General features: G+C 69.6%; 55 protein-coding genes and 1 pseudogene (1 of these 56 running past the window's edge). 33 read left to right on the top strand and 23 right to left on the bottom strand.

Going from position 1 to position 56801, the window contains the following annotated elements:
* A protein-coding gene (locus ABD259_RS23215; RefSeq protein WP_344165275.1) for a TetR/AcrR family transcriptional regulator crosses the window boundary here: on the bottom strand, nt 1–481 show its 5' portion. The gene continues 206 nt to the left of window position 1, outside the view; only the first 481 of its 687 coding nucleotides appear in the window; it begins with the start codon at nt 479–481; its stop codon lies off the left edge, out of view.
* A 154-nt stretch (nt 482–635) separates the two neighbouring features.
* Nucleotides 636–4583: a type I polyketide synthase gene (locus ABD259_RS23210; RefSeq protein ID WP_344165274.1), complete on the bottom strand. Its 3948-nt coding sequence runs from the start codon at nt 4581–4583 to the stop codon at nt 636–638.
* A gap of 299 nt (nt 4584–4882) precedes the next feature.
* Here ABD259_RS23210 and ABD259_RS23205 point away from each other — a divergent pair, with 299 nt between their 5' ends.
* Nucleotides 4883–5707, top strand: coding sequence for an AfsR/SARP family transcriptional regulator (locus ABD259_RS23205; RefSeq protein ID WP_344165273.1), 825 nt, complete (start codon nt 4883–4885; stop codon nt 5705–5707).
* Here ABD259_RS23205 and ABD259_RS23200 read toward each other — a convergent pair.
* The 7 genes from ABD259_RS23200 to ABD259_RS23170 form a co-directional block, all read right to left on the bottom strand.
* Nucleotides 5697–6488: a thioesterase II family protein gene (locus tag ABD259_RS23200; RefSeq protein ID WP_344165272.1), complete on the bottom strand. Its 792-nt coding sequence runs from the start codon at nt 6486–6488 to the stop codon at nt 5697–5699. The genes ABD259_RS23205 and ABD259_RS23200 overlap by 11 nt on opposite strands.
* 85 nt (nt 6489–6573) lie before the next feature.
* Complete coding sequence (locus ABD259_RS23195; protein ID WP_344165271.1) at nt 6574–6771, bottom strand: acyl-CoA carboxylase subunit epsilon; 198 nt, start codon at nt 6769–6771, stop codon at nt 6574–6576.
* Complete coding sequence (locus ABD259_RS23190; RefSeq protein ID WP_344165270.1) at nt 6768–8369, bottom strand: acyl-CoA carboxylase subunit beta; 1602 nt, start codon at nt 8367–8369, stop codon at nt 6768–6770. The genes ABD259_RS23195 and ABD259_RS23190 overlap by 4 nt, the downstream gene beginning before the upstream one ends.
* 49 nt (nt 8370–8418) lie before the next feature.
* Nucleotides 8419–9123, bottom strand: a complete 705-nt coding sequence (fabG, locus tag ABD259_RS23185; protein ID WP_344107366.1) for a 3-oxoacyl-ACP reductase FabG — start codon at nt 9121–9123, stop codon at nt 8419–8421.
* Nucleotides 9124–9204: 81 nt separating this feature from the next.
* Nucleotides 9205–10434: a beta-ketoacyl-[acyl-carrier-protein] synthase family protein gene (locus tag ABD259_RS23180; RefSeq protein WP_344165269.1), complete on the bottom strand. Its 1230-nt coding sequence runs from the start codon at nt 10432–10434 to the stop codon at nt 9205–9207.
* Nucleotides 10434–10673, bottom strand: a complete 240-nt coding sequence (locus tag ABD259_RS23175; RefSeq protein ID WP_344107370.1) for an acyl carrier protein — start codon at nt 10671–10673, stop codon at nt 10434–10436. Before ABD259_RS23175 ends, ABD259_RS23180 begins: the two co-directional genes overlap by 1 nt.
* Nucleotides 10674–10756: 83 nt before the next feature.
* Nucleotides 10757–11767: a beta-ketoacyl-ACP synthase III gene (locus tag ABD259_RS23170; RefSeq protein ID WP_344165268.1), complete on the bottom strand. Its 1011-nt coding sequence runs from the start codon at nt 11765–11767 to the stop codon at nt 10757–10759.
* Between the two features lie 381 nt (nt 11768–12148).
* On the opposite strand from ABD259_RS23170, the gene ABD259_RS23165 reads away from it, so the two are divergent.
* From ABD259_RS23165 to ABD259_RS23150, 4 genes are all read left to right on the top strand, one after another.
* Nucleotides 12149–13141: an aldo/keto reductase gene (locus ABD259_RS23165; protein ID WP_344165267.1), complete on the top strand. Its 993-nt coding sequence runs from the start codon at nt 12149–12151 to the stop codon at nt 13139–13141.
* Between the two features lie 66 nt (nt 13142–13207).
* On the top strand, nt 13208–13906 hold the full coding sequence (locus ABD259_RS23160) for an HAD family phosphatase (RefSeq protein WP_344165266.1): 699 nt from the start codon (nt 13208–13210) through the stop codon (nt 13904–13906).
* 94 nt (nt 13907–14000) lie between these two features.
* Entirely contained in the window at nt 14001–14732 is a 732-nt protein-coding gene (locus ABD259_RS23155; protein ID WP_344165265.1) for an HAD family hydrolase, read from the top strand.
* Nucleotides 14733–14888: 156 nt separating this feature from the next.
* Nucleotides 14889–16409 (top strand): MFS transporter, encoded by a 1521-nt coding sequence (locus tag ABD259_RS23150; protein ID WP_344165264.1) that lies wholly within the window; start codon nt 14889–14891, stop codon nt 16407–16409.
* A gap of 71 nt (nt 16410–16480) precedes the next feature.
* Here the strand turns inward: ABD259_RS23150 and ABD259_RS23145 are convergent, their stop codons facing one another.
* Entirely contained in the window at nt 16481–17482 is a 1002-nt protein-coding gene (locus ABD259_RS23145; protein WP_344165263.1) for a ScbA/BarX family gamma-butyrolactone biosynthesis protein, read from the bottom strand.
* A 206-nt stretch (nt 17483–17688) separates the two neighbouring features.
* Here ABD259_RS23145 and ABD259_RS23140 point away from each other — a divergent pair, with 206 nt between their 5' ends.
* Both ABD259_RS23140 and ABD259_RS23135 read left to right on the top strand, forming a co-directional pair.
* Nucleotides 17689–18111, top strand: a complete 423-nt coding sequence (locus ABD259_RS23140) for a DUF1761 domain-containing protein (protein WP_344107384.1) — start codon at nt 17689–17691, stop codon at nt 18109–18111.
* 126 nt (nt 18112–18237) lie between these two features.
* The gene (locus tag ABD259_RS23135) at nt 18238–18642 is read left to right on the top strand and encodes a VOC family protein (protein ID WP_344107386.1); all 405 of its coding nucleotides are present in this window, start codon (nt 18238–18240) and stop codon (nt 18640–18642) included.
* On the opposite strand, the gene ABD259_RS23130 is transcribed toward ABD259_RS23135, so the two are convergent.
* Both ABD259_RS23130 and ABD259_RS23125 read right to left on the bottom strand, forming a co-directional pair.
* Nucleotides 18570–19328: a helix-turn-helix domain-containing protein gene (locus ABD259_RS23130; RefSeq protein ID WP_344165262.1), complete on the bottom strand. Its 759-nt coding sequence runs from the start codon at nt 19326–19328 to the stop codon at nt 18570–18572. The genes ABD259_RS23135 and ABD259_RS23130 overlap by 73 nt on opposite strands.
* An 82-nt stretch (nt 19329–19410) precedes the next feature.
* Nucleotides 19411–20346, bottom strand: coding sequence for a metallophosphoesterase (locus tag ABD259_RS23125; protein ID WP_344165261.1), 936 nt, complete (start codon nt 20344–20346; stop codon nt 19411–19413).
* Between the two features lie 128 nt (nt 20347–20474).
* Between ABD259_RS23125 and ABD259_RS23120 the strand changes: the two genes are divergently transcribed.
* Nucleotides 20475–20930, top strand: a complete 456-nt coding sequence (locus tag ABD259_RS23120) for a GatB/YqeY domain-containing protein (protein ID WP_344107392.1) — start codon at nt 20475–20477, stop codon at nt 20928–20930.
* 202 nt (nt 20931–21132) lie between these two features.
* On the opposite strand, the gene ABD259_RS23115 is transcribed toward ABD259_RS23120, so the two are convergent.
* Entirely contained in the window at nt 21133–23529 is a 2397-nt protein-coding gene (locus tag ABD259_RS23115; protein ID WP_344107394.1) for a penicillin-binding protein, read from the bottom strand.
* 463 nt (nt 23530–23992) lie between these two features.
* On the opposite strand from ABD259_RS23115, the pseudogene ABD259_RS23110 reads away from it, so the two are divergent.
* Nucleotides 23993–24274, top strand: a pseudogene (locus tag ABD259_RS23110) (WhiB family transcriptional regulator); the annotation flags it as partial.
* 143 nt (nt 24275–24417) lie between these two features.
* Here ABD259_RS23110 and bagB read toward each other — a convergent pair.
* Both bagB and bagA read right to left on the bottom strand, forming a co-directional pair.
* The gene (bagB, locus tag ABD259_RS23105) at nt 24418–25584 is read right to left on the bottom strand and encodes an ATPase BagB (protein WP_344107467.1); all 1167 of its coding nucleotides are present in this window, start codon (nt 25582–25584) and stop codon (nt 24418–24420) included.
* Nucleotides 25585–25658: 74 nt separating this feature from the next.
* Nucleotides 25659–26687 carry an ATPase BagA gene (bagA, locus tag ABD259_RS23100; protein ID WP_344107399.1) on the bottom strand — a complete coding sequence of 343 codons (1029 nt, stop codon included), beginning with the start codon at nt 26685–26687 and terminating at the stop codon, nt 25659–25661.
* Between the two features lie 71 nt (nt 26688–26758).
* On the opposite strand from bagA, the gene ABD259_RS23095 reads away from it, so the two are divergent.
* The 4 genes from ABD259_RS23095 (at nt 26759) to ABD259_RS23080 (ending at nt 29349) form a co-directional block, all read left to right on the top strand.
* Nucleotides 26759–26932, top strand: a complete 174-nt coding sequence (locus ABD259_RS23095; RefSeq protein WP_017621623.1) for a DUF4177 domain-containing protein — start codon at nt 26759–26761, stop codon at nt 26930–26932.
* The gene (locus tag ABD259_RS23090) at nt 26932–27393 is read left to right on the top strand and encodes a RidA family protein (protein ID WP_344165260.1); all 462 of its coding nucleotides are present in this window, start codon (nt 26932–26934) and stop codon (nt 27391–27393) included. The genes ABD259_RS23095 and ABD259_RS23090 overlap by 1 nt, the downstream gene beginning before the upstream one ends.
* A gap of 233 nt (nt 27394–27626) precedes the next feature.
* Nucleotides 27627–28475 (top strand): NUDIX hydrolase, encoded by an 849-nt coding sequence (locus ABD259_RS23085; protein ID WP_344107404.1) that lies wholly within the window; start codon nt 27627–27629, stop codon nt 28473–28475.
* Between the two features lie 64 nt (nt 28476–28539).
* The gene (locus tag ABD259_RS23080) at nt 28540–29349 is read left to right on the top strand and encodes an MBL fold metallo-hydrolase (protein ID WP_344107406.1); all 810 of its coding nucleotides are present in this window, start codon (nt 28540–28542) and stop codon (nt 29347–29349) included.
* 108 nt (nt 29350–29457) lie between these two features.
* Here the strand turns inward: ABD259_RS23080 and ABD259_RS23075 are convergent, their stop codons facing one another.
* Entirely contained in the window at nt 29458–30144 is a 687-nt protein-coding gene (locus tag ABD259_RS23075) for a Crp/Fnr family transcriptional regulator (protein WP_344107408.1), read from the bottom strand.
* A 279-nt stretch (nt 30145–30423) separates the two neighbouring features.
* On the opposite strand from ABD259_RS23075, the gene nth reads away from it, so the two are divergent.
* From nth to ABD259_RS23055, 4 genes are all read left to right on the top strand, one after another.
* Entirely contained in the window at nt 30424–31185 is a 762-nt protein-coding gene (gene nth, locus ABD259_RS23070) for an endonuclease III (RefSeq protein WP_344107410.1), read from the top strand.
* Nucleotides 31182–31865 carry an NUDIX hydrolase gene (locus ABD259_RS23065; RefSeq protein WP_344107413.1) on the top strand — a complete coding sequence of 228 codons (684 nt, stop codon included), beginning with the start codon at nt 31182–31184 and terminating at the stop codon, nt 31863–31865. Before nth ends, ABD259_RS23065 begins: the two co-directional genes overlap by 4 nt.
* Before the next feature lie 16 nt (nt 31866–31881).
* Nucleotides 31882–33060, top strand: coding sequence for a MarP family serine protease (locus ABD259_RS23060; RefSeq protein WP_344107469.1), 1179 nt, complete (start codon nt 31882–31884; stop codon nt 33058–33060).
* Between the two features lie 228 nt (nt 33061–33288).
* A complete protein-coding gene (locus tag ABD259_RS23055) occupies nt 33289–33771 on the top strand; it encodes an ASCH domain-containing protein (RefSeq protein WP_344107415.1) in 483 nt (160 codons plus the stop codon).
* 128 nt (nt 33772–33899) lie between these two features.
* On the opposite strand, the gene ABD259_RS23050 is transcribed toward ABD259_RS23055, so the two are convergent.
* Nucleotides 33900–34448, bottom strand: coding sequence for an ATP-binding protein (locus ABD259_RS23050; RefSeq protein ID WP_344107417.1), 549 nt, complete (start codon nt 34446–34448; stop codon nt 33900–33902).
* Between the two features lie 18 nt (nt 34449–34466).
* Entirely contained in the window at nt 34467–34814 is a 348-nt protein-coding gene (locus ABD259_RS23045; RefSeq protein WP_017621612.1) for an STAS domain-containing protein, read from the bottom strand.
* A 218-nt stretch (nt 34815–35032) separates the two neighbouring features.
* Between ABD259_RS23045 and ABD259_RS23040 the strand changes: the two genes are divergently transcribed.
* The 9 genes from ABD259_RS23040 (at nt 35033) to ABD259_RS23000 (ending at nt 41781) form a co-directional block, all read left to right on the top strand.
* Entirely contained in the window at nt 35033–37333 is a 2301-nt protein-coding gene (locus ABD259_RS23040; RefSeq protein ID WP_425573562.1) for a DEAD/DEAH box helicase, read from the top strand.
* A 284-nt stretch (nt 37334–37617) separates the two neighbouring features.
* A complete protein-coding gene (locus ABD259_RS23035) occupies nt 37618–38322 on the top strand; it encodes a TetR/AcrR family transcriptional regulator (RefSeq protein ID WP_344165258.1) in 705 nt (234 codons plus the stop codon).
* A gap of 312 nt (nt 38323–38634) precedes the next feature.
* On the top strand, nt 38635–38754 hold the full coding sequence (locus ABD259_RS23030) for a TauD/TfdA family dioxygenase (RefSeq protein ID WP_344107424.1): 120 nt from the start codon (nt 38635–38637) through the stop codon (nt 38752–38754).
* 3 nt (nt 38755–38757) lie between these two features.
* Nucleotides 38758–39099 (top strand): darcynin family protein, encoded by a 342-nt coding sequence (locus ABD259_RS23025; protein ID WP_344165257.1) that lies wholly within the window; start codon nt 38758–38760, stop codon nt 39097–39099.
* Nucleotides 39074–39283 (top strand): hypothetical protein, encoded by a 210-nt coding sequence (locus ABD259_RS23020; RefSeq protein ID WP_344165256.1) that lies wholly within the window; start codon nt 39074–39076, stop codon nt 39281–39283. The genes ABD259_RS23025 and ABD259_RS23020 overlap by 26 nt, the downstream gene beginning before the upstream one ends.
* A gap of 465 nt (nt 39284–39748) precedes the next feature.
* Nucleotides 39749–40045, top strand: a complete 297-nt coding sequence (locus tag ABD259_RS25970) for a DUF4244 domain-containing protein (protein ID WP_412759457.1) — start codon at nt 39749–39751, stop codon at nt 40043–40045.
* Between the two features lie 10 nt (nt 40046–40055).
* Nucleotides 40056–40406 carry a TadE family type IV pilus minor pilin gene (locus ABD259_RS23010; RefSeq protein WP_344107433.1) on the top strand — a complete coding sequence of 117 codons (351 nt, stop codon included), beginning with the start codon at nt 40056–40058 and terminating at the stop codon, nt 40404–40406.
* Between the two features lie 13 nt (nt 40407–40419).
* On the top strand, nt 40420–40785 hold the full coding sequence (locus ABD259_RS23005; protein ID WP_344107436.1) for an Rv3654c family TadE-like protein: 366 nt from the start codon (nt 40420–40422) through the stop codon (nt 40783–40785).
* A gap of 819 nt (nt 40786–41604) precedes the next feature.
* Nucleotides 41605–41781, top strand: coding sequence for a hypothetical protein (locus tag ABD259_RS23000; protein WP_344107438.1), 177 nt, complete (start codon nt 41605–41607; stop codon nt 41779–41781).
* A gap of 16 nt (nt 41782–41797) precedes the next feature.
* Here ABD259_RS23000 and ABD259_RS22995 read toward each other — a convergent pair whose 3' ends face one another.
* The 5 genes from ABD259_RS22995 to ABD259_RS22975 form a co-directional block, all read right to left on the bottom strand.
* Nucleotides 41798–42559, bottom strand: a complete 762-nt coding sequence (locus ABD259_RS22995) for a type II secretion system F family protein (RefSeq protein ID WP_344165255.1) — start codon at nt 42557–42559, stop codon at nt 41798–41800.
* Nucleotides 42556–43398 carry a type II secretion system F family protein gene (locus tag ABD259_RS22990; RefSeq protein ID WP_344165254.1) on the bottom strand — a complete coding sequence of 281 codons (843 nt, stop codon included), beginning with the start codon at nt 43396–43398 and terminating at the stop codon, nt 42556–42558. Before ABD259_RS22990 ends, ABD259_RS22995 begins: the two co-directional genes overlap by 4 nt.
* A 56-nt stretch (nt 43399–43454) precedes the next feature.
* Nucleotides 43455–44702, bottom strand: a complete 1248-nt coding sequence (locus ABD259_RS22985; RefSeq protein WP_344107445.1) for a TadA family conjugal transfer-associated ATPase — start codon at nt 44700–44702, stop codon at nt 43455–43457.
* Nucleotides 44699–45802, bottom strand: coding sequence for a septum site-determining protein Ssd (gene ssd, locus ABD259_RS22980; RefSeq protein ID WP_344107447.1), 1104 nt, complete (start codon nt 45800–45802; stop codon nt 44699–44701). Before ssd ends, ABD259_RS22985 begins: the two co-directional genes overlap by 4 nt.
* Nucleotides 45803–46776: 974 nt before the next feature.
* Nucleotides 46777–47586: a Fic family protein gene (locus ABD259_RS22975; RefSeq protein WP_344107449.1), complete on the bottom strand. Its 810-nt coding sequence runs from the start codon at nt 47584–47586 to the stop codon at nt 46777–46779.
* A gap of 135 nt (nt 47587–47721) precedes the next feature.
* Here ABD259_RS22975 and acs point away from each other — a divergent pair, with 135 nt between their 5' ends.
* The 7 genes from acs to ABD259_RS22940 all read left to right on the top strand — a co-directional run bounded on the left by acs (nt 47722) and on the right by ABD259_RS22940 (nt 56209).
* Nucleotides 47722–49698, top strand: a complete 1977-nt coding sequence (acs, locus tag ABD259_RS22970; protein WP_344107451.1) for an acetate--CoA ligase — start codon at nt 47722–47724, stop codon at nt 49696–49698.
* Nucleotides 49699–50027: 329 nt separating this feature from the next.
* Complete coding sequence (locus ABD259_RS22965; protein WP_344107453.1) at nt 50028–50465, top strand: phage holin family protein; 438 nt, start codon at nt 50028–50030, stop codon at nt 50463–50465.
* A 54-nt stretch (nt 50466–50519) separates the two neighbouring features.
* Nucleotides 50520–51431 (top strand): alpha/beta fold hydrolase, encoded by a 912-nt coding sequence (locus tag ABD259_RS22960; protein ID WP_344107455.1) that lies wholly within the window; start codon nt 50520–50522, stop codon nt 51429–51431.
* A 99-nt stretch (nt 51432–51530) separates the two neighbouring features.
* Nucleotides 51531–52175, top strand: coding sequence for a DUF309 domain-containing protein (locus ABD259_RS22955; RefSeq protein ID WP_344107457.1), 645 nt, complete (start codon nt 51531–51533; stop codon nt 52173–52175).
* Between the two features lie 591 nt (nt 52176–52766).
* On the top strand, nt 52767–55217 hold the full coding sequence (locus ABD259_RS22950; protein WP_344107459.1) for a sodium-translocating pyrophosphatase: 2451 nt from the start codon (nt 52767–52769) through the stop codon (nt 55215–55217).
* 393 nt (nt 55218–55610) lie between these two features.
* On the top strand, nt 55611–55733 hold the full coding sequence (locus tag ABD259_RS22945) for a hypothetical protein (RefSeq protein ID WP_344107461.1): 123 nt from the start codon (nt 55611–55613) through the stop codon (nt 55731–55733).
* Nucleotides 55730–56209, top strand: a complete 480-nt coding sequence (locus tag ABD259_RS22940; protein WP_344107463.1) for a SixA phosphatase family protein — start codon at nt 55730–55732, stop codon at nt 56207–56209. Before ABD259_RS22945 ends, ABD259_RS22940 begins: the two co-directional genes overlap by 4 nt.
* Nucleotides 56210–56801 lie beyond the last annotated feature (592 nt).

Below are 56801 nucleotides of genomic sequence, written 5' to 3'. Positions count from 1 at the left end.
CGACCCGCGTGGGGTCGACGTCGGTGGCGATTTCGCCGCGCTCGCGTCCGGCCTCGATGATGTCGGCGAAGATCTTGCCCGCCTGCTGGTCTTCGACGAGCGGACGGCCGGCCTTGACCCAGGCCTGGAGCATGGCCGAGGTGACGTCGCGTTCCGTTTCGTTGAACTCCGCGAGAGCGGCCATGCACCGCTCCAGGTGGACGGTCACATCGTCGTTCCCAGAACGCATCGATTTCTCCATACGGGCCGCCAGCTGCTGCTTGCGGGCGTCGGCCCAGGCGGTGATCAGGTCTTCCTTGCGCTGGAAGTAGTTGAAAAATGTGCCGCGCGCTACGTCCGCACGCTCGGCGATCTGGTCGATGGTGGTCCGGTCATAGCCCTTTTCCGCGAAGAGGGACAGGGCTGAAGCGTAGAGGCGGTCCTTGACCCTCTGCTTGTTCCGCTCTCGGCGCCCGAGGGGGCGGGCTTGTTCAGTGGCCATGGACTCCTCTTCTCGTATTTCGGCTGGTGGCTCCCCCTGGTTACGCAATACTTATACTACAGTGCATCTTTGTCTTTGGGTGCTGGTTGTGGTGGGTCGGCTCGGGTCGACTCCGTTCCGACCGCCACGTGCCAGTCGTCGTCCGGGGCACGAGTCACCTGCCCTGATCCGCGAGAGAGTGGATGATGTCCCCCACCGGCTCGCCGCCCAGCAGGCGCTGGGGGCTCACCGCTATTCCGAGGGATCGGTGCAGGCACACCTTGAGCTCCGTGGCCAGGAGCGAGTCCAGGCCAAGAGCACGCAGTGGCTGGCCAGGGTCGATGCGGGACACCGAAACGCCGAGAACCGTGGCGACCTGCTTCAGGACATCATCCGGCGTGCGCGCCGTGGGCGGGCAATCCACGGCGGAGCTCGGAGAGTCCATCGCCTGCCGGGGCGCTGGGACGGCGGGGGCCGGGGCGTCCCGCCGTGGCATGTCGGGCATCGGCCACATGGTGCTGGTCGGCGCGGCGGCAGCCGGAACGAGCGCGACCGGTGCCGTACCGGCCGCACCTGCCATTCGGCGCATCTTGACATCGCGGAACTCCGCCAGCGGCTTCCCGTTCGCGGCCATCAGAGCGACATCGCAGTGCGCGTACTCTGGTGCGGCCGTCACGCCTCCCTCCGGGGTGAAGCGGGCCATGACCCAGTGGCATTGGTTCACGTCGGCCTCATCGGTGATTCGAACATGTCCGAACGAGACGGGCACGTACGCGGAGGCCGCGGCAGCGCGATCCGGAGAGTGCGGCCATGCCGCGAGCAGTACCAGCAGACCCGCCTCCAGCGCCGCCGCCCTCGCGCCGCTGAAGGGGGACATGCGCGCGACGGCCTGCCTATCCCCCCGCCACAGCTGGGCGACGGTGCGCAGAGCGTGGTCAATGGTGTATCCGCTTGCCTCGGTTCGACGGTAGAACTCCGCCGCGGGTACGTATTCCGTGCACCGCGTCAGGTAGGAGTCCAGCAGCCGGAGGCCGTGCCGTGCCTTGTCCTCCCCCGCCGTTGTGGTGCCGTGTGACGCACCTCCTCCTGTGTCCGTCAGGCGGACCCTGCCCGACAGGCACGGCGGCCCCGCATGCGCCCCGTTCGCAGCCGGCCGCGCGGTGGCCTCGAAAAGGAACACCCCCTGCCGAGCCGTGGGCGTGAGTGTGACCCGAACGGCGGCATCGCGGCTGCGCATCAGGTCCAGAGGGTGATCGCCGATTTCCACATCTTCCAGGACGCACGTTCCGGTCCCCACGAGTTCACGCGCCGTACGGAGAACGGCCACGACGTAGACCACCGGCGGCACGATCGTTCCGCCGCGCGCGTGCACCCCGGCGCCAAAGTCGTCCAGTCCCAGTTCGCGCAGGCTGATCTCGCTGAGCAGCTGCGGCGTCGCAGCAGGGGTCCGGACGGGCTCCCGTTTGAACTGCTGCGTGTCCCAGGCGTACAGCGGCAGGCGCACCCGCGGCACGGGACCCGAGAACCAGCGGCCCCAGTCGACTCGGCCGCCGTGGGCGAACACCCGGCCCAGCGCCCGCGCAATGTTCTCGTACTCGTCCTGCTGGCGTTTCAGGGTCGCCACCGCGGAGGGCGGAGCCCCCTGTTCGTCCAGGATCGCCGCCACAGACTGGACCAGCACAGGGTGCGGGCTGACCTCGACGAAGACCGTCTCCTCCTTGGCGATCGTCTGGACCGCCTCGACGAAACGCACGCGTTCGCGGAGGTTGTCCATCCAGTAGGCGGCGTCCAGCTCGGTCCCCTGGAGCGGCGCGCACCACGCGGAGGAGAACATCTGGATCTCCGATGGTACGGGAGCGAGGTCGCCCAGATCCGCGAGCAGCGATCCGCGTAGCTCTTCCACTCCGGGGGAGTGCGAGGCCACGTTCACCTTGACGAAGCGGCACCACACCCCCGCGTCCTCGAACCTCTCGGCCAGGCGTCGCAGCGCTTCGGGATCGCCGGCGAGGACGGTGAGACGCGGTGCGTTCTCGGCGGCGACGCCCACGATGTCACCATAGGGCGCTGCCGACCTGGCCGCCTCATCGGCACCGAGTTCAACGGCGAGCATCGCCCCGTGCCCCGCGAGCCGCCGCATCAGCCTGCTCCTCCGGCAGATGACCGCGGCCGCGTCGCGAAGCGACAGTCCTCCCGCCACGCAGGCGGCCGCGGCCTCTCCCATGCTGTGCCCCAGGCACAAGTCCGGATCGATTCCCTTGTCCCGTAACAGGGCGGCCAGCGACACCTCCATGGCCCACAGCAGAGGCTGTACCACCGCTACGTCGGAGGGACACTCCTCGCCGCCGGTTGTCAGCAACTCGACGACCGACCAGCCCAGCTCTTCGTCGATGGCGGCGTCACATTCGGACATGACCCGGCGAAACGCCGCGTCCGTGGCGAGTAGACGCTGCCCCATGCCGATCCACTGCGAGCCCTGTCCAGGGAAAACGAAGGCGACCTTGCGGTCCTCGCCGCACGGGGCGCGTCCGACGCCGCCGTCCGGGACCTCTTCGCCGGCGGCCAAGGCGCGCAGTGTGGCGGCGAGCTCGTCGTGCGTTCGCCCCACCGACCAGAGGCGGTACGGATGGGCCTCACGGCGCCGGGCGGCGGCATGGCAGATGTCGTCCAGCGCGACGTCGCGTCCCGTGCCCGCGGGCTCAAGGAACGCGGCGTAGCGTTCGGCCAGTCGACGCAGGGACACGGAAGTCCGCGCGCTGAGAACAAGCAGAGAGGGCGTAGTGCGGTCGTCAGGCTTCCGTGGCGGCGCCTCGGAGGCAGCGTCGGGCACGTACTCGCCGACGATCACATGGGCGTTGGTTCCCGAGAGGCCGAAGGAGCTGACGCCCAGGACGGCGGCCGGCCCCGCTGGCTCCACCGGGGTGTTGTGCGTGACGCCGTCGATGGGGACCGTGCTGTCGGTGAGCAGGGGGTGGGGACTGCTCAGGTGCAGGGACGCCGGAATAATGCGGTGCTGGGCAATCAGAACCGCCTTGATCAGCCCGGCGATCCCCGCGGTGGCCTCGGTATGGCCGATGTTGCTCTTGATGGAGCCGACTCGCAGCGGTCGGGAGGAGTGGCCGTCCGACCGCACGGCCTCGGCGAGAGCCCGCAGTTCCACGTCGTCGCCGACCTGGGTACCGGTGCCGTGCGCTTCGACGTAGTCCAGCTGCGCCGGAGTGACGCCGGCGCCCTGGCACGCCGCGCGGACCATCTCGACCTGTCCGGACACCGCCGGTTTCAGCAGCAGCCCACTGCCCTTGCCGTCGTTGGTCACCGCGCTGCCGCGGAGCACGGCCAGGACGGGGTCACCATCACGCACCGCGTCGGAAAGGCGCTTGAGAACGACGGCGCCGACCCCCTCGCTGCGGACGAAGCCGTTGGCGGAGTTGTCCGCGAACTTGCAGCGGCCGTCCGGTGAGAGCATCTCCCCCTGGGAGTAGGCGATTGCGTCGGATGGCGAGAGCACGGCGTTGACGCCCCCCGCGATGGCGAGGTCGCTCTCGCCGGTCAGCAGACTCTGCCGGGCCATGTGCACCGCCACAAGTGACGAGGAGCAGGCGGTGTCCACCATCAGGCTCGGCCCGCGAAGGTCGAGCGCGAACGAGACGCGTCCCGCGGTCACCGCTCTCAGACGGCTTCCCACCATGCCGTGCACATCCTGGGTCACGGCGGGGTCGGCGACGTCCGCGTAGTCGGAAGTCGCCTGCCCCACGAAGACGCCCGTGCGGCTGCCTGCCAGAGACGACGGGACGATCCCGGCGTCTTCCAGGGCTTCCCACGCGACGTGCAGGAGGAGCCGCTGCTGCGGGTCCATGGTCTGTGCTTCACGTGGGGAGATCCCGAAGAAGCCGGCGTCGAAGCCGTACAGGTCGTCGATGAATCCCCCGTGTTGGGAGACGGTCCTGCCTGGTTCGCCCGGGGAGGTGGTGTGGTGTGACCGGACGTCGAAGCGGTCTTCCGGGACGAGTGTGACGGCGTCGATGTTCTCTTCCAGCAGGTCCCAGAGCTCGCTGACTCCGTTCGCGCGAGGAAACCTGCATCCCATACCGACTACGGCGATCTCGGACATGTCGCTGTGCTTCACGAACCCCTCATGTGCCTAGCTCAGGATTCAAAAGTAAACCGAAGAACAACTTTGGTGTCCAGTAGCTCTGTGTGTGGCCGAAGTCAGCAGGGTGTCACGATGCTTTGTTTTGCCAGGTGAATGGCTCCATGGAGAGGGGTTTCGGTGGAGCGGGGGTTGGTGGATCCACGGTTCATTTTTGATTGATGGATGTTCTGGAGCTTATTAATGTACTGTTGTCCATAATTTGATCAGCGCGAGTGTGTATGGACGCGATGCTGGCTCGTTGGTGTCCGTCCGCTGGCGAGAGAGGAGGACGGATGATCGTTCGAGTGCTGGGCCCTCTGCGTGTGACGGTGGGCGATGTGCCAGTGGTTCCGACGCCGCTGAAGGCCAAGAAGCTCTTGGCCCTGCTCGTCCTGAACCGTGACCGGGTGGTGCAGCGTGCGACCATCGAGCGCGAGCTGTGGGGGCTGGACGTGCCCATGAGCTCGTCCACCGGGATCCAGAACTGCGTGATGCAGATTCGCAAGTGCCTAGGCCAGGCCCAGGAGCGGGACTCCGCGTGTCCCCTCCCGAAGAAGGTGCTGATCACCGAGCCCACGGGGTATCGGCTGGCCGTCCCTGGAGATCATTTCGATGTGTCACGCCACCGCGGACTCGTCGCCGCGGCGGGGCGGGCGGAGGCCGGGGGCGACTTGGCGGAGGCCTCAGCCCAGCTGAACAACGCTCTGAGCCTGTGGCGGGACGCGCCGCTGGCCGATGTCCCGGCCGGTCCGGTACTCCAGTCGCACGTGCTGCGGCTTGAGGAGGAACGCAAGTCGATCCTGATGCAGCGCGTTGCGTTGGATCTCCAGCTGCGCAGGTACACCGAAGTTATCGGCGAGCTGCACGCGCTGGCGGCGCTCAGCCCGTACGACGAGGTGCTGTACGAATACCTGATCCTGGCCCTCTGCCTCTCCGGTCGGCGCAACGACGCACTCTCCGTCTACCAGGAGCTGCGCGTCGCGATGATCGACGAACTCGGGTTGGAGCCCTCGCCGCGGCTGCGGAGCCTGCAACAGCAGGTCCTGAGCTGCGACGCCGGCTTCGACGAAGCCCTGAAGCAGCGGGTTTCGGGCAGGGCGGAGCTGGTCAGGACCTGACCGGGCCGATCGGGAGCCGGTCGGGAAGTGGGGGTGCGCCACTCCCCGACCGCGCGGTCGCGATGAGGGCGCGGAGCTCGTCGACAACGACGGAGCGTCCGAACGGGGCGAACGGGAAGAAGTGTCCGCCATCGACGCGCCGTCCGCGGAACCTGCCGGACGTGAAGGCGGCCCAGAGCGGCAGTACGCCCGGGTCGATGAGGGGGTCATCCGTTCCGGCCAGCGCCGTCAGCGGCACGGCGAGGCGTAGGTGATCGACCGCCCGTAGCGACTCCGCGGTGAGCGCCAGGTCGTGGGCCAGGGCTCGCTGCGGGGGGCTGAGGCCGGGAGCCTCCAGTGCGTCGCCAGGCAGCTTGTGCAGAGCGAAGATCTCGGCCACCCCCTCGGGAGACGACACCCGCGCCGGATCCGGGTGGCCCCGCGTGCCCGGCATCGAGCAGCTGGCCACCACGCCGTTACAGGGGCTGACGTGTGCGGTGGCGAGGGCCAGGAGCGCCCCCAGGCTGTGCCCGTAAAAGACGGTCGAACGGGGCGGGAACGCGTGCAGTTCGGTGCTGATTGCCGCCACCGCGGCGGCCAGCGTGGTGTGTGGCCGCTCTCCCGCGCGCCTGTCCCTCCCGGGGAGGGACACACCGATCGTCTCCACCTCCTCCGGCAGGTCGGACACGAGCTCCCTGTAGCGGGAGGCACATGAGCCCGCATGCGGGAAGACGACGAGACGGCAGTCGGGTCGCGGCGCGGGGCGCAGTACTTCTGTCCAGCGGGTCGGGTGCGACGTCATGTGGGCGGTGCTCCGGGGGCTCTTGGGCTCGCGGTGACGGATCGACAGTGGACGGCACGGGGGCACGGTGCCGCGACGGTGGTGGTCAGGTGCCCCGGCGCCGCCAGGAGCCCGCGGATTGGCAGCGCGATCGTCGGGGGTCCTTCCACGGTGCGGGAGCAGGAGGGGGCGGCGCCCCGGCGGCGCCGCGCCTGAGAGCCGCGGTCAGGACGACGGTCAAGACGGCCAACTCGGCCTCATCCGGGTTTCCCCGGGCCACCACCAGGGACGCCTCGGTCGTCATGTCGGAGGGTTCCCGTGCTTGCGCGACGGCAGATCCGCGTGCTTGGCGCGCAGCATCGCCAGCGAGCGGATCAGGACGGAGCGGGTATCCGCGGGGTCGATGACATCGTCGACCAGTCCCCGCTCCGCGGCGTAGTAGGGGTGCATCAGTTCCGCCTTGTACTCCTTGACCATGAGCTCGCGCATGGCGTCGGGGTCATCAGCGGCGGCGATTTGCCTACGGAAGATGACGTTGGCCGCGCCCTCGGCCCCCATGACCGCGATCTCGTTGCCGGGCCACGCGAACGCGAGGTCAGCGCCGACCGAGCGCGAGTCCATGACGATGTATGCTCCCCCGTACGCCTTGCGCAGGACCACCGATATGCGGGGCACCGTGGCGTTGCAGTAGGCGTAGAGGAGCTTGGCGCCGTGCCGGATGATGCCGCCGTGTTCCTGGTCGACGCCCGGAAGGAATCCGGGGACGTCGAGAAGGGTCACCAGGGGGATGCTGAAGGCGTCGCACATCTGCACGAAACGGGCGGCCTTCTCCGAGGAGTGGATGTCGAGGACCCCCGCCATGCTCGCGGGCTGGTTCGCGACGATGCCCACGACCCCGCCGTCCAGGCGCGCAAGAGCGCATACCACGTTGGGCGCCCACCGCTCGTGGACTTCCAGGTACTCGTGCTCGTCGACGACGTCCTCGATGACCCGGCGCACGTCGTACGCCTGGTTGCCCCTGATGGGGACCAGGTCCGAGAGAGCTTCGCACCGCCGCCCCGCGGGATCGTCGGCGGGTTCACGCGGGGGCAGTTCGCGGTTGTTCGCCGGGAGCAGGGACAGCAAATACCGCACCTCCTCCAAGCAGGTCTCCTCGTCGTCATAGGCGAAGTGGGCGACACCGGAGGTCTCGGCGTGCACGTCGGCGCCGCCCAGGCCGTTCTGCGTCATTTCCTCTCCGGTCACGGCGCGCACCACGTCAGGGCCGGTGATGAACATCTGCGACGTGTCACGGACCATGAAGACGAAGTCCGTCAGCGCCGGGGAGTAGGCCGCACCCCCGGCGCACGGACCGAGCATCACCGAGATCTGCGGGATGACGCCCGAGGCTCTGGTATTGCGCTGGAAGATACCGCCGTACCCGGCCAGCGCCGAGACTCCCTCCTGGATACGCGCCCCCGCGCCGTCGTTAAGCGATACCAGGGGTGCTCCGGCCGCGATCGCCAGGTCCATGACCTTGTGGATCTTCTCGGCGTGCGACTCGCCGAGGGCCCCGCCGAAGATACGGAAGTCATGCGCGTACACGAAGACCTGGCGACCGTGGACCGTGCCCCATCCCGTGACGACACCGTCGGTGTGCGGACGGCGCGCCTCTAGCCCGAACCCGGTCGCCCGGTGGCGGCGCAGGGGCTCGATCTCAGTGAAGGAGTCCTCATCCAGCAGCAGGTGCAAGCGTTCGCGCACGGTCAGCTTGCCTTTGGCGTGCTGCCGCTCGGCCGCCGCCGGGTCGCCTTCGTCGACCGAGCGCTTCAGGGCGTGGAGCTCTCGCGCCCGATCTCGTAGTGAGGACTCCTCGACTGTACTGCGGGGCGCGTCGAGTGGCGCGGTGTTCACTTCCGTCATCGGTGGCACTCTCCCGTTCTCCTTTCGTAGCGGTGCGCCTGGGTCGACATCAGTGCCCCATGCCCAGCCCGCCGCTGACCGGAAGTACCGCGCCGGTGATGTAACTGGCGTCCTCACTGGCCAGGAACCGGATCGCGGCGACCACCTCGTCGACCGTTCCGGGGCGTCCTAGCGGGGTCATTCGCATGACGTCGTCCATGCGTCGCTCCGATAGAGCGGCGGTCATGTCGGTGGAGATGATGCCGGGTGCCACGGCGTTCACAGTGATGCCTCGGTCTCCCAGTTCCCATGCCAGGGAGCGGGCCAGCCCCATCAACCCGGCCTTGGAAGCCGCGTAATTGGTCTGGCCCGGCGCTCCGAGGAAACCGAGGGCCGACGAGAGCAGGATCACGCGCCCCCTCCGCCCGGGAAGCATGCTTCGCACCGCTGTGCGGACCGTGTTGAACGCCCCGGTCAGGTTGGTTGCCAGGACGTCCTCGAACTGCTGGTCACTCATCCGGAGGAGCGGGGTGTCCTGGGTGATCCCGGCGTTGGCTACGAGCACCTCCACCGATCCGTGCTCGGCTTCCGCCTCCCGCACGGCGCGTTCGACCTCCGTGGGCTTGGTGACATCGGCCGTGACCCCGAACAACCCCTCGGGCGGATTGCCGGACCGGTGGCACACAGCGACCTTGTCCCCGTCCGCGGCGAAGGCCCGGGCTACAGCCAGACCGATTCCGCGGTTGCCTCCAGTGACGAAAACCGAGCGGTTCATCGACTCCTCCTTTCGCGCGCCCGGGCCATCGGGGCGCCGTGCGCGATTCCCGGTCCGGGGACCGGGGTGGGATCCCGGCCGCTACGCCGGCGTGAATACGAGGGCGGCGTTGTGGCCGCCGAACCCCAGAGACGTACTGACGGCCACGTTCACCCGGGCCGTGCGCGCCTCCCCAGCGACGACGTCCAAGCTGAGCGCGGGGTCGAGGTTTTTCAGGTTCGCCGTCGGCGGCACGACCCCGTGCTGCGCTGCCAGCACCGTGTAGGCGGCCTCGATCGCGCCCGCCGCCGCCAGCGCGTGCCCGGTGACGCCTTTGGTCGAGGTGACAGCGGGCCCTCGGCTCAGTACACGGCTCAGCATTTGCCCCTCGACGAGGTCGTTTATCGGGGTCGCGGTGCCGTGCGCGTTGACGTGGTCGACCTCGTCCGGCTCCACCCCGGCGTCCGCCAGGGCGGCACGGAGCGCCCGCTCGATGCCCTGCCCGCCAGGGTCAGGGGCGGTGGCGTGGTGGGCATCGGAGGAGGCCCCGTACCCGCTGACGGTCGCGCGGATCGCCGCGCCCCTGGCCCGGGCATCGGCCGTTCGCTCAAGGACCAGCACACCGGCCGCCTCCGCGGCGACGAATCCGTTCCGCTCGGCGTCGAAGGGCTTACTGGCATGCTCGGGCGCGTCCCGCGACTTGGACAGGGCGCCCATCTTGCACAGCCCCGCCATCACCGTCGGGGTGAGCGCGGACTCGCTCGCACCCGCGAGGACGATGTCGCAGACCCCGTCCCGCAGCAGGTCTCGCGCCGTGCCCACGGCCGTCGCCCCTGACGCGCAGGCGGTGGCGGTGACCAGACTGGGCCCCAGGGCTCCGCAGTCCATCGCCACGTATCCGGCGGCCATGTTCGGCATGTACTTGGTCACCAAGAGAGGGGAGACCTTCGCCGGTCCGCTGTCGCGAAGCGCGTCGTGCTGCTCCTCGAACGCAGCCGCTCCGCCGAGCGAGTTGCCGAGCACCACCCCCACCCGGGTGCCGTCCCACGACGTCGGATCCCACCCGGCGTCATCGACCGCCATGCGGGAGGCGACGAGGGCCAGTTGCACGAAGCGCTCCAGTTGCCAGGAGGCGAATCCCCCCAGCAGCTCAGCCGCGTCGAACCCCGGCACTCTGCAGGAGAAGTCGACCGACAAATCGCCGAGTGTGTCATCCGGTGTCGCGCAGGACCTCCCCGACAGCACCCGCTCCCAGTTCTCCCCCACACCGATCCCGGCGGGAGTGACCAGGCCGAGGCCGGTGACGGCGATGTCGCCGCTGTTCACCGCCATCAGGCCGTCGCTCCCTTGGACGCCAGGAGCTCGACGAGGTCGTCGATGGTGTGCTCCTCGGTAAGCTCACCGTCGCCGATCGCCACCCCGAACTCCTTGTCGAGGACCAGGCCCAGCTCGATCAGCATGAGGGAGTCGAACGACAGCGCGCCGAGTTCCACGTCGGCCGTTATGGTGTCCATCTTGACCTTGAACTGGTCCGAGAGGACGGTCGAGACTCGCTTGGTGATTTCCTGCATGATTGTCACTCCTGGTGGGTTGTTTTGGGTGAAGGAAATCGTGAATTCGAAAATTTCTAAATTCGACGAACCCTTGCGGCGGTTCAGGGCGTGGAAATATCCGGCCAGATAAGGCCGACCGAACCCCACGAGAGTCCACCGCCGAATCCGCCGAGCACGACTTTCTGTCCTGCCCGGAGTTCGCCCGAGGAATTCGCATCGGCGAGCACGAGGGGAATCGACGCGGCCACCGTGTTCCCCACCCGGTCGATGTTGGAGGGGAACCGCTCCGGCCCCACGCCGATGCGTTCGGCGATCGCCGCCAGAATGCGGGCGTTGGCCTGGTGCAGGACGACCTTGTCGATGTCGCCGGACGCCCAGCCCAGGCGGTCGGCCGTCGCCTGGACGGATGAGGTCATGTGCCGCACAGCCTCGGCGAAGACCGCCCGGCCTTCCATCGTGAAGTACGTGTCGGCCTCGTCTGGGGGCAGTCCGGTGGAGCGCTGGCGCGACCCGCCGGCGGCGACCTCGATGAGGCGGCTCCGCGTCCCATCGCTGCCCAGGTGCAGGCCTCTCAGCGCGCCGAATTCCGAGGGTGCTCCCCTACGCAGGAGAACTGCGCCGGCGCCGTCGCCGAATACCGCCCGTGTCGCCCGGTCGGAGGGGTTCAGAATCGTGGAGAACGTGTCCGCTCCGATGACCAGGGCGGTGCTCGCGAAGCCCGATTCGATGAGCCCGGCACTGACCCCCAGCGCGTAGACGAATCCCGTGCACACGGCACCGACGTCGAACGCGCCGACCCCGGTGAGCCCCAGGCGGCTGGCGACCTCGGGCGCGGTGGCGGGACAAGGGCGGTCCGGAGTGCTGGTCGCGACCACAACGACGTCGGCGTGGTTTGTGCCAGCGGACTCCAGCGCCCTGCGGCCCGCCTCGACCGCCAGGTCACCAGAGGATTCGCCCGGGGCGATGATGTGCCGCTGGCCGATCCCCGTCCTGCTGCGGATCCATTCGTCCGAGGTGTCCAACCGCTGGGCGAGCGCGTCATTGGTGACGACGTCCGGGGGAACCCAGCCGCCCAGGCCCGCGACGACGGCCGCCCGATCCGTACCGCTCATAGGACGCCTCCGTCAGCGCGCAAGAGCGCCTCCACGGTGCTGATCGTGTCCCCCACTGTCGTCACGGCGTCATTCCTCCCGGGCGTGTCTCGCTGTTACCGACGTCTCCCCGCAAACCAATCGATGGATTGCCCGGAACGCGTTGGCTATTTCACTGTGGCAATGGCACCTCCGATTTCTCTCACTGGAATCCCACGCCCCGCCCATGGGGGGCTCACGTGCGCCGTGAGTGCGGAATGAGCGGCGCAGAAGCGGGCCCTGCAAGGATTGAAAGTGGCCGGAGTGGCATTCCATCGAGACCGTGACTCACCGGTGTGGGGTGCGCATGGGTGCCGGGCCGAACAACGCGAACCAAGCGCAATAACGAGCACGAGGAGAAAAGTGCAGAAACGCAGGATCGGCAGGAACGGCCCGCTGGTCTCCGCCCTTGGTCTGGGCTGTATGGGAATGTCGGAGTTCTACGGGCCGACCGACGAAGCGCAGAGCCTGGGAACCCTCAAGGCGGCGCTCGACTCCGGGGTCAACTTCCTCGACACCGCGGACATGTACGGAAAGGGACATAACGAGCGCCTCGTGGGCCGGGCCATCGCCGGGCGCCGTGACGAGGTCGTTCTGGCGACCAAATTCGGGTTCAAACGCAACGAGGACGACCCTCGGCTGGGCCGCGAGATCGACTCCAGCCCCGAGCACTGCCGCCGCGCCATCGACGCCTCGCTGCAGCGGCTAGGCGTCGACCACGTCGACCTCTATTACCTCCACCGCCGCAACCCCGCAGTCCCGATCGAGGAGACGGTCGGGGCGATGGCCGAGCTCGTTCAGGAGGGCAAGGTCGGCCACCTGGGCCTGTCCGAGGTGACCGCCGAGACGCTGCGCAGAGCACACGCCGTCCACCCCATCGCCGCGCTCCAGACCGAGTACTCGCTGTGGACGCGCGAGGTCGAGGACGAGGTCCTGCCCGTGGCCCGTGATCTGGGCACCGCGCTCGTCGCCTACTCGCCTGTCGGCCGGGGCTTCCTGACCGGGACCATCACCCGCCCCGAGGATCTCGACCCCACGGACTTCCGGCACTCCCACCCCCGCTTCCAGGGGGAGCACCTCGCCCGCAACGTCCGGATGGTCGAGCGGGTGCGGGAACTCGCCCACCGTTACGGCTGCAGCCCGGTCCAGCTGGCTCTCGCCTGGCTCCTGGCCCAAGGCGAGGACATCGTCCCCATCCCGGGAACCCGCCGGACGAAGTACCTGTCCGAGAACGTCGCCGCGGCTGACCTGAAGCTTACGGATGAGCAACTGGCCGCGGTGTCGGCCGCGGTTCCGCGCGCCTCCGTGTCCGGTGAGCGATACGACCCCGCCGGTATGGCGACCGTCGGCTTCTGACCGGCCCCGCGTCCCGACCTGTTCCCCGGCGCCGCGCGCGCCGCCCGTACGTGACAAGGAAGCCCTATGGCAGACAAGCTGGAGCAGCTGAAACTGGCCGCCGTCAACATCGACGGCGTGCTGCTCAACGACACCTTCAGCCCGGTCATCTACAACTTCATCGTCAGCCGCGGTGGAGAGTACACCGCTGATGTCGAGCGAAGCATCTTCTCCCAGCCGCAGCTGGTGGGCGGTCAGGGAATGGCCAACGCCGCACGTGTCCCGTGGACCGCCCAAGAGGCGATCGACGTCTACTTCAAGGAGCGCGAGGAGTACATCCGCGACCACCCGGTCCAACTCCTCGACGGCGCCATCGACCTCCTGCGCCGCCTGCGCTCCCTGGGGCTGAAGACGGTCAGTTACGGCGGCCTGAGCAAGGCCCACTTCGAGCACTACCTGGGCGAGCACACCGATCTTTTCGACGACCCCGGGTACGTCTGCACCAACGACTTCCGCCCGGGCCTGCGCGAGATCACCACCGAGATCTTCGGGCTGGAGTACGACCAGGTGCTGTTCATCGACGACGTAGCCCGCGTCGCCGAGGTCGCCAAGGCCCTGGACATTCCATTCATCGGCCACCCCAGCTCCTTCGAGCACAGCTTCCAGCCGCAGCTGATGCGTGAGAGCGGAGCCCGCCACGTCGTCGACTCGCTGCACGCCATCGACGAGGAGCTCCTGCGCAAGGTCGACACCGAAGCCGCCGCCCACTCCGTCTGGCGCGGTTGAGCCCACCCGACTGCCGACCTGCCACGCTCCCCGGGGCGGGTCGGCGCCCCCGGCGGCCCCAGTCCCGCCTCCCATCCTCGCAAGGAGTCACGCCGTGGACCACGTCGCTTCCCCGCACACCCTGCTGTTGGACTTCGACGGAGTCCTCAGCCTTAACGCCTCCGAACTACTGCTGCACGCCCTGCACGAGGGAATCAACCGGTACACGGCGTTTCCCTTCGAGGCCACGGCCGCGCAGTTCAAGGCCATTAGCACCTTCCCGCAACGCGAAAGCCTGCGCACGCTGTTCGCTGGACTCGGAATCGAACGGCACCTCGACACCGAGATCGAGGCGCTGCGGTCGCTCATCTCCGCGGACGGGCGGCCGATGACCCTGAGCGAGGGCGTGGAGCGCTTCTGCGCGGAGCAGCGCGCCCGGGGAAGAAGACTGCGGGTCTTCTCCACGATGGACCGCACCACCGAGCGCCGGTCGCTGCTGGACGGACTGTTCGACCCCGAGGACTTCGTTCCGCTCGGTCACGCCTCCAAAGCCGACTCACACTCCTATGCGGCAATTCTGTCCTCCCAGGGGGAGTCTGATCCCGGGCAGGTGATGCTCGTGGATGACTCCCCGCTGGCGCTGCGCGCCGCCAGGACCGCGGGAGCGCGTACCGTCCTGATGCGCGGCGAGGTCTTCACACCTGAGGACGTCGCACCGTTCGCACCTTTTATAGAAGCGCAGGTCGCCTCCTTCGCCGAACTCGGTGACCTTCTCCGAAGCGCGGAGCCGCCCTCCGTCGAGCGGCCGTCCGGACCGTGCGCCGACGCGTCACCCATCCCGTCCTAGCCCGCACGATGCTGTCCCACACCGCCGCGGCCCCAACCCTCCTCCGCCCCGAATCGTCCCTAGCTCATATCACAGGATGAATACGCGCTGATGGCTAACGCACCAACCGACCCAGACCTCCACGAATCTCCGGGACCCCGGGACGCGCGTGCCCGCGTGGCCGGTGCGGAACAACCGCACCTCCGTGCCGCGAACCGGGCTCCGGTCAACCCCACCCGCGTCCTGGTGGCCATTGCCCTGGCCGCCGTCATGCTGCCGATCTCCGTGACCGGTCCCGGGGTGGCCCTCGCCGACATGTCGGGGGCGCTGAACGCCTCCGCCGCGTCCACCCAGTGGGTACTCAACGCCTACAACGTCGCGTTCACGGCCTTCATGCTCGCCGCCGGCTCCGCCGCCGACCTCTTCGGGCGCCGCCGCCTGTTCCTGACCGGAACGACGATCTTCGCCTTGGCCTCGCTCGTCGCGGGCACGGCACCGACCATCTGGCTCGTGGACGTGGCGCGCTTTGTCCAGGGCATGGGTGCCGCAGCGGTCCTGACCAGTGGTTCGGCTCTGCTCGCCCATACCTTCAGCGGGCCCGCGCGCGCCCGGGCCTTCGGTATCTTCGGTGCCTCGATCGGCTTCGGACTGGCGATGGGCCCCTTCGTTTCCGGTCTGCTGGTGGGGGCGGCGTCCTGGCGCGCCGTCTTCCTCGTCAACGTGCTGCTCGGCGCGGTCGTCCTGGTCCTGGCATGGCCCCTGTCGGAGTCGAAGAACCCCGGAGCTCGGCGCATCGACATCGCCGGCGTGCTGACCTTCACCGCCGCCCTGATGCTGCTCGCTCTCGGCTTCGTCGAGGGCCCCTCCCACGGCTGGGCCGGGGCGCCGACGCTCGGCTCCTTCGTGGGTGCCGCTGTCTTCCTGGCGGCATTTGTCATTGTCGAACTTCGCAGTTCCGAGCCGATGTTCGACCTCAGCCTGCTCCGCCGTCCCACCTTCGTCGCGATTATCTGGCAGCCGGTGAGCATCGTGTTCGCGTTTGCGGCCCTCTTGGTCTACCTTCCGCCGTACTTCCAGGGCGTGGGCGGAGCTAGTTCCACGATGTCGGGCGCGATGCTGCTGCCGCTGACGCTGCCCGTGTTCATCCTCCCCCTCTTCTCCGGCGCACTGGTCAAACGGCTGTCCGTGCGGATGCTGCTCGCCATCGGCCCGGCGGTTCTCGCCGCCGCGCTGCTGCTGATGATGACGCTGACCGACCCGGTCTCCTCCCGTGTGGCGCTGTTCGCCGCCCTGCTGGTGGCTGGCATCGGTATCGGCCTGGCCTTTGGTGTCATGGACAACGCGGCGGTGAGCTCGGTGCCTCCGGAACGCAGTGGCATGGCGTCGGGCATGTTCAACACGCTTCGTGTGGCGGGCGAGACGATCGGCGTCGCCTGCGTGGCCGGACTGCTGCTCACCTCCACACGCCAGGGACTGGGCGGTGTCGCCAACAGTGGGGCGATCGCGGACGACGTCGTCCAAGGTCGCCTGGACTCGGTGCGCGATGCGGGAGGCGCGGAGCTCGCCCACCGTGCGGTGCTGGGTTTCGAGCACGGCTGGACCGCGGTGTACGTGCTGCTGGCGTGTGTCGCGCTGGCCGGGTCCATCGCCATCTTCACCATGGTCCGCGACCGGGACCTGGACCAGTCGGGCGGGTAAAACGTCCGACCGCTGGGTCCGGGCCCGCGCGTCTGCGTGGGGGCCCGGACCCCCGTCCCCAGCTGGGGGCGTTATCCGCCCTCTCCGCGTGTTCCGGTGAACACGGCGGTGGCGACAGCGCGCTCGTCCTGCTCGAAGGTCACCCGTGCCGTGAACCCGGTTTCCCGCTCGGGCCGCCCCGGTCGGCTCGCCCGCACGGTGAGCGGGGCATCGAGTTCGGCGTAGGCGCCGAACGACGCGTCTAGCCTGGAGACGCGCCATGATCCGGCTGGAACCCCCATGACCTCCTCGGCCGCCAGCAGGCTGATCTGGCGTCCCGCCTCCATCAGCACCATCCCCGGCACGTGGTCTTGGGCGTGGTCGAACAGGCTCGGGTGCCCCCCGGCCACGCGGAGGCGTGCCTGGACCCCTCGCTCGTCGGCGACCGGATCCAGCAGGATCACGTTCTCCTCGTGTCTCCGGCCCACCCGCCCGGGCTCGCAAAGCCCCGGGGCCGCGCTCGCGCGGTACGCGTCCGACGTCGGCAGCGGGCCGTCGTCCCGCCGTCCCCGAAGCATCGCGTAGACGTCGTCCGCCACATATTTCACGCGCATCCTCGCCTCCCCCACGTATTCCTCGCCCACACGAATCCGCATCCGGTACGCGAGACCGCGGAGTTCGCCCCCGAGCCATCGGGCATCGTGCGTGTCGACCGATATCACCGCCGGGGTGGGGCCGGGAGCGGGCTTCATGGAGGCGAGCCCGGGGAGGTCCATCGACCATTCCTGGAGCACGAACTTGGTCCCCATCGGGGCACCGAAGTGCGCGTGTACCGCGTGGGTCTCGGCCTGTCGGCAGCACTCCAGCAGCAGCAGCGGATCAACCGTGTCGGGTGTCGTGTGGTCGGTGTAGTACGCGTGGGAGGGCGGCAGTTGGGCCGCCGCCACGAAGCGCGATTCGTCGATCAATGAGCTGTCCGTCAAGAACACCTCGGAAAGAGCTCTGCGGTGCACCAGATTCTTGGGAACAGTGTGATCGAAATTCAGCTGGGGCAGAACGTCGGGTGCCCTGTCGGCCTCGACAGCGATAGTCACGTGATCCACCTTTTGTCGCGAGTCTGGGTTCTGCTGAAACGCTCGCACGCTTCGCTAACGCCCAGCTCATAGGTGCATCATTCCCTGCTCCTGGAGGTGTGCGGACCCGGGTGCGGAGGTAGGTGGATGACCTCGGTCGTTGAAGTGCACCTACAGCCAGGGGATACTTTTCTGCGTGTGCTACGCCTTTGGTTCGAGGGGAAAAGATGGATTTAGCCATTCTGGGTGAATTGAATTGGCTTGCCGTTAGTGGGGCAGCTCTGGTCTATTTCGTGCTTGGGGCGGTGTGGTTCGCGCGGCCGGTGTTCGGGAACGCGTGGATGCGCGCCATCGACTGGTCGGGAGACGACGAGAAGCCCGGCCCGGCGATGTACATCGGCCCGCTGATCGTCTGCCTGATCCAGGTGATCGTTCTGGCGATGCTTCTCGTGGCAATCGGTGCGGGCACGGTTGTGGACGGGATCGTGCTCGCGCTGGTGGCGGGGATCGGGCTGGGGGGATCCGCCCTCTTCGTCACGGGCTACTTCGATCCGAAGAAGCCACAGCCGATGGTCTGGTTCGGTATCACCGCCGGATACCACGTGGTCGGACTCGTGATCGCGGCGCTGATCCTGTCGTTGTGGACGTGATCGCACGGGGACCTGGCGCGACAACCGCACCTGGGGGCGGGTGGGCGTGGCATGTGGGCCGCGGGGTGATGGGGTCGTCCGATTTGTTCAAGACCCCGCGAGGCGCACGCTCCTAGCGTGAGGGGCATGGCACCTCGATTTGATCTGATCGGACTTGTCGTCGCCGACATGGGGCGGTCCCTGGCCTTCTACCGTCGTCTCGGCTTGGCGATACCGGAGTCAGCCGACACTCAGCCGCACGTGGAAGCTCAGCTTCCCGGGGGTCTTCGGATCGCGTGGGACACCGTCGAGACGGTTCGCTCCTTTGATCCGGACTGGACCGCGCCCCAAGGTGGACCCGGTGTGGCTTTGGCGTTCCGCTGTGATGAACCGGCGGAGGTCGACAGGGTGTACGCCGAATTCGTCCAGGCGGGCTATGAGGGGCGGCAGAAGCCGTGGGACGCGTTCTGGGGGCAGCGCTACGCGGTACTCGGCGATCCGGACGGGAACAGTGTCGATCTGTTCGCGCCGCTGGATGCTCCCGCTGGATGAGGCACGAGGACCGTTGGCGCGGCTCCGGCCAGAGCCGTGACCTCCCGGGTGAGGTGGGCCTGATCGGCGTATCCGGCGGCCGCCGCAGTGGCCGCCCACGAAGCGCCCGTGCGGGCCATCGCCAGCGCCCGGCGCATCCGCAAGATCCTCAAAAGTGTCTTGGGGCCGTAACCGAAGGCGGATTGGCAGCGGCGGTGCAGGCGCCGCTCGCCGATGCCGAGCGAGCGTGCCGTCTCGGTGACCGTCGTGCCCGCACGCGCCAGGTTCGCGATGGCGGAGAGTTCCGGATCCGGCGGTCCGGTCTGGTCGAGTCGCCTCCGGGCGATGTCCTCCAAGGCGGCCGCGGGGTCCGGTGACCCGGCGATACGACCGGCGAGTGGCCGGGCGCGTGCCGTTCCCCACAGCTCGGTCAGGGGCACCCGCTGGTCGCGCAGTTCATGGGCAGGCACGCCCAGGACGGTCGGGCCGGTTCCAGGGGCGAATCGCAATCCGATGATGTCGGCATCGGGCCGCCATACCGCGGAATGCGCCGCCGTATCCGGCCCGGCCACCAGCAGCGCGCCGTCGACCCAGATCAGGTCGATGCAGCCGTCCGGCAGGACACGTTGCTCGGCCTCGATGACGCCGTCGGCTCTTCCCCGCCACAGGACCGTTCCGGGTACCTGCGAGCGCCGCTCCCGGTACATGGAGCCAGTGTGACAGGGAGGGCGGAAGAGGGGCAGGGGTTAGTGGTCCCGCATCGGTGGGGCGGTCCGGTCACTGCCTGGTTCAGCCGCGTGCCACCAGGTCGATCAGGCTGGCCTCCGGGCGGCAGCAGAAGCGCACGGGGGCGTAGGGGGACGTGCCCAGACCGCCGGAGACGTGGAGCCAGGCGTCGCCGTAGCGGTTCAGGCCCCAGGCCCGTCGGCGGTCGATGCCGCAGTTGGTCACGAGGGTCCCGTAGAAGGGCATGCAGACCTGTCCGCCGTGCGTGTGCCCGGTCAGGAGGAGCTGGTAGCCGTCGGCCACGAAACGGTCCAGGTTGGCCGGTTCGGGTGAGTGCAGCACGCCCAGGCGCAGGTCGGCGGTGGGATTGGCGGGCCCCGCGATGTCGTCGTAGCGGTCCAGGTCGATGTGGGAGTCGTGGACGCCGCCGAACGCGATGTCCAGGCCGCCCGCCTTGAGGTGTCCCGTGCTGTTGTTGAGGTCGAGCCATCCCGACGCGCTCATCGCCGCTCCCAGCTCCTCCCAGGGGAGGTCCGGGACGGAGCGTTCGCCGTAGTCGGTCTTGCTGTCGCGCCACAGGTAGCGGGCGGGGTTCTTCAGGCGGGGGGAGTAGAGGTCGTTGGACCCGAAGACGAACGCGCCCGGGCGGTCCAGCAGCGGGCCCAGGGCGTCGATGAACGGCTCGACAGCGTCGGGGCGGGCGAGGGAGTCTCCGGTGTTGACGACCAGGTCCGGGCGGTAGTCGTCCAGCCCGCGGATCCAGTCGAGCAGCATCCGGCGGCCCGGCGTCAAGTGCGTGTCGGACAGGTGCAGGACGCGGAGCCGTCGCGCGCCCTCCGGCAGCAGCGGGATCTCATAGTGCCGCAGCCGAAACCAGTTGCGTTCGATGATCGAGGCATAGCCGAACCCCGCGATCCCCACCGCCGCGGTGACGGCCGCTGCCCGGCCGATGGTTTTCCCCAGACCGCTCACCTGTAGGTCCCTCCTGACTGTCCGCATGTGTGATGGTGCCAGACGCGGGAACGTGGACGGACCGTCCGCGTTCCCCGACGTGCGGAGTTCCGTGCCCGCGGCATCGCCGGAAAAGACGTGGGTACTCGGGCTTTCCTGACTCTATGATCTCTTGCATGGCCGAAATCAAAGACCGCCTGAAAGCCGACCTCACCGCTGCCATGAAGGAGCGCGATGAGCTGCGGACCCGGACACTGCGGATGGTGCTGACCGCTCTTTCCACCGAGGAGGTGGCCGGCGGCTCCGCGCGTGAGCTCAGCGATGACGAGGTCATCAAGCTGCTCACCCGCGAGGCGAAGAAGCGCCGTGAAGCCGCCGACGCGTTCGACAAGGGCGGCCGCCCGGAGCAGGCGAAGGCGGAGCGCGAGGAGGGGGAGGTGCTGGCCGGGTACCTGCCCGCGCAGCTCACCGATGCCGAGTTGAGTGAGCTGGTCAGCGCCGCCATCGCGGAGGTCGGCGCGAGCGACGCCAAGGCCATGGGCAAGGTGATGAAGGTTGTCAACCCCAAGGTCGCTGGCCGGGCCGAGGGCGGCCGCGTGGCCGCGGAGGTGAAAAAGCAGCTCGGCGCGTGACACCCGTGCGGTGGTAACGGCCGCTGGTAGGGACAGTCGCGGAGAAAGGTCGGTGCCGCGATCAGGGGCCGACCCCGTGAGGCGGAGCGAGGATGCCGGCCCCGGCCGCCCGCCGCTCCGCCGGGCCGACCTGTGCCACGGATACGCAAGGGCGGGGTGGATCCGTCGGCACGGAGCCACCCCGCCCTTGCGCGCTGGTTCGCTAGGTGCCCTCGCGGCCCATCGCGGGGGCCATCACCGGACCGGTCCCCGGCGGCCAGGCACGGCCCTCCGGGACGGTCGTGGCCCGGTCGGAGCCCGCGCCATTGCTGAGGAACACGTTGACCGTCGCACCCTGCGGAAGCGACGTGCCCGGGTCCGGGTTGACCGCGGCGACGGTGTCCTCCGGGTGGGAAGAGCGGATCCGCGTGTCGGAGACGTTGACCTCGAAGCCCGCGTCTTCCAGGGCCCGCACGGCCGCGTTCTCCCGCTGCCCCAGAACGTTGGGCACGCCTCCGTCGTCAGCGGTGTTGCTCGTGGCGGTGGTCCCGGGGCCGTCGTCATCGGACGAGTCCTCCGACTTCGAGCCGTACTTCTTCGGCGCCGGCGGGAACTTCTCCTTCGGAAGGTCCTCGGTGGCGCCGCGCATGGTCTCCTGCCAGATCGGGCCGGGGATCGTGGCCCCGTAGACCACGCCGTAGGTGCGGTCGCCGAGCGTGACGTTGCGCAGCGGGTAGTTCTGCGGACCGCGCGGGTCGCCGACGAACACGGAGCCGGCCAGGTTCGGCGTGTAGCCCGCGAACCACGCGGCGGCTGAGCCGTCCGTGGTCCCCGTCTTCGCCGCCGCGGGTCGGCCGATCTCCAGGCCCGTGGTGGTCCCGCCCTTGAACGTCTGCTGGAGCAGGTAGCTCACGCCGTTGGCGACGTCCTCGTCGATGACCCGCTCGCAGTCCTTCTCGATCTCGATCGTCTTCCCGGACTGCTGGTCCTCGATCTTGGTGATCGCCTGCGGCTTGCAGTAGACGCCGCCGGAGGCGAACGTGGCGTAGGCGTTGGCCATGGTGAGCGGCGAGACTTCCTCACTGCCCAGGGTGAAGGAGTTGTTCGCCTGGGTCCGCGGGTTGTCGAACGACTCGCCGTCGGCTCGGTGTACGCCCAGCTTCTCCGCCATCTTGATGACGTTGCACAGCCCGACACTCTTCTGCAGCTGGGCGAAGTAGGTGTTCACCGAGCCCTTGGTGCCGGTGATCATGTTGTTGCTCGTGCCGCCCTTGGTGTCGCCGGCGTTCTTCACCGGCCAGGGCATGAGCCGCCCACCGTCGCAGTTCCGCTGCCCGGTGACGGTGGTGCTGTTGCCGGAACTGAAGGAGGTGCTGAACTTCTTGCCCTGGTCGAGCGCCGCGGCCAGGGTGAACGGCTTGAAGGTCGATCCGGCCTGGAAGCCGCTGCTGCCGCCCCGGTTCTTGTCGGTGGTGAAGTTGATCGACGTCTCGCCGAGCTTGGACTCGTCGGGGCCGTAGTTCCGGCTCTGCGCCATCCCGCGGATCTCGCCGCTGCCCGGCTCGACCAGGACCTCCGCGGCGACCTTGCGCGCCTCGTTCTTGCGGGGCACCCACTTGTCGACGGCCTTCTGCGCCGCCTCCTGCATGTCGACGTCGAGCGTCGTGTGGATCTTCAGACCGGCCGTCCGCAGCCAGCGGGCGCGCTCGGTCTCGTTCTTGCCGAACTTCTCGCTCTTCTCGATCTCCTGGACGACGTAGTCGCAGAAGTAGGGCTGCTTACTGGGCATGCACCCGTTGCTGGGCGTCCTGACGTCCAGCTCCAGGTCCTTCGCCTTGGCCTCTTTCCCCTCTGCCTCGGTGATTTCCCCCGTCTCCACCATGCGGTCGAGCACGACGTTGCGGCGGTTCTTGGCGTCCTCGGGATTGAGCCGGAGGTTGTAGAGGTAGGGGTAGCGCACCGCTCCCGCGAGCGCGGCGGCCTGTTCCAGCTTCAGTTCATCGGCGCTGACGCCGAAGTAGTGCTGGGCGGCCGACTCCACGCCGTAGGCGCCGTCGCCGAAGTAGGCGATGTTCAGGTAGCCCTCAAGGATCTCGTCCTTGCTGACGCGCTGCTCCAAGGCGACGGCGTAGCGCAGCTCGCGAACCTTGCGGGAGATCGAGGTCTCGGTGGCCTCCTCCTGCTCGGCCTGCGACGTGGCGCTCTCCACCAGCACATTCTTGACGTACTGCTGTGTCAGGGAGGACCCGCCCTGGGTGCTGCCGCTGAGCGTGCGCAGCGCGGCGCGGAAGGTTCCGACGAGGTCGATCCCGCCGTGCTCGTAGAAGTGGGAGTCCTCGATGGCGATGATCGCCTTCTGCATGACCGGGGCCATGTCGTCGAGCTCGACCAGCTCCCGGTTCTGGTCGTAGATCTCCGCGATGGTCTCCCCGTTTCGGTCATAGATGACCGACCGTTGCGGCGGGGGCGGTGTCTCCAGTTCCCCCGGCATGTTGAGGAAGCCGGTGGCAACGTTGCGCGCGGTGATGCCGAGCCCACCGACCGCGGGTAACGCGAGCGCCGCGACGAGCACACCGGCGATGGCCCCGACGCCTACAAGCTGACCGATTTTCTGCAGCAATGTCCCCTGACCCACCCCATCAGACTATGTGCGGTCGGCGTCACGCCGTACGCGGGCGGGAAAAGCGGAGGGGGCCATCCGCGGCAATCGCGCTCACCCACCCGAATCATCCAGCGCCACACCAATCGTCGCATAGAAGACGCCTGGCGAGGAGCAGCGGTTGACAGACAATCCATCACCCCGCGTGCCGAAACTCGGGGCCACTCCGAGGGTCGGGATGACACGAGCGGGCTATATCGGAAATGGGCCCAAAGGGGCCTGTCGTTTCCGGCTGCTGATCCGTAGTTTCGACCACAGCGGTGAGGAGGGACACACCGGGCCGAAATTCGGCGGCCCGTGCGGCACCGGCCCTGTCGGTCCCCGCGAGCGGTACCATCCGCCGATCTCCCTCCCCCGCCGAGCCGACGACCGCGCCCGTCGGCCACACCATGGAACACACGTTGATCTTGGGAGTGGGGCCCAGATGTGGATCACGGACTGGAGCACACGCGCCATATGCCGGGAGACCGATCCTGACGCGCTGTTCGTCCAAGGAGCAGCCCAGAACCGGGCCAAGCTCATCTGCCGGGGCTGCCCGGTGCGCGCCGAGTGCCTGGCCGACGCGCTGGACAACCGGATCGAGTTCGGAGTCTGGGGCGGGATGACCGAGCGCGAGCGGCGGGCGCTGCTCCGCCGCCGCCCCGACGTCACCTCGTGGCGCTCTCTGCTGGAATCGGCGCGCGACGAGTACGAGCGTGACGGCACCTCCGGCTCCCCCGCTTCCCGCACCTCCTCGGCGGCCGATGGCTTCACCGCGTCGTTGAAGCGGCGGCAGGGCGGCGCCAGCGTGCCGAAGAGCAGGGAGCGGGGCGGAGCGCTGACGCGCTGACCCTCCCGCGCCCCCGCGCGTCACCCCCGGCGTCCCGCCTTCGGACGGTCCCCTGTATCCGCCAGTGCCGCACCGACCTCGCGCAGCCCGTCGAGGTCGTGCACGTCTTCTGGACGCGCCGGCACCTCGGTGAGGGGGACCGTCGGGTGGGCCGCGATGAGGTGTCCCCGGAGCCGCTCCTCCCGGTCCCGCAGCCGTGCCCGTTCGGCGTGCAGCCGCAGCGCCGCCGCCGCGAGCTGATGGTCGCCGGCGTCCACCAGCGTCTCGACCGCCGCCGACGCGCGCGCCGCCGACAGGCTCCGCACCACGGTGCGGTGGGTCCGGTTGATGATCACCCCCGCCAGCGGCATGCGGTCCCGCACGAGACGTTCGATGAAGTACGACGCCTCGCGCAGCGCGTCGCTCTCGGGCGTGGCCACCACGATGAACGCGGTCCCGGGGGCCTGCAGCAGCCGGTAGGTCTCCTCGGCGCGCTCCTGGAACCCGCCGAACACGGCGTCGAAGGCGGTGACGAAGGTCTGCACGTCCTTCAGCACCTGCGCGCCGACGATCTTGCTGATGACGCCGGTGACCATCCCGAACCCCGCCCCGAGCAGCCGGAACGCGCCGGTCTTCGCCGGTGCGCTGAGGAACTTGATCAGTCGCCCATCAAGGAACCGGCCCAGCCGCTCGGGCGCGTCGAGGAAGTCCAGCGCCGAACGGCTGGGCGGCGTGTCGACGATGATCAGGTCCCAGTCGCCCGACTGGCGCAGCTGCCCCAGCTTCTCCATGGCCATGTACTCCTGCGTCCCGGAGAAGCTGGAGGACAGCGATTGGTAGAAGGGGTTGGCCAGGATCTGCCGGGCCCGCTCGGGGTCGGCGTGCGCCTCGACGATCTCGTCGAACGTGCGCTTCATATCCAGCATCATCGCGTGCAGCGTGCCGGGAGGAGCGGTCCCGTCCGCGCGGGGCGGCAGCGGGACGCGCCGCGGGACGTTGTCCAGCTCGGTGAGGCCCATGGACTGGGCCAGCCGCCGGGCCGGATCGACCGTGATGACGACGGCGTCGCGCCCGTGCTCCGCCGCCCGCAGGCCGAGTGCGGCCGCCGTGGTCGTCTTGCCGACTCCGCCGGAGCCGCAGCAGACGACGATCCGGGTGCGCCGGTCGGTCAGCAGCGCGTCGACGTCGAAGGGCGGCGCCTCATGCATGTCCATCCCTCATCTCCGTCCCTCGCCTTCACTCCCCGCGTCGCTCCCCGCCCGGTCCGCCTTCGACGACGTGTTCACGCCGCCCCCTGCTCCCGCAGCCGCTCGGCCAGGGCGTACAGCCCGGCGAGGTCGATGCCGTCGTTGAGGAAGGGAAGCTCGTAGCGCGGCTGCTCCAGCCGCGTGAGCCGCTCCCGGATCTCGGCCTCCACCTTGATCCGGAGCGCGTGGTCGGTGATCTCGGCGGCCAGTTCGCGCGCCATCTGCTCGGGCTGGTCCATCCGGGCGGCCTTCAATCCGCGGGCCAGCGACTCGACGTCGAGGTCCCCGGCCTCGGCCGCCGCGAGCGAGGCCGGGTCGAACAGCGGGTCGCGCACCATGTTGACCATGATCGCCCCCACGTTGAGCCCGACCTCGCGGATCTCGGCGGCGCCGTCGACGGCCTCCTGCGTCGGCATCTCCTCCAGCAGGGTCACGAAGTGCACCATCGTCCCCGGCGAGCGCATCGTCTCCATGACCTTGTCGGCGTGGTTGCGGATGGGGCCGACCCGTGCCAGCCCGGCCACCTCGGCGTTGACGTTGAGGAACTGGGCGATCCTGCCGGTGGGCGGCGCGTCCATCACCACGGCGTCGTACACGAACGGCTCCGGCGGGCTCTCGCGGCCGCCCCCGCGTCTGCGGTCGGCGCCGACCCGGCGGCGGACCGCCTCGGTGGCCTTGCCGGTGAGCAGGACGTCGCGCATCCCGGGCGCGATGGTGGCGGCGAAGTCCACCGCGCCGAACCGGCTGAGGGCCTGGCCGGCGCGACGCAGGCCGTAGAACATCTCCAGGTAGTCGAGGAGGGCGGCCTCGGCGTCGACGGCGAGCGCGTAGACATCACCGCCCCGCGGCGCGACGGCGACCTTCCGCTCCTCGTACGGCAGTGGCGGGCAGTCGAAGAGCTGGGCGATGCCCTGGCGGCCTTCGACCTCGACCAGCAGCACCTTTCGGCCTCCGGAGGCCAGCGCCAGGGCCAGGGCGGCGGCCAGGGTCGTCTTGCCGGTTCCGCCCTTTCCGGTCACGACATGCAGCCGGACGCCATCCCAGTCCCGATCGCGTGCGCTCATCCCTGGGAGTTTATGTCGGCGGCGGCGGGCGCGCCGATCATCACCGGCCCGGGGTGAGTAAGGTGGCGCCCATGACGAAGTGGGAATACGCGACGGTTCCGCTGCTGTCGCACGCGACGAAGCAGATCCTGGACAACTGGGGCGAGGACGGCTGGGAGCTGGTGGCCGTCATCCCGGCGCCCGCTGTGGACGCCGACCCGCGCAACCAGCAGCTGGTGGCCTATATGAAGCGGGAGAAGGCCTGATGGCGACTCCAGAGGAGCGCATCGAGAAACTCGGGCTGGCCCTGCCCGAGGTGGTCAAGCCGCTGGCCTCCTACACCCCGGCGGTGCGCACCGGCGACCATGTCTACATCTCCGGCCAGGTGCCGTTGGTGCGCGGGGAACCCGCGGGCACCGGAAAGGTGGGCGCCGAGGTTACCCCGGAGCGCGCGAAGGAGCTCGCGGGCGTCTGCGCGTTGAACGCGCTCGCCGCGGTCAAGGCGGAGGTCGGTGACCTGTCGAAGGTCAGGCGCGTGGTCAAGCTGGTCGGGTTCGTGGCCAGCGACCCGTCCTTCACCGGCCAGCCCCAGGTCATCAATGGGGCCAGTGAGCTCATCGGCGAGGTCTTCGGCGACGCCGGCGTGCACGCCCGCAGCGCGGTCGGTGTCGCGGTGCTGCCGATGGACGTCCCGGTCGAGGTCGAGCTGATCGTCGAGGTCGCCTGAGGCGCCACGACGCCGATTGCCGACCCGCGCCGGTCTCGGGAAGAGCGCACGCGAGATGATGGTGACGAAGTGCGTGTTTCTGCCCGGGACCGGCCGTTGCCGTCGCAGCGGAAAGGTCGGTGTCCCCGGTACCCGGCGGTCCCGCCGGGGACCGCCGCGTCCGGAGACGCGCGAACGGGCCGCCCCGAGCTGTCCGCCGTGATGGCTGTTCACCGCGCCCCAGGAGGACGACCATGACGACCGAGCACTCGCGGATCCGCGACATACTCAGCGGGCGGATCGCCCCGGTGGAGCCCCGCCCCTCGGCGACGGTCATGCTGCTGCGCGAGGATCCCTCCCCAGCGTCCGGGAGCCCTGGGAAGCGCGGTGATCTCCAGGTCTACCTGCTGCGGCGGGCCTCCTCTATGCCGTTTGCCCCCGGTGCCTACGCGTTTCCCGGCGGCGGGGTGGACGAGCGCGACGCCGACCACGAGGTGGGCTGGGCCGGTCCCGCGCCGCGCCTGTGGGCCGAGCGGCTCGGCGCCACGGAACCGCTGGCGCGGGCGCTGGTCTGCGCGGCGGTACGGGAGACCTTCGAGGAGTCCGGCGTGCTGCTGGCGGGCACGTCGGCGGACGACGTCGTCGCCGACACCCGGGACGAGGGCTGGGAGGCCGACCGCCAGGCCCTCATCGACCGGTCACTGCCGTTCGCCGAGTTCCTCGACAAGCGGCGGCTGGTCTTGCGCTCTGACCTGCTGCGGGCATGGTCGCAGTGGATCACCCCGAAGGTGGAGTCCCGCCGCTACGACACCCGCTTCTTCGCCGCTGCGCTGCCCGAGGGGCAGCAGACCAGGGACGTCGGCGGCGAGGCCGATCGCGTCGCGTGGATGCGTCCGGCCGACGCCGTGGCCGGGTGGGAGCGCGGCGAGCTGCCCATGCTGCCGCCCACCGTCTCCACCTGCAAGGACCTGGCCGCCTGCGGCACGCTCGCGGGGGTGATGGCGGCCGAACGGGGAGAGATCCGGCCGATCGAACCCGAGCTGCGTGAAATCGAGGGGCGGTTCCGCCTGGTCGTGCCCGACGGTGTCGACTATCCGCTATGACGATCCCCCGTCACCGGGCCGCGGCGTTCCGGTCCGGTGGCCTCCCAGCGAGAGACGAGGTGCGATGAGGATCGACGGCTCTGGCACACTGCGCGCGAGCTGCGTACTGTGCCCTAACCCCGGACCCATGACGCTGGACGGGACCAACACCTGGCTGCTGCGCGAACCCGGCGCCCGCGGCGTGGTCGTGGTCGACCCCGGGCCCCACGACGAGCGGCACCTGGAGCGCGTGGCGCGCACCGTCCAGGAGCAGGGGGCGCAGGTCACCGTCACCCTGCTGACCCACCACCACACCGACCACACCGACGGCGCCCGCTACTTCGCCGAGCTCACCGGGGCGCCGGTGCGGGCCGTGGACCCCGCGCTGTGCATTGGCGGGGAGGCCCTGGCCGACGGCGAGACGATCAGCGTCGACCGCCTGGAGCTGCACGTGCTGGCGACACCCGGACACACCGCCGACTCGGTGTCCTTCCACGTTCCGGCCGACGGCGTCATCCTCACCGGTGACACGGTGCTGGGCCGCGGCAGCACGGTGCTCGACGATAACGGCGGCCTGGCCTCCTACATGGAGTCGCTCTACCGGCTGCGCGACCTGGCGCGCCGGACCGACATCCGGGCACTGCTCCCCGGCCACGGCCCCATCTGCACCGAGGCGCTCGACAAACTGGAGGAGTATGTCGGGCACCGTGAGGAGCGGCTGGCCCAGGTCACGGCGGCGGTGCGGGCCGGCGGGCGGACACCGCGGGAGATCGTCGCGCGGGTCTACACCGACATCGAGCCGTCGCTGATCCCGGCAGCGGAGCTGTCGGTCCGGGCCCAGCTGCGCTACCTGGCCAAGCGCGGTGACATTCCCCAGGAGATCGGGGACGTCTGATCCGCCGGCCGCCCCCGGAGAGCACCGGAGGCGGCACGGACGCGGGGACGGCCCAACACACGACGAGCCCGGCACTCGGCCGGGCTCGGATCGTGGTTGGGGAGATGCTCAGCGCGCGCGGCGACGCATCCGCTCCATGTCCAGCAGCACGACGGCCTTCGCCTCGATCCGCAGCCAGCCGCGCAGGGCGAACTCGGCGAGCGCCTTGTTGACGGTCTCCCGCGACGCACCCACGAGCTGCGCCAGTTCCTCCTGGGTGAGGTCGTGGTGCACGTGCAGGCCGTCCTCGCCCTCCTTGCCGAACCGGTCGGCGAGGTCGAGCAGGGCCTTGGCCACGCGCCCCGGCACATCGGTGAACACCAGGTCCGACATGGCGTCGTTGGTCCGGCGCAGCCGGTTCGCCAGGGCCTTGAGCAGTTCCACGGACACCTGGGGCTGCCCGGCGATGAAGGGCCGCAGGTCGTCGTGGCCCAGCCCGGCGAGCACCGCGTCGGTCACGGCGACGGCACTGGCCGTCCGCGGGCGCGGGTCGAACAGCGAGAGCTCGCCGAACATCTCGCCCGGGCCGAGCACGCTCAGCAGGTTCTCTCGGCCGTCGACGGCGGTGCGGGTCAGCTTGACCTTTCCGCTGAGGATCACGTAGAGACGGTCGCCTTCATCCCCTTCGGAGAAGAGCGTCTGCCCCCGGCCGAGGCGAACCTCGCTGACCGAGGCGCGCAGCGCCGCGGCGCCCTCCTCGTCAAGTGCTTCGAAAAGAGGCGCCTTCCGCAGCACCTCATTGGTCTCGTCCACCACGTCCTCCTTGCAACCTGACCGTCAACAGTGTGACGTATATCGCACCCCAGTGTGAAACCAGGTGGTTACCTCGGCTTGTCGCCTGGGTGACAACCCGCCACAGCCGACGTCGGCATTTCCGATCTTAGATGCATTAGCGCCCCGGACAGTGCTGACCCCGCCGATCTCCTGATATTGCCGACATAATCTCCGTCACCGAGGCCGGGCGACGCGTCATGATCATCGGCTTCTTGCGTTCCCCGGCCCGCCGAACGGTCCTGGGGTACGTAGGCTTTGGGTGTGTCCGGTGACCCTTCCACTATCCCTACGCCAGCCGAGTCGGCCAAAGCTCCCGCAACTCCCACGGGCGAAACGCGGCTCGCGCTGGTGCGTCGTGCCCGCCGCATCAGCCGGGAGCTGGCCCGGCTGTACCCGGACGCGCACTGTGAACTCGACTTCACCAATCCGCTCGAACTACTGGTCGCCACGATCTTGTCCGCGCAGTGCACCGACAAGCGGGTGAACGCGGTCACTCCGACGCTGTTCGCGCGGTACCCGACCGCGGCCGACTACGCGGCCGCTGACCGGGAGGAACTAGAGGGGATCATTCGCTCCACGGGCTTCTACCGAGCCAAGGCGAACAGCATTATCAGCCTGGGACAGCAGCTGTGCGAACGGCACGGCGGCGAAGTCCCCGGGACACTGAATGCCCTGGTGAGACTACCCGGTGTTGGGAGGAAAACGGCAAACGTCGTCCTCGGCAACGCTTTCGGCGTCCCCGGACTCACCGTGGACACCCACTTCGGACGGCTGGCCCGCCGGTTCGGCTGGACGAACGCGACCGACCCCGTCAAGGTCGAGCACGAGGTCGGCGCGCTCTTCGACCCCAAGGACTGGACCATGCTGTCCCACCGGCTCATCTGGCACGGCCGCCGCGTCTGCCACGCCCGCCGCCCGGCGTGCGGAGCGTGTGAGCTGGCGCGGCTGTGCCCCTCCTTCGGCGAGGGGCCGACGGACGAGGACACCGCGCGCAAGCTCGTCCGGAACGGCCCGTTCTCATGACCGCGGAGCGGAGCCGGGAACGCGCGGCCGCCGCCCCGGCGTGGCTGGAGCGACTGGCCGACGCCGCGCGGCGCATGCCGGTTCCGACCGTGATGCGCCCGCCCGCGGCCGGCGGGCGCGCCTCGGCCGTCCTCATCCTTTTCGCGGAGGGCGACAGCGGCCCCGATGTTCTGCTGATCCAGCGGAGCGGCGGATTGCGGCGGCACTCCGGGCAGCCGGCCTTCCCCGGCGGCAGAATCGAACCCACCGACGACGGCCCGGAGGAGGCCGCGCTGCGGGAGGCGGTGGAGGAGACCGCCCTGGACCCGGACGGGATCGAGACGCTGGCCCTGCTGCCCGAGCTCTACATCGAACGCAGCGGCTTCAGGGTCGCGCCGGTCCTGGCGTGGTGGCACACACCCTCGGCGGTGCGTCCGGCCGATGCCGGGGAGGTGGCGGGTGTCGCCCGGGTCCCCGTGGCGGAGCTCGCCGATCCCGCGAACCGGCGACGTGTGCGCCATCCTGATGGGACCATCGGCCCGGCGTTCCGCGTCCGCGGCATGCTGGTGTGGGGGTTCACCGCCGGGCTCCTGTACCGCCTGCTTGTGCTGGGAGGCTGGGAGTCCCCGATGCCGAACCACGGCAGCGGGGCGATCGTGCCCATAAGTGACCTGGTACGGCCGGACGGCGGAACGGCGTGACGTGATGGAGGGCATCGTGCTGGATGTGGCGCTGGTCGTCCTGGTGCTGCTCTTCGCGGTCTCGGGGTACCGGCAGGGGTTCATCGTCGGGATCCTGAGCTTCGCCGGGTTCATCGGCGGCGGCGTGCTCGCCGCCCTCGGCGCCCCGTCGCTGATCCAGTCGTTCGTGGTCGAGCCGGGCCGCCAGGCACTGCTGGCGATCGCCGTGGTGTTCCTGTCCGCGGCCATGGGCCAGTTCCTCGCCTCCTACCTCGGCACGATCGTGCGCAACCGCGTCACCTGGGACTCCGCGCGTGTTCTGGACGCCATGGGCGGGGCTCTGGTCAGCACCGTGTCGGTGCTGCTCGTGGCCTGGCTGGTGGGCAGTGCCGTGGCCAACTCCGCGATTCCGGTCCTCAACAACGAGGTGCAGCGCTCGCGCGTGCTCCAGGCCGTGGACCAGGTCATGCCCGACACGGCCTACATGTGGTTCTCCACCTTCCGCAAGATCGTCGACCAGAGCGCCTTCCCGCAGGTCTTCAGCGGTCTGGGCTCGGGCGAGCCCGCCGAGGTGGACCCGCCCGACCCCACCGTCCTCAACACCGAGGAGCTGCGCGACGCCAGCAAGAGTGTCGTCAAGGTGCTGGGTACGGCGCCGTCGTGCCAGCGGCGGGTCGAGGGCAGCGGCTTCGCCTACGCCGAGGACCGGGTTATGACCAACGCGCACGTCGTCGCGGGAGTCACCCAGGATCTGCGCGTGGTCACGCGCTCCGGCCGACAGGTCCCCGCCACGATCGTGCTGTACGACCCGCAGCAGGACATCGCGGTGCTCGACGCGCCCGGAATAGGGCTCGAACCGCTGGACTTCGAGCCGGAGGCGGAGAAGGGCAACGACGCGGTCGTCGCCGGGTTCCCGCGCAACAACGGGTTCACCGCCGTTCCCGCGCGGATCCGTGCACGGCAGACCGCGCAGGGACCGGACTTCTACCACTCCCAGCAGGTCAGCAGGGAGATCTACCAGGTGCGCGCGGTGGTGCGGCCGGGCAACTCCGGCGGACCGCTGCTCTCGCCCGAGGGCACGGTGTACGGCGTCGTGTTCGCCGCCGCGACCAACGAGGGCGAGACCGGCTACGTGCTCACCGCCGACGAGGTCGCGGAGAACGCGCGGACCGGGGCCACCGCGACGCAGCCGGTGTCGCCGCAGCAGTGCGACTGAGAGCGTCCGCGGGCGTGCGGAACCTTCGGCGGACCTATTCGACCCGCGACGACCCCGGAGCACCGCGGAGGAGGCGTGCGGGCACCGCGAGGGGGAGCGGGGGAGACCGCGCGTGGTGTGTGAGCGAGGTCTCCCGCGCCCCCCGACGCCGGACTCCGCAAGGATTCCGGTGTGACCCACCTCGCGGGGGCGCCGCGGGGCTCCGGCAGGGCGGCTTAGGGTTGCCGCATGTCGTTCGCCAGCACCATGCGCTTCGCGCTCGCCTCGCTGCCCAAGGCCGAGTTCGGTTTTCCCGGCCCGATGCGCGACAGGCTCGTCGCCGCGGTCCTGGACGGTCGCAAGACCGCCACGACCGCGCTCCTCGCCGCCTACGAAGGGGCGGGGGAGCAGCCACCGCAGACGGGTGACCAGGCGCTGCTGGTCGACTCCGCGGGCCGTACGGTGGCCGTCATCGAGACGACCGACATGCGCGTGGTGCCGCTCCGGGATGTGGACGAGGCGCACGTCGCGGCCGAGGGGGAGGGCCACGGCTCGGTGGCCGAGTGGCGCGCGGAGCACGAAGAGTTCTGGCACAGCGCGCGGATGCGCGCGGAGCTGCGGGACCCCGGCTTCACCGTGGACGACGCCACTCAGGTCGTCCTGGAGCGCTTCCGCGTCCAGGCGGTGCTCCGGAGCAGGGACGGGCGCGCGGAAGCCCACAGCGGGCGCTGAGCGCCCCGGAGTGGCCGGGCAGCGCCGAGGGACCGGCTGGGCGGGGTGTCGCGCGGGCGCGATACGGCCAGCGACGAAGCACAGCGGGCGTCCACCCCGCGAGGGAGTGGACGCCCGCTGTGCGTCCGTCAGTCGACGAGTTGCGTGCTCTCGGGCTCGGTACGACCCAGAGGCCAGCTCATCCGGACGACGGTGCCGTCGTCGTTGGGCTCGATGCTGACCTCGTCGGCGAGACCGACGATGACCGCGAGGCCAACGTCGGGGGAGAGCCCCGAGACACCGCCCGGCGGAGTCTGGTCGCCCAGAAAGATCCCCGCGCCACCGGGCCCGTGATGGTTCACCGTCGAGCTCGGTTCCTTGACCGGGGCTCGGTCGGAGACCACCACCTCGAAACGCTGGGCGGCACGCCCGTTCTGTGGGACCGCGGCCGGTGCACTGCCGTGGGGACCGTCGGGCCGGGGCGCCGCGCTGTCGATCAGTTCGAGCTGGATCGGCTGGTCGGGGCAGTGCGCACGGTGTGCCTCCACCGCACGGGAGCACGCTTCACCGACCGCCAACCGAATCTCGTCGAGGGCGGTTTCGGAGATGCCCGCACGTCGCGCCACGGCCGTGGCCATGAGCCGGGCCGTGCGCACATGGGCGGGCAGCGCGCTGATCGTGAGCTGGACGAGTGCCATCGTTTGCTCGTTACGTGACTACTTGGACTTACGTTTGTCGATAGCTTCCTGCACCGACTCGTAGATGCCGAAGACCTTGGTCAGCCCGGTGATACGGAAGATCTTCAGGATTCGCTCCTGGGTGCAGACGAGGTCGAGCGTGCCGTCGTGGGCGCGCACGCGCTTCAAGCCGCCCACAAGCACGCCGAGACCCGTCGAGTCGAGGAACTCCACCTTCTCCATGTTCACCACGAGGTGGAAGTTGCCCTTGTTGACCAGATCGATCAGGAGCTCACGCAGCCTGGGCGCGGTATAGACGTCGATCTCACCCTCGACGACGACGACCTCGGTGTCGTCCTTGGTGTAGTGATCAAGCTTCAAGTCCACTAGTCCTCCAGCGCCGAACCGCGAAAATCCGCGAGTGATCTCTGCCGGGCGTTACCCCACACGGCGGCATTCAACCACGCGCGTGCATCGCGTCTTCCTGTTATGCACAAGAAAACCACGACACCGCGCGTCTCTTCCCCCAGATGCCACACTGAAACCGTCCAACCGTCAGTCGCCATCCATGTGAGGATGCGGAGCTCACCGAGGAAGGGCTCGGGGTGAATCAGTGGGAGTCGACCCTCCACCGGCTGTGGCGAGTCCATACCCGGAACTCGCAGGTGACACATGTGGAGCGGCTGGCACGTAGCGACGGAGTAAGTGAAGACTGGCCAGAATGGGCACCCTCCTCCGTTCTGGAACGCCTTGCCGAGACGGGGGTCTCGGCGCCGTGGACGCACCAGATCGCCGCTGCGAACCTCGCTCGCTCCGGTAGCAATGTGATCATAGCCACGGGCACAGCGTCGGGAAAGTCGCTGGGGTTCCTGCTCCCGTGCGCGGACGCCGTAGAGCAGGGCGGTACCGTACTCTACCTGTCCCCCGCCAAAGCCCTCGCCGCAGATCAGCGCCGTTATCTGAGCGAACTCGACATTCCCGGGCTGCGCCCGGCGACCTACGACGGAGACACCCCGGGCGAGGAGCGCGCCTGGATCCGGGCACACGCCAACTACGTGCTGACCAACCCCGACATGCTGCACCACGCCATCCTCGGGCGGCACGCCGCGTGGTCGGGGTTCCTGCGCCGACTGCGCTATGTCGTGATCGACGAGGCCCACCGCTACCGCGGCGTCTTCGGTTCCCACGTGGCGCAGATCATACGGCGGCTGCGGCGGGTCAGCGCCCGCTACCGCAGCGAGCCGACGTTCATCCTGGCCTCGGCCACCACCGGCACCCCGGAGGAGAGCGCGAGCCGCCTCATCGGCCTGCCGGTGCGCGCGGTCACCGAGGACGCCTCACCGCGCGCCGCGCTCAGCGTCGCCCTCGTCGAACCGGAGCTGACCGAGCAGCGGGGCGAGAACGGCGCCCCGGTGCGCCGCACCGCCACCGCCGAGGCCGCCGACATCCTCGCCGGGCTCGTCGAGGAAGGCGTGCGCACGCTCGCGTTCGTCCGCTCCCGCCAAGCGGCCGAGACCGTCGCCATGGCGGCGCAGCGCATCCTGAGCCAGTCCGCGACGCGCGGCCTGTCCCAGCGGGTGGCCGCCTACCGGGCGGGGTACCTGGCGACCGATCGCCGGGAACTGGAGGACGCCCTGCGCAGTGGGGAACTGCTGGGGCTGGCGACGACGAGCGCCCTGGAGCTGGGGGTCGACATCACCGGCCTGGACGCCGTGCTGGTGACCGGCTGGCCGGGCACCCTGGCGTCGCTGTGGCAGCAGGCGGGGCGCGCCGGACGGCGGGGCGAGGACGCTCTGGCGGTGTTCGTCGCCCGTGACGACCCGCTCGACACCTACCTGGTCCACCACCCCGAGGCGATTTTCGGTCGGCCAGTGGAGGCCGCGGTCATCGACCCCGATAATCCCTACGTGCTGGGGCCGCACTTGTGCGCGGCAGCGTCGGAGATCCCGCTGACCGCGGACGACCTGCCGATCTTCGGCCCCGGTGCGGAGGCGGTGCTGGCCGATCTGGTGGACCGGCGACTGCTCAGACGCCGCCCCCGCGGCTGGTTCTGGACGCGCCGCGAGCGCGCCAGCGACCTGGCCGACCTGCGGGGGACGGGCGGCCCGCCGGTGCAGATCGTCGACTCGGAGAGCGGGCAGCTCCTCGGCACGGTCGACCAGGCCGCGGCGCACGGCACCGTGCACGATGGCGCGGTCTACCTGCACCAGGGCCTGAGCTACGTGGTGGACGAGCTCGACCTGGAGGAGGGCGTGGCGCTGGTGCACGGTGAGATGCCCGAGTACAGCACCTGGGCACGCGATGTCACCGAGATCCAGATCCTGCGCACACAGCGGGAGGAGGACTGGGGCCCGTCGGCCACCGTCCACTTCGGCGAGGTCGAGGTCACCCGCCAGGTCGTCGGCTACCTCAAGCGCGACGCGCGCACCGGCTCGGTCCTCGGCGAGCAGCCGCTCGACCTTCCGGAACGCACCCTCAACTCGCGGGCGGTGTGGTGGACGCTGTCCACCGGCGCCGCCGATCGGCTGCGAAAGGCCGACGTCGACCTCCGCGGAGCCGCCCACGCAGCCGAACACGCTGCGATCGGGCTGCTCCCTCTCTTCGCGACCTGCGACCGCTGGGACATTGGCGGCGTCTCCACCGCCCTGCACGCGGACACTGGTCGGCTGACCGTGTTCGTCTACGACGGTCACGAGGGTGGTGCCGGGTTCGCTGAACGCGGCTTCAGCGCCGCCCGCGCCTGGCTGACGGCCACCCGTGAGGCGATCGTCGACTGCGAGTGCGCGGATGGCTGCCCCTCGTGCATCCAGTCGCCCAAGTGCGGTAGCGGCAACGATCCGCTGAGCAAGTCCGGAGCCCTGCGGCTTTTGGACGAACTCCTCGCCGACGGTCCGGGGCGTCCCTGAGCTGCGGGGTGTCGCGGGGAGGTTATCCACAGGCAAGAAATTTTCTCTTCCGCGTGCGGATCGTGCTGGCGCAGCCTGGGTGCAGCCCGCGCGGCTTTCCTGCGTCGCGTGTGGCCGGTCCTATTTGTAGGAGGCTGCCGTGTCTGTCTTCAGGCTCTGAATCACCTCGCAGAAGGCCGACCCTCAAGTTGCTGGTGCCGTGCTTCTGCTCTCGACGGGTAATGATTGGACTCACCAGTTGACCAAGGGTCGCTCACCGACCGACGGTCATTCATACTGATGGCATGCGTACCGCACAGCGAAAGGCCAAAGAGGTCGCGGAGCGCGAGCGGATGTTGGTCCGCCTCGCCCTAGAAATGATCAGTAAGGACGGATTCCACAACCTGACACTGGGGAAGCTCGCCGCGGAGGCGAGCTACTCCAAGGGCACCATCTACAACCACTTCACCTGCCGTGAGGACCTGCTCATCGAGCTCTCCGCGGAGAGTGCCCGGCGCCAGGTGCGCTACTTCCAGGCTGTTGTCGAGCTGCCCTGGGACGCGGTGCGGAGGCTTTACGGCATGGCGCTGGCGTACATGTGCCACGCCGAGACCGATCCGATCCTCTTCGAGTGCAGCATCACCGCGCGCACTGACGCGGTGTGTGCGCTCGCCTCCGAAGAGCGGCTCAGGCGCCGTGACTTGGTTGAGGCCCAGATGGCGCAGATCGTCGGGTCGGTTGTGGAGTGCACGACGAAGGAGGGCCTGTTCGACAACCACGAGCTGTCGGCCGCCGTCGCCGTGGATGCCCTGCGCTCCTACATCCTCGGCTACGCCTCGATGCACCTGCTCTCCCCTCGCTTCCTGTGGAATCAGGAGACCGAGCAGGAAACCAGGCTGCCGGTACTGGCCTCGCTCGTTCACGGGCTCGGCTGGCCCAGGCTGGGCCGCGAGGACCTGGCGTCGGTTCAGCGGGCCGTCGTCCGTGTGGTCGAGGACGCCCGCGAGTAGCGGTCCGGCATTGCCCGACTCGCCCCCAACACAGGCCGCTGCTGCCCTTTTGCGCGATCTTTAATATGACGGATCGCCAAAAAATGACTACTAGTCATACAGTTGCGTGTCGGCCCCGGTCTGGGGCATTGGCCGCAACGGAGGGGATATGCGCATCACCAGCGCGCGTCGGGGCAGCGCCCTGTGGGGGCGTGCGCCGACCTTGCACGTGATCGCTACGCACGTGACTACAACGCCCGGATCGCTCCGGCGCCCGACAGCTGCATCGCGCTGTGCGCGCCCCTCCACCACCGAAGAGGTGACCGAGGAGGTGTGCAGTGGGAAGACGGCGACATCGTCCTCGTCGACAACTCCCGCGTCATGCACGGCCGCCGAGCCATCACCGACCCCGACCGCACCATCCTTAACTCCCAGAGCTACGCCAGGAGCTGACCTGTGAAGTACGGCATCGTCATCCGCTATGAATTCGCTCCCGCGTGGCTGCGGCTCACCAGGGACGAACGCAACGCACAGGGGCAGGTCTTCCAGAAGGAGATCGTGGCGCCGTTCGCGGACCGCCTCTCGGTCCGCCACTTCGACGCCGAGGCCTTCAACGCCGGCTTCTCGGACTTCCTGTTTGTCGAGACCGATGACCTCAACGCCTACTACTACTTCATCGAGCGCCTCAGGGACAGCGACTTCATCGCCCACGAGTGGGTGCGCATCGACGACATCACCATCGGCATCCAGGACGGATTCAAGGAGTACGAGAATGCCCACGAGAACGAGCGTGGCTGAACAGTTCGCCGACATCGCCGATGGTGTCCGGGCGGAGCTGGGCTCGGTGACGCGCCTGAGCGAGCTTCGCGACCTCATCACCGCCTTCTCCGGCGTTGGGGAGGTCCATGCCGCCGACACCCCGGCGCACTCCGCCGCCGTACCGGCGGTGCACACCAAGGTCACGAGCGGGGCTCCGCAGTGAGGGCACCCATGACCGGCATACAGCGCACAGCCGCCGGGAGCACAGCGACGCAGTAGATCGGCGTGGCTGTGGCGGTCCTCGCCCTGCTCCTCGCGGCGATGGACGCCACCGTCATGGGAACCGTGCTGCCCGACGTTCTTGCGGACGTGGGAGGCGGCTCGGGAGGCGGATAGGCCTGGCTGGTATCCGGCTTCATGCTCGCGCAGGTGGTGGGCACGCCGCTGGCCGTATGGATCGCGGTGCGGTAGCGGCAACGACCCGCTGGGCAAGTCGGGAGCCCTGCGGCTTTTGGACGAACTCCTCGCCGATGGTCCGGGGCGTCCCTGAGCGGGGGGCGTCGCGGGGAGGTTATCCACAGGCGGGGAATCTTTTCTTTCGCGTGCGGATCGTGCTGGCGCAGCCTGGGTGCAGCCCGCGCGGCTTTCCTGCGTCGCGTGTGGCCGGTCCTATTTGTAGGAGGCTGCAGTGTCTGTCCTGTCGAGCCCCTGGTCGTCCTCCAGCACCCGCCCCCGGCACGTCGCGGCACTGCTTCTGCGGTGCCGCGCCCACAGCCGCGCCGTCGGCCTGGCGTTCACCGCGTCGTCGCCCGCCAGGCGCTCCCAGTGGGAGGGAAACGACCACGGCATGTCGACCGCGGAGTACGCCTTGGGGACGGTCGCCGCCTGCGCCTTCGCGGCGGTGCTGTTCGCCATCCTGACCAGTTCCGAGGTGCGCGACGTGCTGACCCAGATGGTCACCGATGCCCTGCAGGCGGGCGGTTGACCGCGGCACGGTGACCGCCGAGACGGCCGTGGCTCTCCCCTCGCTCGTCCTGGTCCTGGGGGTCGGCCTCGCCGCTGTTCAGGCGGTCACCGTGCAGCTGGCGTGCGTCGACGCGGCGCGTATCGGGGCACGGGCCCTGGCCCGGGGCGAGTCGGAGGACGCCGTGGCGGCGGTGATCGCGAGTGTGGCGCCCGACGGCGCCGATGCCGAACTCTCCCAGGACGGCGGGTTCGCGCGGGTCGCGGTGAGCGCTCCGGTCCGGCTCGGATCGGAGGTCACCGTGCCGATCCGCGTCGTCGGCGAGGCCGCGACCCCGCGCGAACCCGGCAGCTCGCCCCGGCAGCACGGCCCCCGCGGCTGAGAGGAGCCCGCCCATGGGTGTCACGTCCGTCCCTCGCCGTCGATCCGACCTCGGCTCCGGCACGGTGTGGGTGCTCACCCTGTGTGCCGTCGTCTGGTTCAGCGCGTTCGCCGCGGTGCTCGTGGCGAGCGCGCGTGCTGATCGGCACCGCTCGGCTACCGCTGCCGACCTTGCCGCGCTCGCAGGCGCCGAACAGGCGGCGCAGGGGCGGCGGCGCAGTTGCTCCGTCGCGCGTGAGGTGGCGCGGGCCAACGGCGCCCGGCTCGTCGACTGCAGGTTAGCGGGACTCACGCTGCGCGTTGAGGTCGATGTCCCCGCTCGCCTGTGGCCGGGGTCGGTGCCCGCCGAGGCGCGGGCGGGGCCGGTGACGGCCGGATGAGCCGGTGTCCCCTGACCACCCCTCCCGCTCGATCCGAAGGCAGGTGCCATGAACCTCCATCTTTCCGGCATCCCCCGCGGCGTCGCCCTCCGTGCCGCCGCCCTGGTGAGAGGCGTGGCGGGCGCAGGCCCGCGTCCCGAGGTGCCCCAGGGCGTCCGTCGAGCGCTCGGGGCGGGGCCGGCGGTGGCGGCAGTCGCCGCCACCGTGTGGTGCACGGGGTTCACCACCCCCGATCTCGATTCCGGAACGTCGCTCATGGGCGCAAACCGCTACCACCCCGACGCTTACGGCTACCCGCCGTGGCCTGACTGGGGCGGCGTCTTACCCGGTTGGCCTCCCGGCACCGCCCCGCATTCGCGTGACGGGCGGCCGACCGGACGTGTCCCGGCACCGGTGGAGCCCACCCGCCAACCCGGTCCGGTACCGCGCCCGCGTCCCGACCCGGCGCCTGGGCCGCCGTCTGTTCCGCGCCCCAGGCCGGAGCCTCGGCCCGGCCTCCCGGAGTCGGCGTCCGACTCCGTGCCGGGTCTCGGGGGCGCTCCCGGAGCGGTACCACCACCCGGGCAGGCCATCGACGGCCCGCGCATCCCTGTCGTGGGGGGAAGCGGTGGAGGAGCCGGCAGTCCTGGCCACGAGGCGGAGACAACGCGCCCTTCACGCGGTTCCTCGGCGTCACCACCGTCCGGCGGCGAGAAGCAGCCTGATGCGCAACCCTCGCCCTCACGGTCGCCCTCGGCCGCGGAAGCGACGGGCGTCCCGGCTGCCGCGGCGGAGCCGGGGGAGCGCGGGACGTCCACGGCGACGAAGGAGAGAGGCGTCGTGGGCTTCGGTCACGCCCCGGCCGACTCCGCGTTGAGCGCCGCCACCGGAGCGGTCGGGACGGCGGCCACCTGGTGTCTGGCGCTGCTGCTCGGCGTCACCGTGGCGCTGCGGCTCAGCATCGGCTGGCCGCGCTTCACGCCCTCCTATCGGGGGCGGCGCAGAAGCGACACCTGAGGCGAGTGAGGCAAGGTCACCGCGGTACCAGCTCGGATATGAGCCCAGCGGCGAGGGGAACAACGCCGATCAGGACGAAGGCGGGCAGGAAGCACAGTCCGAGGGGCGCGACCACCAGAACACCGAGCCTCTGGGAGCGGGCAAAGGCGTCGCGCTGCGCGCTGCGCCGAGCCTCGGCCGCATGCCGCTCCAGGATGTCGGCGACGGGGGCGCCGGTGTCGGCGGCTCGGGCCATGGCTCGGCCCATGGGCGCCAGCTCCGGTGCAGCGCCCAGCTCGCGCCAGACCGACGCGGGATCCGCGCCCAGACGGAGCCGCTCGGCCGACTCCCCCAGGAGGCGGCCGAGCGGGCCGCCGACCGCCGCGGTGACGGCCGCCAGGACGTCCTCCATCGTGCAGCCGGCGCGTAAGCCAGCGACGACAAGGTCGATGGCCAGCGGCAGCTCAGCAACGATGCGCGCCCGCTCGGCCCTTCGAGCGCAAGCGTCGCATCGGCGCCTCCGCCACCAGACCAGGCACCCGCCCATGACCCCGGCGCCGACGCCCGCAACTGGGCCGGCCACGGCGAGGGCGGCCAGCCCGAGCAGTGCGGGGGCGGCCGCTCGCGTGACCAGACGGCCGAGGCGGCCCGGCAGGGGCGGAGCTGGCGCCTCCCGGGAAAGCGCGGCCAGCCGACGCCGCGCGGTCGATCGCGGGGAGGGACGGATCAGCAGGTGGACCGCCGTCACACCCGGAACGACCACGCCCAGAGCGAGGAAGCCGAGCTCCAGCCCCGTCATCGTCCGGCCCCCGGTCCGAACGAGGCCGATGCCCGGCGCACCATCCGGTTGGTCCAGTAGAGCCCGAGGGCGTCGAGGGCGGCCCCTGCCGTCAGACAGGCGAGGCCGAGCGGCGTGCCGAACAGGAACGCCAGCGGTCCGCCGCCGAGGAGCGCGGCCATCGCCAGCCCGGCGACGGGAAGGACGCTCAGGAGCAGAGCGGTCGTCCGGGGGCCGGCGAGGTGGGCGGCCAGTTCTTCACGCAGTTCCTCCTCGCGCATCAGGCTCTCGGAGAGACGGTCGACGACGTCGGCGAGTCCGGCGCCGGTCCCAGCGGTCACCCGCCAGCAGGCGGCGAGATAGCGGAGTCCGGCCGTTCCCGGGAGGACGGCGGCGGCTTCGAGCGCGGGCGCGAGATCAGCGCCCGAGCGGGCCGCCGCCGTGACAGGGGTGAGTTCGGCCGCGACGGGCGGTTCCGCCTCGGCGATCGCGGACTCCACGGCGGCGGCCGGAGTGCGACCCGCGCGCAGCTCAGCCGCGAAGCTCCGGGTGAGCTCGACGACGGCCCTGCGCCTGCGGGCCAGTTCACGGCCGGTGAGGCGGTGGAGGAGGCTGCGTCCGCTGTTCCTCATCTCCGCGCAGGGCCACCGACGTGTTCGCTCGCCAAGGCCATCGTCCCGGAGCGCCGGTTGTCCGGGAATCCGCTCCGGTGGACGCGCGGTGGCGCGGCGGAGCGCGCGGAGGCGGGCCGCCGCGGAACTCGGGAGGGCTTGGACGAACACGTATCCGACGGCGCCGAGGAGGAGCAGTGCCGCGGCCCACCCCGGCAGCGACTCCGGCGCCTCCAGCGGATACGGCACATCGCCGGAGGTACGGAGGGCGAACAGTACACGGCTCGGGCTTCCCGGGGCGTCGATCACCGGTTACCCCCGCAGGCGGAGAGGGGGTCGGCGGACGTAGGGGCGGGCGTGCGCCACCCCTGCCCGATGCGGTCGCCGAGCTCGGCGATGCCGGCGTGCTCGGTGACCGCGCCCCCGGCCGGGAACGTGACGGCGGGAACCGTCGTCACCAGGCCGGAGCTGGCGCGACGCAGGACGCGCACCTCGGCCACGCGGCGCCGACCACCCGGATCGCGGACCACGTGAACGATGAGCACGCGGGTCGCGGCGAGCTGGCTGTGCACCGCCTCCCGTCCGAGCCCGGCCGCGCAGCCCAGCGCCTCGATACGCGCGGGGAGGTCGGCCGCCGTGTTGGCGTGGAGCGTGCACCCGCCTCCCTCATGCCCCGTGTTGAGAGCGGCCAGGAGGGTGACGACCTCGGCGCCGCGTACCTCGCCCACGACGAGCCGGTCGGGGCGCATCCGGAGTGCCTGGCGGACCAGCTGGTGCATGCTCACCTCGCCGGTCCCCTCGATGTTGGGCGGGCGTGCCTGCAGCCGGACGACGTGCGGATGCTCGGGGCCGAGTTCCGCCGAGTCCTCCACCAGCACCATGCGCTCGGCGGGGTCGACCAGGGAGAGCAGGGTGGACAGCAGCGTGGTTTTGCCCGTGCCGGTGCCACCGCAGATGAGAAACGCGGCCCTCGCGGAGATCAGGGACCGGAGCAGCCGCGCCCCGGTCGGGGGGACCGTGCCGCTGGCCACAAGTTCGGCGAGGGAGAACACGCGGTGCCGGGGCAGCCGCAAGGAGAGGCAGACCCCCTCCGGCGCGATCGGAGGAAGGACCGCGTGGAACCGCGCCCCCGACGGCAGCCGGGCGTCGCACCAGGGCGCCGCGGAGTCCAGGCGGCGCCCCGCCTGGGCGGCCAGGCGCTGGGCCAGGCGGCGCACGGCGTCGTGGTCGGGGAAGCGCACGTCGGTGACGCGGCGCAGCCCGTGGCCGTCGTCGATCCACACCTCGTCGGGGCCGTTGACCAGGATGTCCGTGACCTCAGGGTCGGCGAGTAGCTCCTCAAGCGGACCCGCCCCGGACAGGTCGGCGCGGAGGAGCCGGACGAACGACAGCACTTCGGCGTCGCCGAGTACGTCGCCCTCGGCGCGCAGAGCGGCGGCCACCCGTGCGGGCGTGGCCCCGGCCCCCTCGCGTGCCAGTCGGGCGCGGACGGCGGCCAGGAGCGCGGGATCAGGTGCGGGTGCCGGTGCGGAGCGCGGCGCGGTGGCGTTCACTGGGCGGCCCTCCCTGCGGCGCGGCGCTCCGCCCGGAGGCGGGTCAGGAAGCCGTCGGCGAACCTGGCCAGCGGGGAACCGCGGTGGGCGGCAGGGGCGTCACCACGGTCGAGGACGGCGGGGAGACCGCGCTCCTCCCCGATGTCGCCGGCGAGCGGGAGCCCCAGGGTGCGGGCGATATCGGAGGCGGGCAGATCGGCGTCGGCCCTGCGGGTCACGACGCGTACATCGGCCACCTGATCGCGGAGCCGCGGCGCGAGCCGCTGGGCGGCCATCACCGCGTGCACCGCCGCGGGGACCACCAGGAGCACGGTGGTGGTGCGGCGCAGGGCCTCCTCCGCACCGGCGTCCAGGGCGCGGGGGAGATCGGCCACGACGAGGTCCGCGCCGTACGCGGCGGAGGTGAGTACGGCCCGCATCGCGGGGGTGGGCACCGGCAGCGCTGGTCCGCGTTGCCAGGTCAGCAGCGAGAGCCCCCGCACGACCGGAAGCGCGCCGCGCACCGCCGACCAGTCCATGCGTCCTTCGCGTGCGAGCAGATCGCCCCACCGGCTGCCCGTGGCGTGCTCTTCGCCGAGGAGAACGTCGAGGCCGACGCCGAGGGGGTCGGCGTCGAACAGCGCCGTGTTCAGCCCGGCTCGCGCACCACCGAGCGCCAGCGCGATGGCGAGCAGGCTCGCTCCCGCACCGCCGCGGCCGCCGAGGACCGAGACGACCGGCGCCCTGCCCGCCCGGGGCCGCATTGATTCCGCGAACAGCTCGGCCAGCGCCGCTTCGTCATCGGGGAGCGAGAACACGGCGCGGGCGCCGACGCGGCGCGCGGCGGTGCCAACGGCGTGCGCGGGCGCGGCGCATCTCCGGCCGTCGCGACCCGCGGCGACGACGTTGGGGTGCGGCTCGGGTTCGAGGTCGGCGAGCGCGGACAGCAGATCTGCGCCGACGACGATGAGGGGCGCGCGGGACCAGTCGCGCCCGGCGTTGGCGGTGGTGTGCGCGACGGTGACGTCGACGGCGGCCGCCGAGGCCAGCCGCAGCAGGTCGTCGAGGAGTTCGGGGTTATCGGTGATGACGAGGGGGCGCGTGGCGGTCGGGGTGTCCATTGCGGGTCCTCCCTGCGTGTGCGGTCGGGAGAACCACGATCACCGTTCCGGGGGTGTCTGGGAAAGTTCGATCCACAAGCTGTGGATGGGTGTGCCTCAATGGCGGCGTGGATTCCGTCGATTCACGTTCCGGCCCGGGCGCGTGCGCGCAAGAAGAGGCGGGCGCGCGAAGAGGTGGGCGAGGAGATAGAGAAGGGCGCGGAAAGGCCGACAGGAATGGCAGCGGAAGTGGCGACGGCCCCCGCCGGGGGGATGGCGGGGGCCGTCGTACGGTCCGGCTCCGGGGGGGTAGAGCCGGCTCCGTATTCCAGGGAGGCTTACAGAGCTTCGGCCGGGAACTCGCTCGGGCCCCGAGCCGGTGACCACATCGTCACACGAGTTGGGGAGATGCGCTAGGTGTGCAGGACATAACGCGGGGAAACTAGGGGTGTGCTCCGACCGCCCGGAATCGACTGCGTGACAGGGGATCCACGCCGAGACGGATGATCGGACACGCTCTCAATCCAAGTGACAGACCTACCACGTAACGTTACCACGATGCTTCTCGCGGGGGGCTTGGGGCGAATGGGCAATTGCCGCCGTGGGGGGTCTTTTCAAAGCCCCTGATCAGGCGTACAAAGGAAGTGAAGGTGGACACGGGCCACCAGCGCACGGCTCCCGGGTACCCACGCGTCACTAAGCCGCGGGAGGCAGGTCCAGGCCAGACGTTTCGCCTGGCCGGACGATATAACTTGCACGCATGATAACTCGGCGAGACGTGTCAGCGGCGGCGCCTTGATTCGGCCAGACGAGGCCGGCGGGGCGCCGCTCGCATGTTCCGCGCACCGTTCCAAATGCGGGGAGTCGCCGTTCTCGGCGCCGGAAAAGTAATCCAACCGAGACCCGTGGCGCCCGTTCGTGTGTGGCTCCTGTTCACCACAATCCGCGTCTCCCCTATCCGCGCCACCCGGACCCGTAGGCGTGGATCGCGGATATCAGCCGCGTTTCAGCGCCTCACAGGTCGCCAGCGAGTCCCGCGCGCCCGCCTCCACCGCACGGCAGCAGTACACGACCCACGCCCCCACGCCCTCCGGCGTCGCCGTCAGGTAGCCCCGCAGGGCGGGAGCGTACTCCTCGCGCAGCTCCTCATAGCCCAGCTCCGAGGGCACCAGCGACTTCGGGTCAAGCCCGCGCTCGATCAGCGTGAGGCGCTCGGCGGCGCGCGCGATGATCCCGTCGCCCCACCCGAAGGGGCGCAGCGCGGCCAGCTCTCCATGTACGATCGCGCCCACCGCCAGAGCCGGAACCGACGACCGTGTGGCGAGCAGCGTGTTCAGGGCGCCCAGCCGCGCCGACACCTCGGCGGCACTGGGGGCGGTACCGATACCCAGCGGATCATCCGCGGGCTCCTCCTCCGTGCGCGGCCGCCCCAACCGCTCCGCCGGAACACCGTCGGCGGCCGCCAGCGTGTGCAGCCGCGCGAGCACCTGGTGCGGGGCCTTCGGCCACGTCTCCACCAGCGTGCCCAGCTCACCGGAGACACGGAGCGCGCCCTTGACGCGAGGGTCCTCGCTCGCCCCGGAACGGACGTGCTCCAGGGTCTCCACCGCGGCGTCGGCCCCCTCCAGGAGGGCGGACGCGCGTGCTCCCCTCAATGCCGACTCCATGGAGACGTCGGAGCTGCGGCGGCGCAGCACGCGATGGCCGAGAAGGCGGTCGACGACGTCCCGTGCCTGCCCAACAGCCTCGCCGACGCCGGGAAGTTCCGCGATCCGCTGCAGGGGATCCACTGACGATGCACTCACAAACCCAAACCCTACGCGCGAGTAATCCCCGGGTGGTCCTCACCTCCCCTTGTGGGTAACACCACCCGCTTGATGAAGTGTTCTCGACCACATGGTTTATTGAGTCCTACGACACACCAGTGAGGAGACCCAACAGTGGCAGAGACTCCCCAGGGGCAGGGGCACGAAACACTGTCCAACCTTCTTCAGGAGTCGCGGAGGTTTCCCCCGCCTGCGGACCTCGCCGCCCACGCCAACGCCACAGCCGACACCTACGCGGCCGCCGAGGCCGACCGCCTCGGCTTCTGGGAGGACCAGGCGCGCCGGCTGACGTGGGACCGGCCCTGGGACACGGTGCTGGAGTGGAACCCGCCCTTCGCGAAATGGTTCACCGGCGGCACCCTCAACGCCGCCGTCAACTGCCTTGACCGGCATGTAGACGCAGGGCGCGGTGACCGGGTCGCCTACTACTGGGAGGGCGAGCCCGGCGATACCCGCACCATCACCTATGCCCAGCTCAAAGACCAGGTGTGCCAGGCGTCCAACGCCCTGCTCGAACTCGGCGTGGCCAAGGGCGACCGCGTCGCGATCTACATGCCGATGATCCCCGAGACGGTTATCGCCATGCTCGCCTGCGCCCGCATCGGCGCCGTGCACATGGTGGTCTTCGGCGGCTTCTCCGCCGACGCCCTCGGCACCCGGATCGACGACAGTGATGCCAAGGTGGTCATCACCGCCGATGGCGGCTACCGGCGCGGCAAGCCCAGCTCCCTCAAACCGGCCGTCGACGAGGCCGTCGCCAGCCGCTCCAAGGTCGAGCACGTCCTCGTGGTGCGCCGCACGGGGCAGGACGTCGACTGGACCGACGGGCGCGACGTGTGGTGGCACGACGTCGTCGACCGCCAGAGCACCGAGCACGCGGCCGAGGCGCACGACGCCGAGCACCCCCTGTACATCATGTACACCAGCGGCACCACGGCGAAGCCGAAGGGCATCCTGCACACCACCGGCGGCTACCTCACGCAGGTCGCCTTCACCCACTGGGCGGTGTTCGACCTCAAACCCGAAACCGACATCTTCTGGACCGCCGCCGACATCGGTTGGGTGACCGGCCACTCGTACATCGTCTACGGCCCGCTGTGCAACGGCGCCACCTCGGTGATGTACGAGGGCACCCCCGACACCCCGCACAAGGGCCGCTTCTGGGAGATCGTGGAGAAGTACCGGGTCTCCATCGCCTACATGGCGCCGACGGCGATCCGCACCTTCATGAAGTGGGGCGAGGACATCCCCGCCGGGTTCGACATGTCCTCCCTGCGGGTGCTGGGTTCGGTGGGCGAGCCCATCAACCCCGAGGCCTACATGTGGTACCGGAAGAACATCGGCGGTGACCGCACCCCGATCGTCGACACCTGGTGGCAGACCGAAACCGGCGCCATCATGGTCTCCCCGCTCCCCGGCGTCACCGAGGGCAAGCCGGGTGCCGCCATGCGCCCGATCCCCGGCATCGTCGCCGACGTGGTGGACGAGGAGGCCAAGCCGGTTCCCAACGGGGGCGGCGGGTTCATCGTCGTCCGCGAGCCCTGGCCGTCCATGCTGCGCGGCATCTGGGGCGACCCGCAGCGCTACAAGGACACCTACTGGTCGCGGTTCGAGGGCCTGTACTTCCCGGGCGACGGCGCCAAGCGCGACGAGGACGGCGATATCTGGCTGCTCGGCCGCGTCGACGACGTCATGCTCGTCTCCGGCCACAACATCTCCACGACCGAAGTGGAGTCCGCCCTGGTCTCTCACCCCAAGATCGCCGAGGCGGCGGTCGTGGGCGCCAGCGACCCGGTCACCGGACAGGGCATCGTCGCGTTCGTGATTCTGCGCGGCGAGGCGGGGGACGGCGGCGATGGCCTCGTCAAGGAGCTGCGCGACCACGTCAGCGCCTCACTCGGCCCGATCGCCAAGCCCCGCCAGATCATGGTCGTGCCAGAGCTGCCCAAGACCCGCTCCGGCAAGATCATGCGCCGTCTCCTGCGCGACGTTGCGGAAAACCGGCAGCTCGGCGACGTCACCACCCTCACCGACTCCTCGGTGATGGACGTGATCGCGGCGAAGCTGCCCGAAGCCAAGGGCGACGAGTAGCGGCCGCGAGCACCAGGCGGGCGCGGGAACGCTGGAACGCGGGGGCGCGGAAAAGAGCGGAAGCGAGCTGAAAAGAGCAGCGGTCCAGCGGGCCAGACGGTGCGGCCGACAGCGCGGACCACACGTACCCGGAGAGGCATCCCCGTGTGGGCGTCCCCCCGTACCCCGCGTCCGCGCCCACGCGCCCTCCCGCGCCCCGGCGCTACGCCGGGGCGCGGCGTCTCACAGGTCGGGTACGCCCGTCCTATCAGCGCGCCTCGTGCGGTGTACGTGGCGCGATATGTGCAAGGATGCGTGTGACGTTTGCCGGAACGAAGGGAGCCACCTCGATGCCCGAGACCCGATCGGGTGGCCAGGGGCCTGAGGCGCCCAACACCGATGAGCGCTCCTCACTGGGAGAGCTCGTCTCTGAGGCCAGCGGGAACCTCTCCCGCCTTGTGCGCCTGGAGCTGGAACTCGCGAAACTGGAGATCGCCCGCGACGCGCGGCAGGTCGCCAAGAGTTCCGCGTTGTTCGTCGTCGCCGCGGTCATGGGCCACATGGTGCTCATCCTGGCGTCGATCACCGTGGGACTCGGCCTGTATGCCCTCGGCCTCGCGCCGTGGCTGGCCTTCCTCATCGTCACGGCCTTCTACCTGGTGATTGCCGGGATACTGATCTTCATCGGCCAGCGCAAACTGCAGCGGCTCCAGGGGATGCCCCGGACCAGCTCGACCATGGCCACGACCATGGCGGTGCTGCGGCGCGAGCACCCGGCCGACCTCTGATCCGCGCGCCGCGTGCGAGGCCCGGGTCAGCCATGAGCCGTGAGTCCATGAGCCATGAGTGAGGAGTCCGCCGTCCTGATCGACGGACCCTGGACGCACAGGACGGTCAGCGCCGCGGGCACCCGTTTCCACGCGGTTGAAGCCGGAACAGGCCCCCTGGTCCTGCTGCTGCACGGTTTCCCGCAGTTCTGGTGGTCCTGGCACGAGCAGCTGGTGGCCCTCGCCGACGCGGGGTACCGAGCGGTCGCCGTGGACCTCCGCGGGTACGGAGCCAGCGACAAGCCGCCGCGCGGCTACGACCTTGTCACCCTGGCATCGGACGCGGCCGGGCTCATCCGCGCGCTCGGCGAGGGTGAAGCCGTCGTTGTCGGGCACGCCTCCGGTGGTTTGCTCGGCTGGACGATGGCGTCTTACTTCCCCACGTCGGTGCGGCGCCTGGCCGTCCTGTCCATGCCCCATCCGCTGCGGTTGCGCCGGGCTCTGGCGTCCTCCGGGCAGGCCTGGGCGGGGCGGCACCTGCTCGGCTTCCAGGTGCCGATGCTCCCCGAGCGCCGTCTCGTCGCGCACGACGCCGCGCGCGTGGCCGAGATGCTCCACGAATGGTCGCGCCCCGGCTGGCCGGACCACACGACCGAGCGCCGCGTCCGCGACGCCTTCCAGATTCCGGGGGTAGCGCACAGCTCCCTGGAGTTCCACCGCTGGATGTTCCGTTCCCAGGTGCGCCCGGACGGTCGGCGCTACATGCGGCGTATGCGGCGCCTCATCCGAGTCCCCACCCTGCACGTCCACGGTGCGCTGGACCCCTACCTGCTCCCGGCCACGGCACGGGGGTCGGGGCGCTACGTCAACGCCCCCTACCGCTGGCGGGTGATCGAGGGGGCCGGACACTTTCCGCACCAGGAGCAGCCGCGGCGCGTCAACACCACTCTCGTAGGCTGGTTGAACGACACCGAACCCGACACGTGAGCCGCTGATCGGCCGCCGATTCGAGGACACCGGCACGCGGATCGCAACAATTCGAGTCATGCGGTCAGCGCGAGGGACACGGGGGAGGAGAGGAGCAGCATGAGCGGCACGAGCAGCACGAGCAGAGCAGGAAGTTTCGGCAGTACCGGTAATACCGGCAGCAGCGGCGAAAAGGGCCCGGCGTCGGCCGCCCGGGACCGCAATCCCCAGGGCCGGGCGCAGAACCAGCGCCCGCGCGACCGCTTCGGGCGCCCGCTGCCTCACGGATCCCCCGGCGTACCGCGCGTGCCCGATGACGCGGTCTACACACCGGAGGACGGGCTCACCGAGGCCCAGCGGCTGCTCGACGACGGCTACGCCTTCCACGCCCACGAGGTCCTGGAGGCGGTCTGGAAAGCGGCCCCGGAGCCCGAGCGCGAATTGTGGCGGGGGCTCGCGCAGATCGCCGTCGGGCTGACGCACGCGCAGCGGGGCAACCGCGTCGGCGCCGAGCGTCTGCTGCGCCGTGGCGCCGAACGTGTGGCCGTCTATGGGCCGTCCGCTCCGCACGGCGTGGACGCGCTGGGGGCCGCCGCTCAGGGGCGCGCTGTGGCTGACGGGTTGGCCGCGTGGACGGGTGCAGCGGAGGGGACGCACAGCGCTCTGAGGGACGGGGACAGCGACGACGAGGGCGACGGAGCCGTGATCCCGGTCGACACCGCAGCGCTGCGCCTGCGCCGCGCCGATCCGTCCAACGGGGCCTAGCCTGCGCCGAGGAGCGGGGAGAGCGTCCATCTGACCTGTGGATTTACCGGGTACGCGGTACGCGCGGCCGTCTTCGCCCCGGAGTGCGCTGGGCCACATCCTTCCCGAATCGCTAGCGGACGACGCCGAAGTCGGGTTGGGTAGGGGCCGTATTGGGGGCATCACCTCATCGCCCGCGGGTGTTCACCTGCCGCGGCTGTTGTCTGTTACTGATGTTACGCATTTCGCCTTTGCGGATATATGCGACCGTTCACCCCAAATGTCTCGTTAATTCAATCCTGATGGTGAATGCGAATTCTATCCGCATATAAAGGTAAATTTCCTGTTTTGAAGATCACCGTGTGATCACATATCCAGAGCGGTGTGCGGAAGATTGCGCCCCACCCTCTCTTTTCTCGGTGGCGGTGCGTAGAATCCCCGAACATCGTGCCCGTTGAATGCGGCGGAATCGATGAATTTAATACATACATCAGTGGTGGCACCCCGCAAGACCCTGCTGCGCGTGCCGACGACCCTTCTGTTCGGGCCCACTCCGGACGGCGGTGCGCACAGGCGCGGGTCCGGAACGTGCCCGTCTCATAGGAGGACGGTTTGTCTGGGCTTAGCCTCGCTGCCGTAGGTGGCAACGGCCTGGCTCTGGAAGGCATGAATTTCACGCTGGTCATCGTGGTGCTGGCGGTGGCGCTCCTCGCGCTCGCCGTCGCCGGGATGCTGGTGCGTGAAGTTCTCGCCGCGGGCCAGGGAACCGAGCGGATGCAGAACATCGCGCTTGCGGTACAGGAAGGGGCGGGGGCGTATCTGAAACGCCAGTTCCGTACCCTGATCATATTCGTCGTCGCCATTCCCCTGCTTCTCCTTCTTCTGCCAGCGGACAGCGAAGCCGTCCGATATGGGCGATCGCTGTTCTTCGCGCTCGGCGCGATCCTCTCCGCGCTGACCGGATTCATCGGAATGTGGCTTGCGGTGCGGGGAAATGTCCGGGTCGCGGCCGCCGCGCGCGAGGGCGGTGAGAACAGCGGACGCACAGCGATGCGGATCGCGTTCCGTACGGGCGGAGTCGCCGGAATGATCACTGTCGGCCTCGGGCTCCTCGGTGCCTCGATCGTCGTCCTGACCTACCAGGGCGACGCGCCCCTGGTGCTGGAGGGCTTCGGCTTCGGTGCCGCGCTACTCGCGATGTTCATGCGTGTCGGCGGCGGCATCTTCACCAAGGCCGCCGATGTCGGCGCTGACCTCGTCGGAAAGGTCGAGCAGGGCATCCCGGAGGACGACCCGCGCAACGCCGCCACCATCGCGGACAACGTCGGCGACAACGTCGGCGACTGCGCGGGTATGGCGGCCGACCTGTTCGAGTCCTACGCCGTGGTGCTCGTCGCCTCTCTGATCCTCGGCAGGGTCGCGTTCGGCGTGGAAGGCCTGGTCTTCCCACTGCTGGTCCCGATGATCGGTGTCATCACCGCCATGATCGGGATCTTCGTCGTTGCCCCCCGTCCCAAGGACAAGACCGCGATGGCCGCGATCAACCGGGGCTTCTTCATCTCGGCGATCATCTCCGCCGTCCTCGTCGCCGGTACCGCCGTGGTGTACCTGCCGAGCACCTTCGGCGAGCTCAGCGGTGTCAGCGCGGAGATCGCCGCCCACGACGGCAACCCGCAGATCATCGCGATCGGTGCCGTGCTCGTCGGCCTCGTCCTGGCGGCCGCGATCCAGCTGCTCACCGGCTACTTCACCGAGACCAACCGGCGACCGGTCCGCGAGATCGGGGAGAGCTCGCAGACCGGCGCCGCCACGGTGATCCTCTCCGGAATCTCGGTCGGTCTGGAGTCCGCCGTCTACTCCGCTCTCCTCATCGCCGCGGCGGTCTACGCGGCCTTCCTTCTCGGTGGAACGTCCATCACGGTCAGCTTGTTCGCGGTCGCCCTGGCCGGTACCGGGCTGCTCACCACCGTTGGCGTCATCGTGGCCATGGACACCTTCGGGCCGGTCTCCGACAACGCTCAGGGCATCGCTGAGATGTCGGGCGACGTCGAGGGCAAGGGCGCCGAAATCCTCACCAGCCTCGACGCCGTCGGTAACACGACCAAGGCGATCACCAAGGGCATCGCGATCGCCACGGCGGTGCTCGCGGCGACCGCGCTGTTCGGTGCGTTCCGCACCTCGGTCGAGATTGCGCTGGGCGCGCAGGCCGCCACGTTCAGCCTCTCCATCGACCAACCCAACGTCCTCGTTGGTGTGATCATCGGTGCCGCGGTCGTGTTCCTCTTCTCCGGCCTCGCCGTGATGGCGGTTGGCCGGGCGGCGGGACGCGTGGTGCTGGAGGTCCGCGACCAGTTCCGCACCCGTCCGGGGATTATGGACGGCACCGAGAAGCCCGAGTACGCGCGGGTCGTCGATATCTGCACCCGCGACTCCCTGCGCGAGCTGGTCACGCCGGGACTGCTGGCGGTGCTCACACCGATCGCTGTCGGCTTCGCCCTGGGCTACGCCCCCTTGGGCGCGTTCCTCGGCGGGGCCATCGCGGCCGGTGCGCTGATGGCCGTGTTCCTGGCCAACTCCGGCGGTGCCTGGGACAACGCCAAGAAGCTCGTGGAAGACGGGCACTACGGCGGCAAGGGCTCCGAGGCCCATGAGGCCACGGTCATCGGTGACACAGTGGGCGACCCGTTCAAGGACACCGCCGGCCCGGCGATCAACCCGCTGCTGAAGGTGATGAACCTCGTCGCGCTGATCATCGCCCCGAGTGTGGTGATCTACGCGGCCGACGTCGGCCTGCGTGTCGGTGTCGCGGTCGTGGCGGTCGCGATCATTGTCGGCGCGATCGTCTGGTCCAAGCGCCGTTCCGATGGCGGCCCCATGCCGACTGCGGTCGCGACGGGAGGGGACACCCCGGAGGTGGAATCTGCCGAAGCGGGTGGTGACACCGCGGCGCCGTCCCTCAACGGCAAGAAGTCCGCAGCGGCTGGTGAGACGGACGGCAACACGGACGGCAACAACGACGACAGGGCGGAGGCGCGTGCCTCCGACGGTGGAGCCACGGAGTAGCCGCGTAGCCGCAAGGAACACGGATCATGGAACAGGAATCGATGTTCCGACGTGTCCCCTTCACGATCAAGCTGCCGGAGGATGGCGTAGGCGGATGCCCCGGGTGACCAGGAGGCGCGACCCGGGTCATTCAAGCCAGACAACGGAATAACGGAACTGGAGGGTGGCCGTCTGAGCCGGAGAGGCTTCGGACGGCCACCTTTATGTGTCCGCCGGGCCACAGTTGTGTGTCTGGACAGAGGGAGCATAGGGAGCATGGGGAGAGGGCTTCCAGAGACACGTTGATGATCTCGATCGATCGTCGCCCCACTGAGAGGGTGGGACCGACGAGACGCAGGCGACGCGGCTGAGTGACAGCTCTGGCCCCATAGGCTGGAGAATCCTAACGTCGGAGTGACAGAGACAACGAGGGAGTGGCGGCTGGTGTCGGGACCAAAGGGACTCGCCATCGTCCTGGCGGTGATGGTCGGCTTCATGGTCGCTCTGGCGATCATCGCAACGCTGGCGTCGCCATGACGGCAGGCAAGCGACTGATCATTCTCCGGCACGCCAAGGCGGAGCACGGCTACGTTGGCACCGATCACGAGCGGGAGCTCACGGACAAGGGGCGCAAGCAGGCACAGAAGGTAGGGACGCTGCTGACGGAGGCGGATTGCATCCCCGACCACGTCATCTGTTCCACCGCGGTGCGCACCCGTCAGACGCTCGATCTGGCCATGGAGCGGATGCCCCGCCGCCCGACTGCGGACTACGAGAGCGCCGCCTACATGGCGGGGATCGACACCATCTTCGACTTGATCAACATGGTCGACGCGGATATCTCGACCCTGATGGTGGTAGGCCACAACCCGACTATGGCCCAGCTCGCTGCAGCGTTCCTCGAAGACGAGCCGTTGATCTCGTTCCCGACGGCCAGCGTGGCGCTCGTCGACTTGGAGGTCGACTGGCTGTACGCCGCACCGGGGACAGGGACGGCGCGGATCCTGACGTGACGGAACCCCCCGACGTGAGGGGAGTTTCGCAGGTGAAAAGGCGCCATGTATTGGGCCCGATGTCCGAGTTGGCGCAAGCGGTGGCGGCGGGTATAGTTCACCGAGTCGCTTCAAGCGGCCCGGCAGCGGTCGGGTCCTGGGGCGGCGATCTTCTCTCTGGTCGCTCGCGGGTCTGACCCGGTGGATGCGGCCGCGCTCCTCGCACGGTTCGACGCACGGATTTCTCCTGGCATACTGGCGTGTGCCCGGACGCAGAATCCGTGTTGGAAATCGTGTGCGGGCGGGTTTTATCGCAAGGGCGAACGCGGAACCGCCGATTTGGCGGGGATCGCAGCCCCTGATAAAGTCGGAGACATAACAAAGCGGAACGCACCGCCTCTGCAGAAAAGCCGGACCGGGCTGATGGCCGGGTTGGTTTGTATGGGATGAGCGGTTGTTTCTTGAGAACTCAACAGCGCGTGTTTGTTTTTCTTTCAGCCAAGTTTGTTTTGGCCCCTTGTGAGCACACGGAACCCTTGGGGGTTGCGGGGTGCTCGGGGTTCCTTTGATTGACCGGGGTTCCCGGTCGGTCAGGGTTTGCTCTTCCAGGTTT

Source organism: Nocardiopsis rhodophaea (assembly GCF_039530945.1).
Lineage (GTDB): Bacteria > Actinomycetota > Actinomycetes > Streptosporangiales > Streptosporangiaceae > Nocardiopsis_C > Nocardiopsis_C rhodophaea.
The sequence above is the reverse complement of the archived record's forward strand: the minus strand, read 5'-3'. Positions and strand labels throughout refer to the sequence as shown.

What these genes read in the sequence shown, in the direction of transcription:
- ABD259_RS23050 (WP_344107417.1), bottom strand. Translation starts at nt 34,448, where the DNA reads ATGGCACTCGTCCAGCTCACGATCAGCGCGCTGCCCGCCCATGTGCGC.
- bagB (WP_344107467.1), bottom strand. Translation starts at nt 25,584, where the DNA reads ATGCATGAGGCGCCGCCCTTCGACGTCGACGCGCTGCTGACCGACCGG.
- fabG (WP_344107366.1), bottom strand. Translation starts at nt 9,123, where the DNA reads ATGAACCGCTCGGTTTTCGTCACTGGAGGCAACCGCGGAATCGGTCTG.
- ABD259_RS23120 (WP_344107392.1), top strand. Translation starts at nt 20,475, where the DNA reads ATGGCCGAAATCAAAGACCGCCTGAAAGCCGACCTCACCGCTGCCATG.
- ABD259_RS23170 (WP_344165268.1), bottom strand. Translation starts at nt 11,767, where the DNA reads ATGAGCGGTACGGATCGGGCGGCCGTCGTCGCGGGCCTGGGCGGCTGG.
- ABD259_RS23095 (WP_017621623.1), top strand. Translation starts at nt 26,759, where the DNA reads ATGACGAAGTGGGAATACGCGACGGTTCCGCTGCTGTCGCACGCGACG.
- ABD259_RS23175 (WP_344107370.1), bottom strand. Translation starts at nt 10,673, where the DNA reads ATGCAGGAAATCACCAAGCGAGTCTCGACCGTCCTCTCGGACCAGTTC.
- ABD259_RS23090 (WP_344165260.1), top strand. Translation starts at nt 26,932, where the DNA reads ATGGCGACTCCAGAGGAGCGCATCGAGAAACTCGGGCTGGCCCTGCCC.
- ABD259_RS22940 (WP_344107463.1), top strand. Translation starts at nt 55,730, where the DNA reads ATGACGGCAGGCAAGCGACTGATCATTCTCCGGCACGCCAAGGCGGAG.
- ABD259_RS23005 (WP_344107436.1), top strand. Translation starts at nt 40,420, where the DNA reads ATGGGTGTCACGTCCGTCCCTCGCCGTCGATCCGACCTCGGCTCCGGC.
- ABD259_RS23130 (WP_344165262.1), bottom strand. Translation starts at nt 19,328, where the DNA reads ATGTACCGGGAGCGGCGCTCGCAGGTACCCGGAACGGTCCTGTGGCGG.
- ssd (WP_344107447.1), bottom strand. Translation starts at nt 45,802, where the DNA reads ATGGACACCCCGACCGCCACGCGCCCCCTCGTCATCACCGATAACCCC.
- ABD259_RS23140 (WP_344107384.1), top strand. Translation starts at nt 17,689, where the DNA reads ATGGATTTAGCCATTCTGGGTGAATTGAATTGGCTTGCCGTTAGTGGG.
- ABD259_RS23160 (WP_344165266.1), top strand. Translation starts at nt 13,208, where the DNA reads ATGGCAGACAAGCTGGAGCAGCTGAAACTGGCCGCCGTCAACATCGAC.
- ABD259_RS23020 (WP_344165256.1), top strand. Translation starts at nt 39,074, where the DNA reads ATGCCCACGAGAACGAGCGTGGCTGAACAGTTCGCCGACATCGCCGAT.
- ABD259_RS23180 (WP_344165269.1), bottom strand. Translation starts at nt 10,434, where the DNA reads ATGGCGGTGAACAGCGGCGACATCGCCGTCACCGGCCTCGGCCTGGTC.
- ABD259_RS23135 (WP_344107386.1), top strand. Translation starts at nt 18,238, where the DNA reads ATGGCACCTCGATTTGATCTGATCGGACTTGTCGTCGCCGACATGGGG.
- ABD259_RS23055 (WP_344107415.1), top strand. Translation starts at nt 33,289, where the DNA reads ATGTCGTTCGCCAGCACCATGCGCTTCGCGCTCGCCTCGCTGCCCAAG.
- ABD259_RS23080 (WP_344107406.1), top strand. Translation starts at nt 28,540, where the DNA reads ATGAGGATCGACGGCTCTGGCACACTGCGCGCGAGCTGCGTACTGTGC.
- ABD259_RS22955 (WP_344107457.1), top strand. Translation starts at nt 51,531, where the DNA reads ATGAGCGGCACGAGCAGCACGAGCAGAGCAGGAAGTTTCGGCAGTACC.
- bagA (WP_344107399.1), bottom strand. Translation starts at nt 26,687, where the DNA reads ATGAGCGCACGCGATCGGGACTGGGATGGCGTCCGGCTGCATGTCGTG.
- ABD259_RS22995 (WP_344165255.1), bottom strand. Translation starts at nt 42,559, where the DNA reads ATGACGGGGCTGGAGCTCGGCTTCCTCGCTCTGGGCGTGGTCGTTCCG.
- ABD259_RS23085 (WP_344107404.1), top strand. Translation starts at nt 27,627, where the DNA reads ATGACGACCGAGCACTCGCGGATCCGCGACATACTCAGCGGGCGGATC.
- ABD259_RS23190 (WP_344165270.1), bottom strand. Translation starts at nt 8,369, where the DNA reads ATGACGGAAGTGAACACCGCGCCACTCGACGCGCCCCGCAGTACAGTC.
- ABD259_RS23065 (WP_344107413.1), top strand. Translation starts at nt 31,182, where the DNA reads ATGACCGCGGAGCGGAGCCGGGAACGCGCGGCCGCCGCCCCGGCGTGG.
- ABD259_RS22960 (WP_344107455.1), top strand. Translation starts at nt 50,520, where the DNA reads ATGAGTGAGGAGTCCGCCGTCCTGATCGACGGACCCTGGACGCACAGG.
- ABD259_RS22965 (WP_344107453.1), top strand. Translation starts at nt 50,028, where the DNA reads ATGCCCGAGACCCGATCGGGTGGCCAGGGGCCTGAGGCGCCCAACACC.
- ABD259_RS23205 (WP_344165273.1), top strand. Translation starts at nt 4,883, where the DNA reads ATGATCGTTCGAGTGCTGGGCCCTCTGCGTGTGACGGTGGGCGATGTG.
- ABD259_RS23035 (WP_344165258.1), top strand. Translation starts at nt 37,618, where the DNA reads ATGCGTACCGCACAGCGAAAGGCCAAAGAGGTCGCGGAGCGCGAGCGG.
- ABD259_RS23195 (WP_344165271.1), bottom strand. Translation starts at nt 6,771, where the DNA reads ATGACGACCGAGGCGTCCCTGGTGGTGGCCCGGGGAAACCCGGATGAG.
- ABD259_RS23200 (WP_344165272.1), bottom strand. Translation starts at nt 6,488, where the DNA reads ATGACGTCGCACCCGACCCGCTGGACAGAAGTACTGCGCCCCGCGCCG.
- ABD259_RS23125 (WP_344165261.1), bottom strand. Translation starts at nt 20,346, where the DNA reads ATGCGGACAGTCAGGAGGGACCTACAGGTGAGCGGTCTGGGGAAAACC.